This is a genomic window from Aquimarina sp. AU474 (assembly GCF_900312815.1).
Lineage (GTDB): Bacteria > Bacteroidota > Bacteroidia > Flavobacteriales > Flavobacteriaceae > Aquimarina.
This window is the reverse complement of record NZ_OMPE01000006.1, coordinates 346030-403700: the sequence shown is the minus strand read 5'-3', so window position 1 is coordinate 403700 and position 57671 is coordinate 346030. Positions and strand designations below refer to the sequence as shown.

Annotated in this window: 47 protein-coding genes and 1 pseudogene (2 of these 48 only partly in view); 25 read left to right on the top strand and 23 right to left on the bottom strand. The window is 32.9% G+C overall.

All coding sequences use genetic code 11. The features are described from left to right. From DK508_RS06510 to DK508_RS06500, 3 genes are all read right to left on the bottom strand, one after another. Window positions 1–394, bottom strand: the 5' portion of a protein-coding gene (locus tag DK508_RS06510; RefSeq protein ID WP_109299932.1) for an AraC family transcriptional regulator. Its footprint begins 587 nt before the window's first position; the window shows 394 of its 981 coding nt (coding positions 1–394); the start codon lies at window positions 392–394; its stop codon lies off the left edge, out of view. A gap of 151 nt (window positions 395–545) precedes the next feature. After that, entirely contained in the window at window positions 546–1907 is a 1362-nt protein-coding gene (locus DK508_RS06505; RefSeq protein WP_109299972.1) for a pyridoxal-phosphate dependent enzyme, read from the bottom strand. A gap of 108 nt (window positions 1908–2015) precedes the next feature. After that, window positions 2016–3257, bottom strand: coding sequence for an FtsX-like permease family protein (locus tag DK508_RS06500; protein WP_109299931.1), 1242 nt, complete (start codon window positions 3255–3257; stop codon window positions 2016–2018). Between the two features lie 8 nt (window positions 3258–3265). Here DK508_RS06500 and DK508_RS06495 point away from each other — a divergent pair, with 8 nt between their 5' ends. The 3 genes from DK508_RS06495 (at window position 3266) to DK508_RS06485 (ending at window position 7392) form a co-directional block, all read left to right on the top strand. Next, window positions 3266–4543, top strand: coding sequence for an exo-beta-N-acetylmuramidase NamZ domain-containing protein (locus tag DK508_RS06495; RefSeq protein ID WP_109299930.1), 1278 nt, complete (start codon window positions 3266–3268; stop codon window positions 4541–4543). A 67-nt stretch (window positions 4544–4610) separates the two neighbouring features. After that, complete coding sequence (locus tag DK508_RS06490; protein WP_109299929.1) at window positions 4611–6734, top strand: tetratricopeptide repeat protein; 2124 nt, start codon at window positions 4611–4613, stop codon at window positions 6732–6734. Between the two features lie 13 nt (window positions 6735–6747). Beyond that, entirely contained in the window at window positions 6748–7392 is a 645-nt protein-coding gene (locus tag DK508_RS06485; protein WP_109299928.1) for a response regulator transcription factor, read from the top strand. A 30-nt stretch (window positions 7393–7422) separates the two neighbouring features. On the opposite strand, the gene DK508_RS06480 is transcribed toward DK508_RS06485, so the two are convergent. Together DK508_RS06480 and DK508_RS06475 are read right to left on the bottom strand one after the other, a co-directional pair. Further along, window positions 7423–8358, bottom strand: a complete 936-nt coding sequence (locus DK508_RS06480; RefSeq protein ID WP_109299927.1) for a PorP/SprF family type IX secretion system membrane protein — start codon at window positions 8356–8358, stop codon at window positions 7423–7425. 3 nt (window positions 8359–8361) lie between these two features. Continuing rightward, a complete protein-coding gene (locus tag DK508_RS06475; RefSeq protein ID WP_109299926.1) occupies window positions 8362–12168 on the bottom strand; it encodes a gliding motility-associated C-terminal domain-containing protein in 3807 nt (1268 codons plus the stop codon). Between the two features lie 257 nt (window positions 12169–12425). Between DK508_RS06475 and DK508_RS06470 the strand changes: the two genes are divergently transcribed. The 3 genes from DK508_RS06470 to DK508_RS06460 all read left to right on the top strand — a co-directional run bounded on the left by DK508_RS06470 (window position 12426) and on the right by DK508_RS06460 (window position 13977). Beyond that, window positions 12426–12848, top strand: coding sequence for a hypothetical protein (locus DK508_RS06470; RefSeq protein WP_109299925.1), 423 nt, complete (start codon window positions 12426–12428; stop codon window positions 12846–12848). A 63-nt stretch (window positions 12849–12911) separates the two neighbouring features. Further along, window positions 12912–13253, top strand: coding sequence for a zinc-ribbon domain-containing protein (locus DK508_RS06465; RefSeq protein ID WP_109299924.1), 342 nt, complete (start codon window positions 12912–12914; stop codon window positions 13251–13253). A gap of 40 nt (window positions 13254–13293) precedes the next feature. Beyond that, a complete protein-coding gene (locus tag DK508_RS06460; RefSeq protein ID WP_109299923.1) occupies window positions 13294–13977 on the top strand; it encodes a Lipl32 family lipoprotein in 684 nt (227 codons plus the stop codon). A 42-nt stretch (window positions 13978–14019) separates the two neighbouring features. Here the strand turns inward: DK508_RS06460 and DK508_RS21440 are convergent. After that, a pseudogene (locus DK508_RS21440) lies at window positions 14020–14333 on the bottom strand (YkgJ family cysteine cluster protein); the annotation flags it as partial. 161 nt (window positions 14334–14494) lie between these two features. Here DK508_RS21440 and DK508_RS06450 point away from each other — a divergent pair. After that, window positions 14495–15178, top strand: coding sequence for a Lipl32 family lipoprotein (locus DK508_RS06450; protein WP_109299922.1), 684 nt, complete (start codon window positions 14495–14497; stop codon window positions 15176–15178). Between the two features lie 75 nt (window positions 15179–15253). On the opposite strand, the gene DK508_RS06445 is transcribed toward DK508_RS06450, so the two are convergent. Continuing rightward, window positions 15254–15742 carry a YkgJ family cysteine cluster protein gene (locus tag DK508_RS06445; protein WP_109299921.1) on the bottom strand — a complete coding sequence of 163 codons (489 nt, stop codon included), beginning with the start codon at window positions 15740–15742 and terminating at the stop codon, window positions 15254–15256. Between the two features lie 30 nt (window positions 15743–15772). Here DK508_RS06445 and DK508_RS06440 point away from each other — a divergent pair, with 30 nt between their 5' ends. Together DK508_RS06440 and DK508_RS06435 are read left to right on the top strand one after the other, a co-directional pair. Beyond that, the gene (locus DK508_RS06440; RefSeq protein ID WP_109299920.1) at window positions 15773–16495 is read left to right on the top strand and encodes a bifunctional 2-polyprenyl-6-hydroxyphenol methylase/3-demethylubiquinol 3-O-methyltransferase UbiG; all 723 of its coding nucleotides are present in this window, start codon (window positions 15773–15775) and stop codon (window positions 16493–16495) included. 88 nt (window positions 16496–16583) lie between these two features. Beyond that, window positions 16584–17354: a hypothetical protein gene (locus DK508_RS06435; RefSeq protein WP_109299919.1), complete on the top strand. Its 771-nt coding sequence runs from the start codon at window positions 16584–16586 to the stop codon at window positions 17352–17354. A 69-nt stretch (window positions 17355–17423) separates the two neighbouring features. Here DK508_RS06435 and DK508_RS06430 read toward each other — a convergent pair whose 3' ends face one another. After that, window positions 17424–17807 (bottom strand): hypothetical protein, encoded by a 384-nt coding sequence (locus DK508_RS06430; protein ID WP_109299918.1) that lies wholly within the window; start codon window positions 17805–17807, stop codon window positions 17424–17426. Window positions 17808–17917: 110 nt separating this feature from the next. Between DK508_RS06430 and DK508_RS06425 the strand changes: the two genes are divergently transcribed. Next, a complete protein-coding gene (locus DK508_RS06425) occupies window positions 17918–18586 on the top strand; it encodes an RNA polymerase sigma factor (RefSeq protein WP_109299917.1) in 669 nt (222 codons plus the stop codon). On the opposite strand, the gene DK508_RS06420 is transcribed toward DK508_RS06425, so the two are convergent. Further along, complete coding sequence (locus tag DK508_RS06420) at window positions 18583–20217, bottom strand: amidohydrolase (RefSeq protein ID WP_109299916.1); 1635 nt, start codon at window positions 20215–20217, stop codon at window positions 18583–18585. The genes DK508_RS06425 and DK508_RS06420 overlap by 4 nt on opposite strands. Window positions 20218–20517: 300 nt before the next feature. Here DK508_RS06420 and DK508_RS06415 point away from each other — a divergent pair, with 300 nt between their 5' ends. The 5 genes from DK508_RS06415 to DK508_RS06395 all read left to right on the top strand — a co-directional run bounded on the left by DK508_RS06415 (window position 20518) and on the right by DK508_RS06395 (window position 25215). After that, on the top strand, window positions 20518–21093 hold the full coding sequence (locus DK508_RS06415; protein WP_109299915.1) for a WD40 repeat domain-containing protein: 576 nt from the start codon (window positions 20518–20520) through the stop codon (window positions 21091–21093). Window positions 21094–21411: 318 nt separating this feature from the next. Beyond that, on the top strand, window positions 21412–21813 hold the full coding sequence (locus DK508_RS06410) for a lipocalin family protein (RefSeq protein ID WP_160114581.1): 402 nt from the start codon (window positions 21412–21414) through the stop codon (window positions 21811–21813). A 134-nt stretch (window positions 21814–21947) separates the two neighbouring features. Next, window positions 21948–22964, top strand: a complete 1017-nt coding sequence (locus tag DK508_RS06405) for a YaaC family protein (RefSeq protein ID WP_109299913.1) — start codon at window positions 21948–21950, stop codon at window positions 22962–22964. A gap of 366 nt (window positions 22965–23330) precedes the next feature. Further along, a complete protein-coding gene (locus tag DK508_RS06400) occupies window positions 23331–24044 on the top strand; it encodes a hypothetical protein (protein WP_109299912.1) in 714 nt (237 codons plus the stop codon). Window positions 24045–24108: 64 nt separating this feature from the next. Next, the gene (locus DK508_RS06395; RefSeq protein ID WP_109299911.1) at window positions 24109–25215 is read left to right on the top strand and encodes an AraC family transcriptional regulator; all 1107 of its coding nucleotides are present in this window, start codon (window positions 24109–24111) and stop codon (window positions 25213–25215) included. An 80-nt stretch (window positions 25216–25295) separates the two neighbouring features. On the opposite strand, the gene DK508_RS06390 is transcribed toward DK508_RS06395, so the two are convergent. The 6 genes from DK508_RS06390 to DK508_RS06365 all read right to left on the bottom strand — a co-directional run bounded on the left by DK508_RS06390 (window position 25296) and on the right by DK508_RS06365 (window position 34440). Next, on the bottom strand, window positions 25296–27086 hold the full coding sequence (locus tag DK508_RS06390; RefSeq protein ID WP_109299910.1) for a DUF885 family protein: 1791 nt from the start codon (window positions 27084–27086) through the stop codon (window positions 25296–25298). Between the two features lie 134 nt (window positions 27087–27220). Next, window positions 27221–27637 carry a hypothetical protein gene (locus DK508_RS06385; protein ID WP_109299909.1) on the bottom strand — a complete coding sequence of 139 codons (417 nt, stop codon included), beginning with the start codon at window positions 27635–27637 and terminating at the stop codon, window positions 27221–27223. A 9-nt stretch (window positions 27638–27646) separates the two neighbouring features. Continuing rightward, the gene (locus DK508_RS06380) at window positions 27647–28612 is read right to left on the bottom strand and encodes a hypothetical protein (RefSeq protein WP_160114580.1); all 966 of its coding nucleotides are present in this window, start codon (window positions 28610–28612) and stop codon (window positions 27647–27649) included. A gap of 144 nt (window positions 28613–28756) precedes the next feature. After that, the gene (locus tag DK508_RS21520; protein WP_160114579.1) at window positions 28757–29569 is read right to left on the bottom strand and encodes a M23 family metallopeptidase; all 813 of its coding nucleotides are present in this window, start codon (window positions 29567–29569) and stop codon (window positions 28757–28759) included. An 82-nt stretch (window positions 29570–29651) separates the two neighbouring features. Then, window positions 29652–31394 carry a TonB-dependent receptor gene (locus DK508_RS06370; protein ID WP_109299906.1) on the bottom strand — a complete coding sequence of 581 codons (1743 nt, stop codon included), beginning with the start codon at window positions 31392–31394 and terminating at the stop codon, window positions 29652–29654. 28 nt (window positions 31395–31422) lie between these two features. Next, window positions 31423–34440, bottom strand: coding sequence for a tetratricopeptide repeat protein (locus DK508_RS06365; protein WP_109299905.1), 3018 nt, complete (start codon window positions 34438–34440; stop codon window positions 31423–31425). 334 nt (window positions 34441–34774) lie between these two features. Here DK508_RS06365 and DK508_RS06360 point away from each other — a divergent pair, with 334 nt between their 5' ends. Continuing rightward, window positions 34775–35458 carry a cell division ATP-binding protein FtsE gene (locus tag DK508_RS06360; protein WP_109299904.1) on the top strand — a complete coding sequence of 228 codons (684 nt, stop codon included), beginning with the start codon at window positions 34775–34777 and terminating at the stop codon, window positions 35456–35458. Window positions 35459–36190: 732 nt separating this feature from the next. On the opposite strand, the gene typA is transcribed toward DK508_RS06360, so the two are convergent. Both typA and DK508_RS06350 read right to left on the bottom strand, forming a co-directional pair. Continuing rightward, window positions 36191–37990 carry a translational GTPase TypA gene (gene typA / locus DK508_RS06355; protein WP_109299903.1) on the bottom strand — a complete coding sequence of 600 codons (1800 nt, stop codon included), beginning with the start codon at window positions 37988–37990 and terminating at the stop codon, window positions 36191–36193. Window positions 37991–38139: 149 nt separating this feature from the next. Next, window positions 38140–38676: a DUF3575 domain-containing protein gene (locus DK508_RS06350; protein WP_109299902.1), complete on the bottom strand. Its 537-nt coding sequence runs from the start codon at window positions 38674–38676 to the stop codon at window positions 38140–38142. A 180-nt stretch (window positions 38677–38856) separates the two neighbouring features. Here DK508_RS06350 and kdsA point away from each other — a divergent pair, with 180 nt between their 5' ends. Continuing rightward, window positions 38857–39675 (top strand): 3-deoxy-8-phosphooctulonate synthase, encoded by an 819-nt coding sequence (gene kdsA, locus DK508_RS06345; RefSeq protein ID WP_109299901.1) that lies wholly within the window; start codon window positions 38857–38859, stop codon window positions 39673–39675. Here the strand turns inward: kdsA and DK508_RS06340 are convergent. Next, entirely contained in the window at window positions 39662–40024 is a 363-nt protein-coding gene (locus DK508_RS06340) for a DUF1801 domain-containing protein (protein ID WP_109299900.1), read from the bottom strand. The two genes, kdsA and DK508_RS06340, sit on opposite strands and share 14 nt — an antisense overlap. 58 nt (window positions 40025–40082) lie before the next feature. Between DK508_RS06340 and DK508_RS06335 the strand changes: the two genes are divergently transcribed. The 7 genes from DK508_RS06335 to DK508_RS06305 all read left to right on the top strand — a co-directional run bounded on the left by DK508_RS06335 (window position 40083) and on the right by DK508_RS06305 (window position 45630). Then, complete coding sequence (locus DK508_RS06335) at window positions 40083–41570, top strand: carboxypeptidase-like regulatory domain-containing protein (RefSeq protein ID WP_109299899.1); 1488 nt, start codon at window positions 40083–40085, stop codon at window positions 41568–41570. Between the two features lie 130 nt (window positions 41571–41700). Then, a complete protein-coding gene (locus DK508_RS06330) occupies window positions 41701–42306 on the top strand; it encodes a hypothetical protein (protein ID WP_109299898.1) in 606 nt (201 codons plus the stop codon). 43 nt (window positions 42307–42349) lie between these two features. Continuing rightward, window positions 42350–42643: a transcriptional regulator gene (locus DK508_RS06325; protein ID WP_109299897.1), complete on the top strand. Its 294-nt coding sequence runs from the start codon at window positions 42350–42352 to the stop codon at window positions 42641–42643. A gap of 57 nt (window positions 42644–42700) precedes the next feature. Further along, complete coding sequence (locus DK508_RS06320; protein ID WP_109299896.1) at window positions 42701–43015, top strand: hypothetical protein; 315 nt, start codon at window positions 42701–42703, stop codon at window positions 43013–43015. Beyond that, window positions 43015–43659, top strand: coding sequence for a DUF1361 domain-containing protein (locus DK508_RS06315; protein ID WP_109299895.1), 645 nt, complete (start codon window positions 43015–43017; stop codon window positions 43657–43659). Before DK508_RS06320 ends, DK508_RS06315 begins: the two co-directional genes overlap by 1 nt. Before the next feature lie 32 nt (window positions 43660–43691). Then, window positions 43692–45047: a cell envelope integrity protein CreD gene (creD, locus tag DK508_RS06310; protein WP_109299894.1), complete on the top strand. Its 1356-nt coding sequence runs from the start codon at window positions 43692–43694 to the stop codon at window positions 45045–45047. An 85-nt stretch (window positions 45048–45132) separates the two neighbouring features. Beyond that, the gene (locus DK508_RS06305; RefSeq protein ID WP_109299893.1) at window positions 45133–45630 is read left to right on the top strand and encodes a DUF192 domain-containing protein; all 498 of its coding nucleotides are present in this window, start codon (window positions 45133–45135) and stop codon (window positions 45628–45630) included. Between the two features lie 73 nt (window positions 45631–45703). On the opposite strand, the gene DK508_RS06300 is transcribed toward DK508_RS06305, so the two are convergent. The 4 genes from DK508_RS06300 to mdh all read right to left on the bottom strand — a co-directional run bounded on the left by DK508_RS06300 (window position 45704) and on the right by mdh (window position 54654). Continuing rightward, on the bottom strand, window positions 45704–49393 hold the full coding sequence (locus DK508_RS06300) for a starch-binding protein (RefSeq protein ID WP_109299892.1): 3690 nt from the start codon (window positions 49391–49393) through the stop codon (window positions 45704–45706). Window positions 49394–49850: 457 nt separating this feature from the next. Next, window positions 49851–52868, bottom strand: coding sequence for a protein translocase subunit SecDF (gene secDF, locus DK508_RS06295; RefSeq protein WP_109299891.1), 3018 nt, complete (start codon window positions 52866–52868; stop codon window positions 49851–49853). Between the two features lie 169 nt (window positions 52869–53037). Then, the gene (locus DK508_RS06290) at window positions 53038–53655 is read right to left on the bottom strand and encodes a hypothetical protein (RefSeq protein ID WP_109299890.1); all 618 of its coding nucleotides are present in this window, start codon (window positions 53653–53655) and stop codon (window positions 53038–53040) included. A gap of 72 nt (window positions 53656–53727) precedes the next feature. After that, complete coding sequence (gene mdh / locus DK508_RS06285) at window positions 53728–54654, bottom strand: malate dehydrogenase (protein ID WP_109299889.1); 927 nt, start codon at window positions 54652–54654, stop codon at window positions 53728–53730. Window positions 54655–54821: 167 nt separating this feature from the next. Here mdh and DK508_RS06280 point away from each other — a divergent pair, with 167 nt between their 5' ends. Beyond that, window positions 54822–57527 carry a pitrilysin family protein gene (locus DK508_RS06280; RefSeq protein WP_109299888.1) on the top strand — a complete coding sequence of 902 codons (2706 nt, stop codon included), beginning with the start codon at window positions 54822–54824 and terminating at the stop codon, window positions 57525–57527. 75 nt (window positions 57528–57602) lie between these two features. On the opposite strand, the gene DK508_RS06275 is transcribed toward DK508_RS06280, so the two are convergent. Further along, window positions 57603–57671, bottom strand: the 3' portion of a protein-coding gene (locus DK508_RS06275; RefSeq protein ID WP_109299887.1) for a DUF6588 family protein. It continues 933 nt past the right edge of the window; only the last 69 of its 1002 coding nucleotides appear in the window; its start codon lies off the right edge, out of view — the gene reads right to left on this strand; it ends in the stop codon at window positions 57603–57605.

The following is a 57671-nucleotide window of genomic DNA, read 5'->3' as shown; positions in this document are numbered from 1 at the left end:
CAATCATAGTAGATCTCACCTCTGCTCCTTTGGTAATAAAAACTTGCTCTCCTTGTTGAGCATCCATACATCTCATATTACCTGGAGTATAACTATCTGAGTATCTACTAATAATTTGGTCTTTCTCTATTTGATGATCTAGTGCATACTTCCTGAAATGAAGAATAATATCTTTCTCGTTTATTGGCCTTCTTATATATTCAATATCTGCGTTAGCTTTATAATTGTTCACCAATAAAAAAACTTCGGGAGATATTTTATAGTAAGACAAATATCCATCTGCTATTTCTGACGGAAAATAAATTCGGTCAGATACGCTATCCGGGTCGAGTTGTCCCCTAAAGTAATTCCTTAGTTTATCTATATCAGAAAAATCAAATATATATTTGTGCATATCCCCTTATTTTACACTTATCTTTATTCTTATAGATTAACCTTACGCATTAAAGTTGCGTGAGATCTCTTGCCAAATAAAAATATAAACAACCCCTTTACCAGCAAATAACGCTAATAGAGGGGTTAAATTATATATTAAATATAATGATTTATTTTATATGACTAATAACGTCATATTTTGTGATAATGTGATGTTTCCCGTTGTCCAATTCAACCAGAACTGCGGGATTGCCATTCTTTATAAGTTTAGAGATATCATCAAGTGATGTTTTAGAATTCACGATAGGAAAAGGATCTTTCATTACCTCTTTTATGGGAGTACTATCCATATTTTTATCTTCCATAAAAGCCTTAAACAAAGCGCTTTCATCTACAGAACCTACAAAACCTTCTGTATCCATTACTGGGATCTGCGAAATCTGAAATTTCCGCATTCGTTCAATTGCATGCGAAACCAACTCTTCGGTTTTAACTGTCACCAAAGGTTTATCTGCGTGATCTTTTATTAAATCAACAGCAGTAGATACTTCTTCTTCAAGAAATCCGCGCTCTCGCATCCAGTCATCATTAAACATTTTACCTACATATCTACTACCATGATCATGATACAAAACAACTACCACATCATCTTTTGTAAATTGTTCTTTTAATTGCAATAATCCTTTTATAGCAGCTCCAGCACTATTACCCAAAAACATACCTTCTTCTTTAGCCAGTTTTTGAGTGTATACAGCAGCATCTTTATCTGTAACCTTGGTAAATCCATCAATTACAGAAAAGTCTACATTTTTAGGAAGAATATCTTCGCCTATTCCTTCGGTGATGTACGAATAGATTTCATTTTCATCAAAAATACCCGTTTCATGATATTTTTTAAAAACTGATCCATAGGTATCCACTCCCCATATTTTGATATTCGGATTTTTTTCTTTTAAGTATTTCCCTACACCCGAAATGGTTCCTCCAGTACCTACACCAACTATAAAGTGCGTGATCTTCCCTTCGGTTTGTTTCCAAATTTCAGGGCCTGTACTCTCGTAATGTGCTACGGCATTAGAGGGATTATCATATTGATTAACATACCAAGAATTTGGCGTTTCTTCTGCTAATCGTTTAGAAACCGAATAATATGATCTTGGATCATCAGGCTCAACATTAGTAGGACAAACCATTACCTTAGCTCCCACTGCGCGTAGAATATCCATTTTTTCTTTAGACTGTTTATCTGCCATTACGCAGATTAACTTATATCCTTTTATAATAGCAACAAGTGCTAATCCCATCCCAGTATTACCAGATGTACCTTCAATAATAGTACCTCCTGGTTGTAATCGTCCATCGGCCTCTGCATCTTCAATCATCTTTAAAGCCATACGATCTTTAACCGAATTCCCTGGATTAAATGTCTCATACTTAGCCAATACCAAAGCATCAACATCTTTTACTAATGCATTCATCTTTACCAAGGGTGTGTTCCCAATGGTTTCTAATATATTTTTTGCGTATTCCACACCAATAATGTTTAAGGTTCCCAATCAAGGGTATTTTGTGCGGCAAAGATACGATCTAGAACATCGATTACAATGCACTCGTATAAACTTTTTACGTAATGCTAAAACTTACTCAAACCTAATAGATTTTGTAGGTGAAATTTTAGACACTATATATGATGGAATTAACAACATGATCATACAAAGAATCATGGTTCCTACATTAAGTAATACAACATACCCTATATCGATATATACAGGGGCTGTACTTACATAATACGTTTCGGGATTTAGGCCAACAACTCCATATTTTTGTTGAATAAACAACAATCCTATTCCTATAAGATTACCCCAAAACAAACCTACCAAAATTAGATATCCCGCATTGTATAAGAATATCTTTCTGATACTCCAATCTGTAGTTCCTAATGCTTTTAGTATACCGATCATAGGAGTTTTTTCTAAAATCAGTACCAACAAAGCCGTAATCATATTGATCCCTGCTACCAAAATAATAATACCTATAATCCCAATAATATTAAGATCAAAGAGTTTAAGCCACTCAAAAATTGTGGCATATTTTAATGTTATAGTTTGGCTATCCAGGGTTGATGGTACATTCTCATAAATTTGCTGCCCTTTCTCGTTTATTTTATCAAAATCTTCAATAAAGACTTCAAAATTTCCAACCTCATCGGCTTTCCATTTATTCATTCGTTGCACATGCCGTATATCTGCAAAAAGATAAGTCTCGTCAAACTCTTGAAATCCTGAATTATATATACCTACTATTTTAAAAGCTCGAATATAAGGTTGCGAATTAGACGAAGAATTCTTTTTAAGAAAATACGTAATCGCCTTATCTCCTATTTTTAGTCCAAGACGATTAGCAAAATGAGAAGACAACAAAATTTCTTCATTTAATTTATCTTCAAAATTAGGAATACGACCTTCTATTATGTACTCTTTGAAATAATCCCAATTATAATCTTTTCCTATTCCTTTTACGACGACTCCATCAAAATCGGTTTCGGTACGTATTAATCCTATTTTTGTAGCAACTCCTTGTAAATGCAGAATACCATCTACATCTTCAAACTCTGGATAAAAGTCCTGATTGGTCGTTATAGGAATCAACGACTCTACACTACTATTGTTATCAAAACTAGAAATTAGGACATGACCATTAAAAGCCGCAACTTTTTCACGTATTTTGCGTTGTAGACCTATACCAGTAGCAACAGTGATAAGCATCATGATCATACCAATGGCAATTGCCGAAATAGCAATTTTTGTGATAGGAGTCAAAATGCTACTTTTATGTTCCTTACCTTTGATAAGGCGTTTAGCGATAAAATACTCGAAATTCAAGCTTTACTATGATTTTTATTAGAAATGCATTCAAAAATACATTTTTATTCCTTTCTCTGATTTTTATTTCATGTATAAGTGGAATAAAAACAACTTCTGGGGCTTCTTTAGATATAAAAAAACCAATATCAGAGCAATATATTGTTCAAGATACTACAAAAACTAAAGTTGATGTAATTACTGGAGCCAATCAGACATTGGTCTATATTCCTATGTTGGAAAATAAAAATGTTGCCATTGTAGGCAATCAAACTACAGTGATTTTTAAAGACAATGTTACCAAACAAAATTATGTGCATTTGGTAGATTCGTTACTTTCAAAAAATATTAAAATTCAAAAAGTTTTTGCCCCTGAGCATGGTTTTAGAGGTAAAGCTGATGCAGGAGAATTAGTTGCCAACGGTAAAGATATTAAAACGGGGTTACCAATTTTTTCTCTTTATGGTAAGGACAAAAAACCGTCAAAAGAAGAATTGGCTGGTATAGACATTGTAGTTTTTGACATACAAGATGTTGGAGTTCGGTTTTACACATACATCTCGACATTGCATTACGTAATGCAAGCTTGCGCCGAAAACAATATCCCAATGCTTATTCTCGACAGACCCAACCCAAATGCACATTATATCGATGGTCCTACTATGGAACCTGAGCACACAAGTTTTTTGGGAATACACCCCATACCTCTAGTTCATGGTATGACTATTGGCGAATATGCCAAAATGGTAAATGGTGAAGGTTGGCTTGGTGATGATTTAAAATGTGAAATCACCATTGTCCCAATTAAAAATTATACCCACAATACCTTTTATAGTTTACCCATACGCCCCTCTCCAAACTTACCCAATGACATAGCTATTAATTTATATCCTAGTCTTGGTTTTTTTGAAGGGACAACAATAAATGCCGGACGAGGAACAGAAACACAATTTCAGATCTATGGTTCTCCTGATCTCTCTATAGATAAGTACGACTTTGCGTATATTCCTAAACCAAATTTTGGAGCAAAATATCCCAAACACCGTGGTGAAGTTTGTTATGGGAACAATCTTGAAAAAACAAAACGATTAAGTGCTATAAACCTATGGTGGCTAGTTAATGCTTATAAAAACTCAAACAATAAAGAAAAGTTTTTTAATACCAAATCTTTTACTTCGCATGCCGGAACAAAAAAACTACAACAACAAATTGAAGAAGGTGTAAGTGTTACCGAAATCAAGAAATCTTGGAGTAATGATTTAAAGGCATATAAAGAAAAAAGAAAAAAATATCTAATCTATAAATAGAAAAAATCTGTTACAAAACCCCAGTTTTCAGGGAATTCTAAATGAATAAGAATTGATATTTTTGTTTATGATTAAATTAACCCTCAACTGCATTCGTTTAAGCTTTATTTTATGGAGCACCCTAGTCGTATGTCAGATTGATTCAGAAAACCTAAGTGCCTTACCAAAAGGAATCACAATAGAAGCTAAAGAAAAGAAGTTAGTAGATGATGCCTATTTCTTATTCAATAACAATCAGGTCGAAAAATCCTACGTTATTGCACATCAATTAAAAAAAACTTTAAAAACAGAACGTGCAAAATTCAATTGCAATTTACTATTAGCTTATTATTTTAAAAATAAAGCGCTAATTGATTCTTCTATATATTATGTAAATCAGTCTCTCAAATTCGAAAGACTCGACAATGATTCCATAAAAACCAAAGGTCGTTCATCGGCATATAACATTCTAGCTGTAAATTACAAAAACAAAGGCCTATTACAGCAGAGTAAAAAATGGCACCTTAAAGGTATTGAAGAATCTCAAAAGTATAACGAAAAGGATTTATATTACACCCATACACACGGCTTGGCATTAACCTATGGCGAAATGCAAAATTATAGTAAAGCATTAGAGTTGTTTGAAGAATGTTCCAAGTATGAAGGTGATCCAGAAATAGTTTTTGGAAGTTATATTAATATGGGGATGATCTATTCAAGTCTCAAAGATTATGAATCATCAGACAAATACTTTAAAAAAGGTCAAGAGTTAAGTCAAAAACAAAATAAACAATCAGCTTTAGCTATTATTTTACTTAACCTTGCAGCTAATGCTCAAGAACAAAACAAATTAAATAAGGCAATTGATTTATACGAAGAGGTCATTGTTATATCTGAAAAAATTGATTTACACAACATCAAATTAATTGCAAAAATGAATATAGGTAGTGTATTTATTGATGCCAAAAATTATAAAGATGCGCAATTAATATATGGCACTGCGCTTCATGATGCCATAGAACTGGGGTTACTAAGTCAGCAATTAAATATCTATAAAAACTTAAAACAAATTGCAATAGAACAAGGCAATTACAAAAATGCTTTCACCCATATTACAGACTATTTTAAAATTAAGGATTCTATCTACAAGCTTCAAAAAGATGAAGAAATTAATGAATTAGAAATACGGTATTCTACCTTAAGAAAAGAGAAAGAAATAACGATTCTTCAAATCGAAAATTCAAATCGAAAATTAGAATTAACGAATCAAAAGGAAGCGATCGAGAATTTAAGATTACAACAAGAGATTGAAAATAAAGAAAGTGAAAATCAAATTTTAGCTTTTCAAAATGCTTCAGAAAAAAGAGTAAGTGAAATCAATTTATTGAAAAAAGATCAAGAGATTCAAGAGTCCAAACTCATTCGACAAAAGAGTTTAAAAAATACAATTTTGTATTCTTTTTTGATTCTTTTGGTGCCTATTATTGGATTATTGATTATTTATTATCAAAAACTTCAAGCACAAAGCGAGCTCAATAAAAAACAAGAAGAAGTAAGTGAACAAAAAATTTCTTCATTAATAAAAAGTCAAGAATTAAAACTTATTAAAGCTTCGATAGAGGGACAGGATAAAGAACGGAAACGTATTGCTCAAGAATTACATGACAGCATCGGAGGAAATCTTGCCGCGATAAAACTTCAACTTAATAATACTTTTGCAAACGGGAAAGCAGAAGCCTTACAAACGATAAATACACAATTAGATGATACCTATGAACAAGTTCGTGATTTATCCCATAATTTAATTCCGAAAAAATTCAGGAAAAATAATTTTTGTGAAGTATTAGAAAGCTATTTTAATAATATTGGAGAAGCTAGTAATCTTAAGACTTCATTTATTGTTTATCCCAGAGTTGCCATTGATGAACTTGATGAATTTTTACAGATCGAAACCTTTAAAATTATCCAAGAGTTGATTACCAACACTATTAAACATGCTAAAGCCTCATCTGTAGAACTACAAATAAATTTAGTTGAAAACGTACTCAACTTATTGTTTGAAGATAATGGGGTTGGCTTTAATACTAAAAACAATAGTACCGGAATAGGGTTTGAAAATATCAAAAGTAGATTGCGTAAATTATCAGGTACGTTCCATATAGATTCAAGAATTAATAGAGGAACCATTATCAATATAGAAATTCCAACTTAAACTTTTTTAACCAATGAAATTTAACCTAATTATTGTCGATGATCACAAAATGTTTTTGGATGGTCTATTGAGTATTTTACACTCTGAAAAAGATTACAACATTCTGTTTACCGCTAAAGATGGTAAGCATATTGTAAAATACTTAGACATAAACCCTGATGAAAAAATTGATTTAATTATTACTGATATCTCTATGCCAGAAATAGATGGCATTACACTAAACAAAGTGATAAAAAAACAAAATAGAAATATCAAAACACTTGTATTAAGTATGCATAAAGATGCTGATATGATTGATAAACTTATCGAGTATGAAGTAGATGGTTATGTGCCAAAAAATGCTGAAAAAGAAGAATTATTAAAAGCTATAAAAACAATATTGAAAGGAGAAAAATATTTTTCTAAAGAAATAAAAGATATCTATTTAGAGAATAAACTTTCTAAAAAGAAAGAACAAGAAATAAAACTTACCCAACGAGAAATTGATGTTATAAGCTTGATAGCTCAAGAGTTTACCACCCAAGAAATTGCCGATAAATTATTTTTAAGCAAACATACAATCGAAAGTTATAGAAAAAACCTAATTGCAAAATTGAATGTGCGTAATCTTGCAGGTCTAACAAAATACGCACTTAAAATGAAGTATATAGAACACTAAAAATCTTAAAAGTTCAAGATATACTATACTTTATTTTGATGCGACACCTCTATTTTTAAAACCAGTACCTAGGCGGTAGCTTAAGATAATACCATGAGTTGTTTGAACCGGGCCATCTCTTAACATTTGGTTATAATTATAAATTAGACGTAAATGATTTGATAGGTAAAGGCCCGCTAAAAGATTAACAGAAGAATTTGTTCTGTATCCTGCTCCTACTTCAATTTTGTTTTTATAACTTACTATGGTATTAAAATCTAGTTGTGTGGGAGCACCAGAAACATATTTAGTCAATATGCTTGGGTTTATCAACACTTCTTCGAATCGTGATGCAAAAAAACGATAACCTGCATAAAGATAATACGGAGTTTCTAGATTAATATTATCTTCAGAGGATAATGAATCTCCCAATATATTTGGTGCAGAAAATCCAAAATACATCTTATTTCTATTATACAAAATCCCTATACCTAAAGTAGGCACGGTTGTATTAATATTACTGGCAAAATTTGGATCATTCTGTATCCCAAGTTCTAATAAGTTTTCATCATAAATCATGGCTCCTGCTGTAATACCAAAAGATAAAACATGAGGATTATAAGACCACCATCTTGCTCTATTATAATTATGATCAAAAAATATCTTATAGGAATACGCTGCAAACACATTTGTAGTGGTTGTAACTCCAACTTGATCACTAAAAATACCCGCCCCAAGTCCCATTTTTTCTGAACGCATTGGTGAATTAAATAATAACCCTATATTTCTTGGACTACCATCTATTGAATTAAGGTATCCCCTATTGCTAAGCGTAAATTCTGAATCTGGATAAAACCCAGCATGTGCAGGATTAATAATAACAGTATTGTAGTTATAATTTGCAAAAACTGGTGTTTGTTGTGCAAATACAGAGCACCAACATATAAACGATAAAACTATCGTAATGATTAAACATTTATTTTTCATGATTTAGCGTTTTAAAACAAGGAAACCGTTCAATTTTTTTAAGCGATGAGTGCCATTAATTTTTATATTGAAAAAATAGGTTCCTTCGGGTAGTTGATCTCCACCTATGCTTCTTTTTCTATTGGCTATTCCTCTAAAAGTTCTTGAATTATTATCGTATCCTTCGATTTCAAAAACCAAATCCCCCCACCTATTAAATATAGAAACCCTATTATTAGGATAGTTTTCAATATTATCTATCTCCCAAAATTCATTAATCCCATCTCCATCTGGGGAGAAACCATATTTTGTTTCATCTTCTTCCAAAGGTGTTACAAATACTGTTATGGAATCTTCAACAGTACATCCATCATTACTGGTAAATAAAATTGTATAGGTAGTAGTTTCACTTGGGTTTGCTATAGGGTTCATAACACTTGTATCATTTAATCCTATTGAGGGAGACCAAATAACACTCCCTTCATTATTAGTCATAGCATTTAATTGAATTTGTTCTCCTTCTATAATTTCTTGATCCTCTCCGGCATCTATCTCGCATAAGATTGGAGGTACATCGGTTATCTCTACATCAAAACTACATCTAGTTGTGTTTCCTGCGTTATCGGTTATTTCGAAAATATTAGTTGTTATTCCTAAAGGAAATTCTGATCCCGATTGTAAACCTGCAACTTGTACGATAGAATCTACACTACAATTATCAGTACCAACTGGAATAGAATACATTACTACCTCTGTAGATGTACCAAGGTCAACACTCTGGATAATATTTGCCGGGCAAATTATTTCTGGGTTTGTAGTATCATTAATCGTTATCGTTTGCGTAACATTAATACTATTCCCTGCCGTATCGGTAACACTATACGTTCGGGTAATTACCTCTGGATTACTATTACCATCACTAACATCACTTACAAATGCAACTACAGGCACACCACAATTATCCACCTCATCGTCAACTACTACAGGATCTGGAACTGGTATCCCAGATGCACATTGTACATTTATAGGTGATGGATTACTGGCTGTTGGATTAGTAGTATCATTAATGGTTATCATTTGTGTAACATTAATACTATTTCCTGCCGCATCGGTAACATTATATGTTCTTGTAATTACCTCTGGATTATTATTACCATCACTTACATCACTAACAAATGCAACTATAACTGACGCGCTACAATTATCTGCCTCGTCATCCACTACAACAGGATCTGGAATTGGTATGCCAGAAGCACATTGAACATTTATAGGTGATGGATTACTTGCCGTTGGATTTGTGGTATCATTAATCGTTATCGTTTGTGTAACATTAATACTATTTCCAGCCCCATCAGTAACACTATATGTTCTTGTAATTAACTCTGGATTACTATTACCATCACTAACATCACCTACAAAAGCTACTATGACTGACGTGCTACAATTATCTGCCTCGTCATCCACTACAACAGGATCTGGAGCTGGTATGCCAGAAGCACATTGAACATTTATAGGTGATGGATTACTTGCCGTTGGATTTGTGGTATCATTAATCGTTATCGTTTGTGTAACATTAATACTATTTCCAGCCCCATCAGTAACACTATATGTTCTTGTAATTAACTCTGGATTACTATTACCATCTCTAACATCACCTACAAAAGCTACTATGACTGACGTGCTACAATTATCTGCCTCGTCATCCACTACAACAGGATCTGGAACTGGTATGCCAGAAGCACATTGAACATTTATAGGTGATGGATTACTTGCCGTTGGATTTGTGGTATCATTAATCGTTATCGTTTGTGTAACATTAATACTATTTCCTGCCCCATCAGTAACACTATACGTTCGTGTAATCACCTCTGGGTTGCTATTACCATCACTAACATCACCTACAAAAGCTACTATTGGAGGAGTACCACTATTATCCGCTTCGTCAGTTACAACCAAAGGGTCTGGTAATGGAATATCTGCCGAGCATTGTATATTAATTGGTAATGGATTACTGGCTGTTGGATCTTCGGTATCTGCTCCTATAGATAAAGTAGTAACATCATTAATATGATATATTTCTCCTTGATTACCTATATTATCTTCTAAAAACATATAGATATCATAGGTCGTTCCACTACTGAGCGAAGAAATCACTTCTTGGACATCTGTATTGGCAACGTTCATTAAAAAATCTCCATTAATAGTGGCTCCAGTTCCATTTAAAATACCTTCATGATCTGGAGATCCTGAAAAATTACCAGGATAAACAGCATAATAAATGGTTCCCGTTTCTGGACCATTAACCACCAAAGTAAAGCCAGAAGTAGTCTCGTTAATTGCTCGTGGATACCCTGTGTTTAATGGTAATGCATAATGGTCTCCCCCAAAGATCACATATGCCTCTCCTGTTCTTTCGGTACTTCCTTCGGGTATTTCGCCAGGACTTCCAACAATAAAATCTGCTATTCCATCACCATTAATATCGCCATTTCCACTTACTGGTCTACCAATATTCGAAGTTCTAAATCCAGGAATAGTAAACCCATTAATTCCATCAAGTGTACTTTCATTAATAGGATCAGGAAATCCAGTAGTGCTACCAAATACTACGTAAGCATTACGATCTGAACCTGATCCGCCATAACATGTAATAAAATCATTTATACCATCAGAATTTATATCCCCAATAGAAGCCGAAGTAAGTCCTCCTGGCATAATAAAACCGTAAGTCCTATCTACAACACTGCTTAAAGGAATATTAGCAGGAAAAGGATCTGTAGATTCTTTTCCAAAAATTGCTGCTGTTTCAGAAAAAAAATCATCAATCCCGTCTCCATTTATATCACCTAAACTACCAGTAAAGGCTAAAAACCCACCGCCTGTATGATTAATAGTAAACACTTCTGTAACAGGTGACGTTTCCAAGTTTATTTGAGCAGTAAATGTATTTCTTCCATAAAGTAAATGAGTACGTTCTAATTGAGTTCCAAAGCCAGATGACCAATCTCCTACGATAATATCATTAAAACCATCATCATTTATATCCCCCGCTCCTCCAACTAAAAAACCTGGTATCGAAGAATCAGAATACCTCCTAATTTGGAATCCTCCTGCGCCATCCAACCACGATGCATTAATTGTAGCCGGAAAAGCCGAAGAACGACCAAAAACTACCCAAACACTGTTAGAAAAATCAGCTCTACTGATTGCAAAATCACTAACCCCATCACCATTTACATCTCCTAATACAGCAACCTCATTAGCTGTCCTAGCTCCTTGAATCAAAAAACCATGTACCCCATCTGCATAATTAATATTAAAGGTTGCAGGAAAAGGAGACATTTTTCCATAAATTACCATAGTATCTCCCGAACTTACTATGGTCAGATCATCAATATCGTCACCATTTATATCACCAATTCCTTCTACAGAATTACCCATCCGGGTACTACCTGTAACTCCCTCTACAGCAAATCCATTGTTCCCATCCAAAGTGGTAATATCAAATGAAGCTGTAAAACCTGTATTTGTCCCAAAAATAATATATGCTGCTCCTGCAAGATTTAATCCATTAACATCGGCATTGTTAACACCTAATGCTATATCCTCAAAACCATCGTTATTTATATCACCAATAAATTTGGCTTCTGCCCCAAATTGCGATGCCGGGTCAATTCCTGGTATTCGAAATCCATTTGCACCATTTAAAGTACTAATGTCAAAGTTGGCAGGATATAACTGTTGAGCATAACCACTGTAGTTAAAAAAATAGTGCGTTAAAAGTAGTATTAGATATATTACCCCTGCTTTATTTCCTTTTGTATTTCCCATACTTAAAAAAATTATCAGCTTCAAAATTATATCTCTTGTTATTTTCTTCCATCACCAGAAACAGGGTTTTATAGCAAATCATACCCCCCTATTTTCAGGGGAGCGCTTTTCACTAAAAAAGGTGTTTTTCGCAAACAACTAGTCTCCCATCTTTGTAACAATATTCTGAGAAAGTAAAAAGGATCATTAAAAAAATCTCATTTACATTTTAATGAATATGTAAAAACTAATCATTAACCCTTTTAAACGTATATATCATGACTTGGGGAATTACATTAATTTTATTAAGTATTATCGCAGTACCGTCTTTATTACTTTCAAAAAAACCAAATGCAAAAGAATTATTAGAAAAAATAGAGCCTTATCAAGGTTGGATTGGGTTAATTTTCTGTGTCTGGGGAGTTTGGGGCATTATTTCGGCAGTATTAAACATTGGTTGGCTGACCACATTTCCAATTTGGTGGGTAACATTACTAGCAGGAAACATTATTGAAGCTGTTTTAGGTTTTATGTTAGGCTTTGGATTAATCAATAAATTCTTTTTATCTAAGAATGAAGCGGCAAAAGAGAAAGCCAATAGTCTTAGAGAAAAATTAGCTCCAAAACAGGGGAAATTAGGCATATTAGGAATCATAGTAGGCTGCTGGATGATAGTTGCTTCTTTTTTATTCTTTGGATAACAAAGAATAAACACATTAGTAACATCGCATTTCTATATTCACCAACCATAAATCCAACATAATATGATCATTTTTGGAACCGGGTCTTCTACTATTCAACCACAAAAACTTAATACAGGAGATTGTCCATACTGCAAAACCGAAAATAGTATGTGGGTACAAGGGTATAAAAAGTATGTACATATCTTTTGGATACCATTTTTTCCAATAGGCAAAAAAGTATATACCGTTTGCGAGCATTGCAAAGGAGTTTTTGAGAAAAAAGAAATTCAAAACCAGAAATTACTTCAAAGTTTTGAAGATTTTAAAATCAATAATGTAAAAACGCCTTGGCATCATTTTATTGGACTTATTATTTTAACCTTACTAATAGTATTCATCATTATAGTACCTATTATTAAATAAAAACTAATCAAATAATTAATTAACATTCTAAATTTTAAAAATGAAAACAAAACTTTTTGTTCTACTAGTTGCTTTAGCATTCGGAAGTAACCTTGACACTCACGCTCAAAAATTAAAAAAATTCGGAAGTTCTATCGAAAAAAAAATAGGACCTAAAACTATTAAAGTTCCTTATACTGATGTAGTATCTTATATGGGATATGCAGCGCCAGGAAATGAAGACGAAGTAAAAGATGGGAAGAAATTTTATTACATCTACGTTTGGATTCCTGCTGTAGCTCCTGAACTTGGAGTTAGAATGATGTCTCCTGTAGGAAAAACTAAAGTAAAAGGAGCTACTATGTCTAAAGCCTATGAAGATAACGCAAGTACTAAAGATTTTTTTGACACTTATGTTACTTTGGAGCGATCAGACATCATTAGTAAAGACAAGATTAGCGAAGATGCTGCTAAAAACGCAAATTGGGTAACATTAGAAAGAAATGATGATAGTAGCGAAATGCCTAAACAACCAAGTGGAAGTAGTTATAACTCTCTATTAAGATATAAAAGTGAAGCAAGTGATCCGTTAAAAGCATTAACAGTTGGATTATATCGTATAGGGTTTACTACTTACAAAACTGGTGAAGTAAAAGGTACATTCTTAGCACAAGTTGCGGCTCCTATTAAATTACCAGGAGTAGTAATGGCGAAGACAATTACCGATTTAAAGAAAGGGTTGTAATCTAGACTGGGATACGATTTAACCTTAAACAACCTCTATATCTTACTCGATAATATAGGGGTTGTTTGCTTTAATACTATACAAAGAAACATTTTCCTTCATTTTTTCAACAATAGTATAGGCAGCGGGGCAAATAGCCACGTTTTTTAATGCGAAATTTGATATTTGTTGATTTTTTTCGATCTGTATGAGAAAACTCACGACAAACTTTAAGTCTCACCTCATAAATCAAACAATAATTATGAGTTCCTAAAAATGTAACAGGCACCCCCTTGTAAAACTAAGTCACCTTCTTCATCTCTACTTAAATATTCTTCCTCAAATTGACTTGGTTTTATTCTAAAAAACTTTGAGATTGGATTATCATATTTTTTGACATTATTAATAATATATAATCAAGAAATGGCATTATTTCCTATATAAAAACTCATTTTTGTCTATATTTTGTATTGTCAATTACTTATACCATATAAGTGTGTCTAACTAATTATTAATAAACATAGCTAAATCAATTATTATGAAAACAAAAATCTTAATTTTATTAAGTGTATTTACCTTAGTTTTTTCTACAGCAGCTCAGGCTCAAAAATTAAAAAAATTTGGAGGTCTTACTGAAAAGAAAATAGGTCCTAAAACTATTAAAGTACCCTATACCGATGTAGTATCGTACTTAGGATATGCAGCTCCTGGTAACGAAGACGAGGTAAAAGAGGGGAAAAAATTCTATTATATCTATGTTTGGGTTCCCGCTGTGGCTCCAGAACTTGGTGTTAGAATGATGTCTCCTGTAGGTAAAACTAAAGTAAAAGGAGCAACTGCAGCAACTGCATATACTGAAAATGCAGGTTCTAGCGACTTTTTCGACACTTACATTACTTTAGAACGTTCTGATATTATAAGTAAAGATAAAATTAGCGAAGATGCTGTTAAAGCTGCTAATTGGACTACATTAGCTAAAAATGACGACAGTAGTGAAATGCCAAAACAACCCAGTGGAAGCAGCTATAACTCTCTTTTAAGATATAAAAGTGAAGTTAGCGATCCTTTAAAAGCATTAACTGTTGGTCTATACAGAATAGGATTTACTACATACAAAACTGGTGAAGTAAAAGGTACATTCTTAGCGCAAGTTGCTGCTCCTATTAAATTACCAGGAGTAGTAATGGCTAAAACGATCGAAGACTTAAAGAAAGGATTATAATAATCCTAATTGACGAATAAAAGACACACTTTCAAATTATTCCTATACCTTATATGAGGTATAGGAATTTTTGTATTACAACATAGCTTTCATCCTCTCAACTATATTATACGCTGCCGGACAAATAGCCACATTTTTTAATGTAAGATTTGATATTTGTTGAAATTTTTTTCGATCCGTATGCGGAAACTCTCGACATGCTTTAGGTCTCACCTCATAAATTGAACAATAATTATCTGCTCCTAAAAATGTACAAGGCACCCCTTGTAAGACTAAATCACCTTCCTCATCTCTACTTAAATATTCCTCTTCAAATTGACTTGGTTTTATTCTAAAAAACTTTGAGATGCGCTCAACATCCTTGTCTGTAAACAAAGGGCCTGTTGTTTTACAACAGTTTGCGCACTCTAAACAATCCGTTTGTTCAAACTCCTCATCATGCAACTCTTGCATAATATGATCAAGTTTCTTTGGTGGTTTTTTTTTGAGCTTCGCAAAGAACTTTTTGTTTTCGTTATGTTTATCTTTGGCCAGTTGTGGCAGTTGATCTATAAATTCTTGCATACCCACAAAATTACGATTTACAAGTTACCTATGAGTAGTATACATAAAGATATCTTTGGAGAGGCCATAAAAGATTATTATCATCAAAACTATACTGAAGATATAGTAGTGCATGCCCCAGATTTTGATAATGATAGTATTCCTATACCTTACTTATTTAGATCTTATGATGAAATGCCCAAAATAGAACAAAAAGCTTTAGACTTATCCTATGGAAAAGTATTAGATGTAGGTTGTGGTGCCGGGAGTCATAGTCTTTTTCTTCAAAATGAAAAAAAACTTGATGTTACCGCTATAGATATTTCTCAAGGCGCTATAGAAATAGCAAAAAAAAGAGGTCTACAACATACGGTTATTCAAGATATCTATGAGCATCAAGAAAAATACAACACCGTATTGTTTCTTATGAATGGTAGTGGAATTATAGGAAAACTAGACCAGATTGATCGTTTTTTCATGCATATGAAAACATTACTCGTGCCGGGTGGACAAATACTTATGGACTCTGCAGATATCTCCTATCTATTCATCGATGATGAAGGTGGGTTTTGGGTAGATGCTACTGCTGGGTACTATGGAGAGATGCAATATAAAATGAGTTATAAAAAGTTGACATCAGATTGGTTCGACTGGTTATATCTAGATTATAACACATTGCAAAATGCCGCCAATGCTTATGGTTTTTTATGCGAATTGTTAGTAGAAGGGGAAAACAACGACTATTTAGCAAGAATTACTTTGACAAATTCATAGTAATGGTATAATCTTTGCGGCTATGTCTGCTTTACTCACTTTACTTGTAAAAGTGTTTAAAACATTACTCTAACTAAAAATAAATCTCGTGCAAATCACCAAATTTTTAGCATATCTCTTATTCTCTTCTTTTATTTTAATTAGTTGTTCAGATGATGATGACAACAATCCATTAAGTAATGCACTACAAGCCGATAATCAACGTCCCCTAGGGAGCTCGGCCAACGCTCTTTTAAGTAGTAATACTTTTACAAGTTTAACTATAGAAATGGTTTCTGTGCAGGGATTTGAACCTACTACCACAGCAGTAAATGCTTTTAAACAATTTCTTGAAGAAAGATTATTCAAACCTGATGGAATCACAATCAATCAACGTTCTGTACCTTCTTCTAATACAGCTCCTTTTTCGATAGAAGAAATTTCAGAAATTGAAAACAACACGCGTTCTTTGTTTAATGTAGGAGATGAAATTACGGTATATGTATATTTTGCAGATGGAAGTAGAGAAGATGATACTAACGTACAAGTTACTCTGGGAACCGCTTATCGTAATACTTCAATGGTAATTTATGAAGGCACTTTACGGCAATTAAGCACACGGCCTAACTCTCCTTTATTGAGCACTATAGAAACTGCGACTTTAAATCATGAATTTTCTCATTTATTAGGATTGGTTAATATCGGTACACCCTTACAATCTGACCATGAAGATCAAGATGCTAACGGTCATTGTAATGTACAAAGTTGCCTTATGGAAGCGGCTATAGAATTTGGAAGCGGCATGATGGGCTTAGGTGATATGGTGCCTGAGTTAGATGCTCAATGTATTGCAGATTTGCAAGCAAATGGAGGTAGATAATAAAAAGCACCATCAAATTGTTAGTCCGATGATGCTTTTATTCACACTTTACGCGCAAAATCCCCTATTTTAATTTGACACTAATGAGGTATTAATATCTGCCAATTTCACTAGCACAAAAGCACCAATTGCCATAACAATATCCCTTACAGCAACATCTATATAATGTCCACTAAAAATTAATACTAAAGCTATTGCGCTTAACCATCCCATTACAACATATCCTCCTACTTTGGGACGAGAAAGCACCAACAATCCTGCTATAATTTCAATAACCCCCACTACCATCATAAATGTTTCTGTTTCTATAGGTACCATATTAGCAAAATTAGTAGATACATACATACTCCAATCTGTGAGGATATTTGTAAACTTATCTAATCCAGCCACTATAGGCACCACTCCATAAGTGTATTTTAACAGGTTAAAAATGGTTTTAATTTGTAGATTCATCACCTTTTGTATTTTTAGTTATTTGGTTTTTAGATAAAAAACAATTCAATTGGTTACAAAACTTTGTAACTTTTTAGAAGTTTTATAATCTAAAGGGTAAAAGATAAGCTATGGAACCCATTAAAATCAATGACTACAGGACTCATAAAATATCAGACTCTGATGTTATATCTCGTATTCATTCTGGAGAAAAAGAGTTATATGAAATTTTATTAAGAAGAAATAACCAAAAACTATTTAGGGTAATTAGGAGCTATATCAATGACCTGGAAGAAATTGAGGATATTATGCAAAACACATATTTGAAAGCATATGAAAAATTACATCAATTTAAATCTAATGCTCAATTTTCTACTTGGTTAATACGAATTGGAATTAACGAAACACTTGCTCGTTTAAAAACAAAACGAAAACACGTAGATCTTTATCCCACAGAAAATTATACCACTAACCTAATACTGGAAATTCCGGATGCAGAACAACTAAACCCCGAAAAGAAAATGATCAGACAGGAAGCCAGACAAACGCTAGAAAAAGCCATTGACCAATTAGATGTAAAATATAGAACCGTCTATATCCTAAGAGAAATTGAAGGTATGAATGTCTCCGAGGTCTCTACATGTTTGGGGCTAACTACATCTAATGTGAAAGTACGTCTTCATCGTGCAAAAGAAATGATAAGAGAGGAGCTTTACGAGATTGCGGTTAAAACGGATATTTTCGAATTTGGATTTAGCAAATGTGATCGCCTAGTAGAGCGTATAATGAAATTAATTTAATTCTTACTCCCATATACTTTTTCACCATCGATATAGGTTGCCTGCACCTTTATATTCGGAATTTTGTCCTCATCAATTTCCATAACATTCTCTTCAAGGATAACAAAATCTGCAACTTTACCAACTGATACGCTTCCTTTTTCAGTTTCTTCAAAATTACTGTAGGCCGCCCACAATGTCATACCTTTTAATGTTTCTTCACGAGTTAAAGCATTTTCTATTTGAAAACCTCCTTCTGGATATTGTTTTAAATCTTTTCTAGCTACAGCGGCGTAAAATGTATAAAAAGGACTTACATGCTCTACAGGATAGTCAGTTCCCAAAGCAATTTTACCTGTTTTTTCTAGTAGTTTTTTATACGCATATGCTCCTTTAATACGTTCTTCTCCTAATCGCTCGTCTGCCCAATACATATCACTTGTTGCATGGGTTGGTTGCACACTCATTACTAAATTATCATTAAGAATCTCGAACTCCTCTGGAGCCACAACTTGAGCATGTTCAACACGCCATCTACGATTCGATTTATTTTGAAGAACTTCAGTATATGTATTCATGACCACGGCATTGGCAGAATCTCCGATTGCATGCGTATTCATTTGAAAGGCAGAACCAGCTAGTCGTTTGGCTAAAGTTTTAAAATCTTCTACCCCAATTACCATGGCACCATAATGTTCGTCTTTGTCACTATAAGATTCTTTTAATACAGCTCCTCTCGACCCTAGAGCGCCATCAGCATATACTTTAAATGATGATACATTTAATTTATTTGTTTTGTACACTCCTTTTTTTAAGTAATAATCTACGTATTCTGGCACATTACTTATCATAGCATACATTCTAATATTAAGTTCTTTTGCTGTTTGTAAGCTATCGACTAAACTAATTACTTTAGGGCTTAATCCAGCATCATCAACAGTGGTTAAACCATATCCAAAATTAATACTCTCGGCATCTTTTAAAGCTTGCACTTGTTCTTGAACTGTAGGTTGAGGAATAATTTTATTCACCATTCCCATAGGTGTATCTACTAATACCCCCGTAAGTTTTCCATCCTTAACAATAACTTCTCCCCCAGGAACTTTAGTATCAATTGTAATACCCGCCATATCTAATGCTTTTTGATTTGCAAGCATTGCATGACCATCTACACGTTTTACAGCAACCGGTGTATCAGGAAATAAACTATCTAACTTTTCTTTAGTAGGAAACTCTTTAATTTCCCAATCATTTTGATCCCAACCTCTACCTGTAATAAAAGATACATTTTTCTTTTTCTGAAATTCTAACATACGATTCAGTACTTCATCGTAGCTTTGAGTACCCACTAGATCAACCTTTTGTTGTTGCATGCCCAACCCGTAAAAATGACAATGAGCATCAATAAGTCCAGGTATAATTGTTTTTCCGTTGGCATCAATAGTTTGAGTAGTACTATACATTTTTAAAATATTCTCATTTGTACCAACTGCTACAAATTTACCCTCTTTAACAGCAAAAGCCTGGGCTTTTGGTTGTGTATCATCTACAGTATACACATTTGCATTGGTAACTATTAGATCTACAGGTGTGGGTTGTTGACATGAAATAAAAAATGAAATACTGATGAGTAAAAAAGTAATCTTTTGCATGATGTAGTTGAGTTAATTTGTGTTTACAAGGTCTAAAAATAGGGATATCTATTTCGCAAAGAGGTTAAGGTTTTCTTAATATGAAAAAGAAAGGAGGTTAAAACCAAATGTATTAACATTTATAAAATAGGTAGTATACGCAAATTTACATATTACCATAAATGACCTATAGATACAGTCTAGCACTCTCCTTCGACTTATTTCTATAAACAAAGCAAAATCAAACGTTTATCTGGCACAAATTATGTGGGTTATTTTAGGAATTTCACTTCATATATTAATCTCTTAAATCATAAAACGATGCGTAATTTTTTATTAGTACTATCAATAGTTTGTAATTTAGGTTGTGCCACTGTTTCTTCTGTTAGTCAAAATGAACCTAAAAGTTTTCCTGTTAAATTTAAGAATGAAACCCCTAATTATGTCGAATTTTCAGAAAACGGAAATTATCTAGCCACAGGAATTTATGGTGCGGTAAGAGTCTGGGATGTTAAATCTAATGATTTTAAAGATTTCAAAACTAAATTAATGAATAAGACCCCTCTATTTGTTAGTTTCTCCCCTGATAGCGAATATATTGCTACAGGAATATGGGGAGCAGTAAGAATTTGGAACATCAACACTAATGAATATAGGGATTACAAAGCAAAATTTAAAAATGAAACTCCCATTAGCGTCACCTATTCTCCTGATGGAAAACATATAGCAGCAGGAGTATTTGGAGCCGTCAGAATTTGGAATATCAAGACTGAAGAGTTCATAGATTATAACACAACTGTAAGAAATGAAATACCAAAATTTGTGAGATTCTCTCCCGACGGAACATTTATTACCACAGGAACATTTGGACAAGTTAGTACCTGGGAAATTGAATAATACATCAACCAAACTACTTATTAATACGTACTTACTCCCAGAAAATTCCCCTATTAAAAAGGGATATAATCCCCTGAGTACTTTTCCATAATTTACATTAGGTTTGTCATCATAAAGATAATAGTCAAAGATTACAAGGTAATAAATACGACATATCATCTGCTGACAACCCAGATGAAACTAAGCAGTAATCGTCATACTCGCAATTAAAAACCGCCCAAGGGCGGTTTTTTTATCTAAACATCTATTTTTTATATGCCATAGGCGCAACCGGATTAAGAAACATGCATCTATACCATATACATCAATCCTAAAATCATGATACGTTATACTATAGTTTTGTTACTTACATTTTGTTTGTTTTCTTGTTCGAATGATGACGATAATAGTGATCCCATAAATCTTATAGGCCAATGGAGGTTGTACGAGCAATTAGCAGATCCTGGTGATGGTAGTGGTGTTTTTAGAGCTATAGACAGTGATAAAACTTTGAAGTTTTTTACTAATGGAGTCATTACATCACAAAACGGTTCTTTATGCGAACCCTATTCTAACGAACAAATCACAACAGGAACCTATTCTATTACAGAAAATAAAATAACAACTAATTGTCAAAACCCAAGTATTGCTACAATTTCTTTCGAAATTGTTGGTGATGATTTGATTCTTAATTTTATTTCTATCGAAGGGTTTTCTCAAAAATTCAGGAAAATTTTATAGTACTATTTACATACTCTCGAAAATATATTCTTGAAAAATAGCTATACTATCTAACATAGATAGTATAGCTATTTTTAATATGTATTATCAAAAAAACTATTAGCTTTACAAAAACCGTACAGCCAACTTTACAAATGACAGAACTTAAAGAAAAATATGGATTCCCCCTTTTTACAAAAGAGACGAATCTAGTGTATTTAGGTCACGAGAGAAAACTTATTATATCCGATCTATGGGCGTTTTGGGATTATGTGATTAAAAAGAAAAATACTGATAAAAAGTTTTTACTCTCCTTATTAGAGCAAGCCAAAAACTTTTACAATGCAGCAGAAAACGCTCCTCTAAGCACTAAACCATTGCTATTTTATTATTCATTCTTAAATCTTGCAAAAATTGTATTGAATTTAGAATACAATTATGGTGAAAAAATTCATTATTTACATGGTATTAGTGAACGAAACAACAATTCTTTTAGAAGGAGTGGTGTTACTTTACAACCAATAGAAACCAGTAAAATAAAAGTAGCCTCGGAGTTGTACAAATTGTTCAATGGGGTAACCATAGATGCTAATACCACTATCAATCTTAAAAATTTACTTTCTCACTGCGTAGGAATACATAGAGCATATAGTGAAATATATAGGCAAAATGAAGCATTTTGTAAGTTATCTGATGTTGAATACTTTAAAAACGGGATGCAAATAGGAATGAAAGCCAAAATACAATGTGATGGTCGAGATATAACTACTCTTAAAAACCTGGGATATTCTATCGAAAAAATTGAGAACATACCATATCTAATAGAATCATTACAAACCAATAGGTATAATCCGGCGCGTGAAGATTATCATTCGCTATCACAACAAATTTTAACCAAAGGGATTTGGTATTATGTTGGTGATAATGGATATAACATGTATTTATCGAAACAAAAACAGCATCGATACCCTACAGAAATGATTATTTACTGGACCATCTTTTATTTAGGTTCGATTACGAGATATCGTCCTAATTTATTTAAAGAAATATTTAATGATATGGAACAATGGTTAATGAGTGAATTTTTAACCACACAGCCTAAACAGTTTTTGTATTTAACTACAGCAAAAATGTTAGGCCAAAAAGTAATGAAAGCCTATACTAGTTTTTAAGAAATCTAGTATATAATCGATTCACATTTGATTCATGAAATTTGATAATTATTCTATACGATTATTAACCGTAAAGAATTAGGATCCATATTTTAAGTTTATAAAAAAACAGATCAAGATTTGATTTTTTTTCACAGGAACCATTTCAAAAACAAAAAACTCTTGAGGATACAAAAGCTTTTCTTATAGAAATTACAGATTTAATTTATTACGGAAAACTCCGCTAACTTTTTTAACTATACGTATAGCATATTCGAACGCATACGGTATTTATCCTTTCAAAGCCTTATTTCTCTTCTATATTCAAAAAGGAGCTAATACATTTGACTCTGTTTAAAAATCATTAATTAAAAATTACCGAGACTTATGAAACTTTTAAAAAATCTAGTTTTATTATTTTGTTTAAGTACAATCTTTTTTCAATCGCAAGTACATGCACAAGCACAATCCTCTATTAAATCATATTCTTTTAAAAAAGGACAAGTATTTGATATTCTCTTATTGACAAATAAACCTAACACAAAAGAAAATTTACAGGATTATTTTAAAAAAGTGTTTCCTGTCGCTACCGAAATGGGTTACAATAACCATCCCGGATTTGGTATTAAAGGAGCGGTAACACAAGGAAATTATCAACCCCAAGCCATGGTTTTCGGGCATTGGAATGACTTTAATGGTAGAAAAAAATTTCTGCAAAAAATCGAACAAACAATGCCCGATTTTCATTCTAAGAGAAGAGATATTTGGTCTACTTTTAATTTAACCTACTATGAGCTAAAACAAGATCTTTCTTTTGACCTCGATATTAATAAATATAATGTTGTTACCGCGTATTGGAAAAACGATAATTTATCATTTCAAAAATTTAAGAAAGAATGGAATACAAAAGCTCAAAACGCAGGAGGGGTTATAAAACTAAAATTAAAGGATGGAAATTCTCCTATGGGATACTATTACAACCCGGATTACTTTGTGATTACAGAATGGAAAGATAAGGGAGCATTTGACACGTTTTATCAAGAAAACATGAAAATGAATCATAATTCGGTAAAACATGTAAATCAATTCGCAATTAAGTAATTATTTTAGATATTTATATAGCAGGTTGTTCTTAATAAAACAGCAACCTACATAATTTACACCTATGCAATCTATAATCAATCAACTTGTATATTTTGGTTTTTTTCAAAGTGTATTTTTATTATTTATATATCTTTTTTCTTCTAAGAATAGAAAAAAAATTAATGGATATGTTGCTTTTTTAATATTGATATTAATGATTGGTTTATTAGGCCGGGTATTATATATATCAGATATTTTTGGTAAGAATTTTCGGCTAATTTCCTTTTCTGAGTTTGCCACATTGTTATTTGGGTCTACTATTTATTTGTTTACTAAATCAGCATTATTAGACAAGCGTTTTTCTTATAAGGATTTATTACACTATATCCCTGGTTTCTTTTATGTGATTTTTGTGATATTTCTATTTATGTTGCCCTCTGACAAAATCATTGGAGAGCGTATCAAAAGCGGCGAACTGTTTAGAACTATTACCATTTTTATAGGGATTGGGTTACTTTTTAATATCACTTATTGGGCGTTAAGTTGTCATCAATTTTTAGTGTTCAGAAAAAAATTACGTGATGAGTTAAGCTATACGATAAAAACTCAATTCTTCTTAAACTTTTTAATCGCAATAGGTATTTGTTTATTAAGTTGGGTAATCATATACTTCATTAGTATTTTCGGAATCAAAACTATAGAAAGAACCGCCAGAGAATTCATTTGGCTAAGTCTTGCATTAATTATTTTATTTATAGCATATTATGGAATGGTTTCTCCTGATATATTTAAAACGGTACCGTTAACAAAAAACAAAAAATATGCCCAATCAAAATTATCCAAAACAGATCTTGATATATTAAAGACAAAATTAGAACAGCTTATGGTAGAGAAAAAACCTTTCTTAAACCGAAAATTATTAAAAGCTGAGCTAGCCGAAATGCTTGGCGTTAGCAATCCAGAAATTGCACGTTTACTTAACGAAAACATTGGTATGAATTTTTTTGAATATGTTAATTATTATCGGATAAAAGAATTTGTAGCATTAGCAAAAACAGACAAAGCAAAACATCTTACCTTTTTTGGGATTGCTCAAGAAGCTGGATTCAATTCGAAAACTACTTTTAATAAAGCCTTTAAAAAATTGATGGGTACTTCTCCAAAAGAATATTTTGCCAATGAAACTTGATTAAAGGGTCATCAATTTTTAATAAAAAAGCGCTCAAATTATGATTTGAGCGCTTTTTAAAAATTTAATCTAAGTGTTTACTACTTATTTTGAGCAATCCACGTATTAATTTTATCTTCCAAAAGTGCTAAAGGCACACATCCAGTTTCTAATACCTGATTATGAAACTGACGTATATCAAACTTATCGCCCAATGCTTCTTCGGCCTTAGCTCTAAGTTCTCGTATCTTTAACTGACCAATTTTGTATGATAGTGCCTGTCCCGGATTTGCCATATATCTTTCAATTTCTGAAGTAATTCCTGCTTCAGATTCTGCTTCATTATCTAAAGAATATTTAATAGCTTGTTCTCTGGTCCAGCCTTTAGAGTGCAGTCCTGTATCTACTACCAAACGCACTGCTCGGTGCATCTCTGCTCCTAACATTCCAAAATACTGGTATGGATCAGTATACAATCCTAATTCTTTACCCAAAGATTCGCTATATAGTGCCCATCCTTCTCCATAACCACTATACCATAAGGTTTTTCTAAACTTTGGCAGTTCTTCGCTTTCTTGTGTTAATGAAATCTGATAATGATGCCCAGGAATGGCTTCGTGTAAAAACAATGACTCATCACTATAGGTGTTATATTGAGTTACATCTGGAATTGGTGTATAGAATATACCAGGTCTTGTTCCATCAAGTGATCCTGGATTATATTCTGCACTGGCAGATTTTTCTCTAAATGCTTCGGTACGACGCACCTCGAAAGGAGTTTTTGGTTTTACATCAAATAGTTTTTCTATTTGCGGTTTCATACGATCATGGATCGCGTTAAAATTATCTATAACCTGCTTAGGCTCTGTAAAAGGTATTAATTTTTTGTTGTTACGCACATGATCAAAAAACGACTTTAAATCCCCTTTAAATCCAACTCGTTCTTTTATTTTTTCCATTTCGGAAGAAATACGTGCTACTTCAGATAATCCTAATTTATGGATTTCGTCTGCAGTCATATTTGTAGTAGTATATAATTTGATCTGATATTTATAAAAATTTTCTCCATTAGGGATATCAGCGATACCAGAACTTGCTCTACCAGCATCTAGATATGCCGTACTCATAAACTGATGTAATGATTTATAAGTAGGTATGATCTTTTCTGATACCATTTTAGTATATGCTTCAGTAAGTTGTTTTTTCTCCTCATCAGAAAAGTTTTCAGGAAAGTTTTTTACTGGTGTATAAAACAAATGCTTATCTAGGTTTTCTACTGTTAAAGCTTCCAACTGCGGTAATACTTTTACAATCAAGGATTTTGGCAAAACATAACCAGATGCCATTCCTTCTTTCATTTTTGCCTCTGCAGATGTCATCCATTCTAGATAACCTTCTAATCTTTTTAACCAATTATTATAATCCTCAACAGTTTTGAACGGTTGGGCACTAGCCCCGCTAGCCAATTGTCCCGCCACTAGGTTAATAGACCACATTTGATCTATAGGAAAATAGTCTGATTTAAAATTAAACGCTTCCAAATTCATATCGCATTCCCAGTTAAGAATTGCTTTAGTCATTTTTTCACTCTCTGATAAAGAAGCATCATCAAATTGAGAAAGTTCTTCTTTATACCTATTATAATAATCTTTGGCTTTATTTACTGTTTCGTCTGCCAGCGGATTAGGAAATTGATCATTAAATCTATTATCTCCTGCAAAAGTTGCTTGAACAGGATTAAGTTGCAAACCTTCTTCATAGTAATTATCAAGCATTTCATTAAATTTTGCACTAATATCAACCTCAACTGCAGGTTCTTTAGTGCTTACTTCTTTTTTACATGCAGTAAAAGAGAGTACTAGGCAAGATGCTATGAGCATTTTTTTTATCATGATGTATGGCGTTTTTGTTTAAATATACCCTGTTATTTACAAAACTCATTTGAGTACAGGACAACTCTAAATATTATTTGAGCTATTGTCTTTATTTTTGTAACAAATCTAACAGATTAGAATCTTAAAACAAATTATTCATAATTGAAGTTCTTGTCTTCTAGATGAGAGAGCGAAGCCTTACTTAATTTTTCTTTCCTGCTTAATCTAGTTACAATTATTCGGATAGTGATTTTTGAGTACATCTTACCTATAAATTTACCTCCTATTGCCCCAACGAACACAAATAACAACACGTTAAAAACAATGTGATTAAAGGGAAAATTAGCTTTAAAAACTTCCCTGATTACAAAAAAAGTAATCACACTAATCATAGCTCCTATTTTCCCTTCAAAACATCCACATGTCCCTAAATTTCTTATTATTTTATTCGCATAGAATATATTTTCTCTTCCTGTTAAAAAAGGGAGTTTTAATCTAAAATCCATATTGGATTTATTAATAAATTTTCGAAGAGAATGAACCTCCATTATTACAATTTTATCTTTCATGACTATGCATTAAACAAATACACAATGTTTAGAGCTTCTAAACCATGCTCTTTGAAAAGCACTCATGGTATTATTTGCTCTTGCATTATTAGGAAACATAAGATTTTGAATGTTGTCACTATGTGTTAATGCGCATGCGTGACCAATTTCATGAGCAACAGTATCTGGTGTTGCACTGGTTAAGTTAGCAGCTTCTATAGTAACATAATTATGAGTAGATGAAAAACTACAACCTACAGTCGTTGGTGGTTGAACATCTCTAACCACAAATACCATTATTTCTGAAGCATATCCAACTACTCTATTAAATCCATTTTCGAAACCACAATCTGCACTTACAAATTCGAAATGCGCCCCTTGAACACCTAATAAATCTGCAAAAAAACCAGAGGAACCACAATCAATAGTTTGTGCTTCTGTGGGTGTGGATAGCTGTGGAGTACATGTACCAGTATATATTAATCGCACATTGCACTCTCTTAAAAATATTTGGCTGGCCAAGGTTATACTAGGCATTATGGCAGCTTCATTCGTTAGAGGAACTCCATTAGCATTTAGTATTACTCCTTTAACATATATCTTCTTCGGAATCATAACTCCAGCTAGAGATAATAGTAAATCTGGTATAGAAATTATTCTTAATACAATATCTGTTATCCAATTTAAAATAGCCCTTATTATTCCGCCTATTACCGGAATACTAAGAATTAAATTAACAATGGCAGCAACAACATCTAATACTATAGAAATTATAGTACACACTATTTCGGTTACAAGTTTAGTTACTGTTACAGTAACCCAAACTACAACCCTAACAAAAAAGGTCACCAAAAAGCAAAACCACTTATTACAGCATAAACACCACCAATTACATGGTTGTTCCCGACATCGTCTCTCGGTTCTTTCTATCCATTCTTCTAATGGCCTTTGCACATTTTCAGTTACCCAACGACTAATTTCTCTACATACTCTCATGCCTTAACTTTTTAGGTTTATATTATTAAGATTTGATAAAAGATCACATAGATCTTTTACCTTGCTCTTGTTAATATCAAAACCACAAAAAGGTTAACATGTTTATTTTGAATACAATACCTTAATGTAAATTTAATCTGTAATTTAATAATCTCTAGTGTACTGTACTTTTTCGGTAAGTGTAATAGGTTTTTTTCCTTTTTCGGTAAGAAATTTCGTCTTGAGCGTTACTCTTTCTTTTAACTTTTGAAAGAAAACAACGAAATGTAAATGAGGTCCTGTTGCCCAACCAACATCACCACTAGACCCAATAAGTTGACCTTTTTTGATAGTATCTCCTTCTTCTACTTTGGATCCATTTTTCTTGATGTGTGTGTACTCGGCAAAAGTACCATCACTATGGTATACTAATATAAAATTATTGAATTTGGCACATTCTGAAGTTGTACAACTTTTCTCAAAACTCTCTTCAACTTGAATAACTACTGCATCCCGTGCAGCATATATTCCTGTACCAACAGGCATCTTAAAATCTAAAGCGTATTCATTTTGATGAGAAATTGCACCATTATACCCTTGTGAAAGCCAAAAGGTGGCCCCTTTTTTAAACGGTAAGTGATATTCATAATCAGTGTCATATTTTTCTAAATTATGATTACCATGATTATAAGTAGATTCATAACCTAGTTTTATTCTCTTTTTACGATCTATTACCGTTAAATTTGAAATCATAAACTTTTTAGTACGAGCAGGAACAACAAAAACTTTATTATTTCCATTACTTGATTCAAGGTTTTCTAACCTAAAATTCATAAGAACAGATACTGGGCTATGTTCATCATTATCAGCGTGAATTACAAAACCGTTTTCTGTTTCTTCATGATACAGTTCAAAGTTTTTTTGAGAGAACATTTCAACAGAAACAAGTCCTAAAAGAAAAAGTATAACGATTTTCATAGATGTAATTTTCATTAAAATACAACAAAAATTATACCTGATACAATTTTTAACGATCTGGAAACACAAGAAGTGGTCGTTATTAATAATCAAACTTATAGGTCACCCCTCCTAAAATTTGAATATCCTGTACGGGGAAATTAACCCAACGCTCATAATTTTCTCCTGCCAGGTTATTTCCTTTAACAAAGAAAGATAGCTGATCGTTTAATCGATAACCTACGTTCACATTTGCATCGAAATAACTATCTAGTGTTATGGTAGGTACAGGAGAAGAAGGCAATGCTACTATTGCATTATTAATATCTTTACGTTCACCAACATAAAATAATTGTGCCCCCAAAAACCACTGTTTGTTAATTTGATAATCCAAAAGTACAGATGCTTTAAGCTCAGGCAAATTCCAAGCTTCTTGCTCATCTTCACTTTCATAATTAAAATACTCTGCTGTTGCTCCTAATTTAAATTTCTTATTAATCTCAAAATTAAGTTCTCCATATCCCGATATTGTAATTACATCATCATAACGATACGAAAATGAATTACCATTATCATATCCCTGTAATGGGATCACTGCTCGTGTATTATTAACGAATAGTGGTTTCTCATCTTCAGATAAATAACTACCTCTAAAATTATAACTCACTACATCTGATATCTTACCTTTTAGTCCAAAATAAGCATCATATAAAGCATTTGTAGGCTCTATAATCAAAGTAGGAGATACAAACGGGTTTTGTAAAACAGCATCTCTATACGTGTTTTGATGCAGTTCACCTTCGAGACCTCCGTAAGCAATTACATGATCATCTGCTAATCTATACGAAGCAGTAACTTTTGGGTATACAAAAAAATCATTATCAGTATTTTCTGTATCAATACTATAATATATAGCTGCTCCCAAATTTACCGTTAGGTTATCTCTAAGTATTACTAAACTTGGGTTAACTCCCAAATTAAGGATACCGTAGTTATTAGGAGTTTGCAATGCCTGATCAATATCTCGTTCAAAATTACCATTTAGATAATCTACGATAAAGTTGGTGGTGATTAAAGAATTTCCTACTTCAAACTCAAAAGTAGGTTTAGTAACTACATGATGTTCAATCGAACTTAAAGCATCCCCGAAGAATCTATATTTTAATGTGGCCCTTTTAAAATATAAATCATCAAATTGAAGTTTTCCTCCTAGTTTTGCTCCATAGTAATTTTGTTGTGGATCAATAGCGCTGATCTCTTCTGGGGTAAATCCAGGAGTTTCTGGTAGTCCATACCAATTATACAGTTGATGCTCTGCTCCTATCTCTATCCCATACGTATAATCTCTATTACGCGAGGTATAATTAAAATCTAATGAAGTATTATAAAACTTATCATCCAGTTGTACATCCTCTATTCCACCCTGAGAAGAATTATGGTGTAAATATACCCCGATATTATCGGATCGATTTATCTGAAAATTGCTATAAAACTCTGCTAATACTGATGTAAAATTTCCAAAACCTAAAGTCGCATAGTTATCATATATTTTTATAGGTTTTGGCCTATCTATATTGGCAGCACGTCCTTTGGCCGGAGTATAAGTCGATGCTACGGGAACAGAGAAAATACTATATCTAATTTGTTTTTTTTGTTGTGTTATAGAATCATTAAGTACAGGCGTGGATTTTACTTTAAATGCATCACTAATCGTAGGTGTATATGCTTTTACAATAACCACACGTTCTGTTTCAAGGGTTTCATTCTCTTTCTCTTGAGCTGTGATTCCCCAACTCACAATACTTAAGCAGACAAAAGGGATTATTTTCTTAAAATATCTAATCATAAGATACAAATCGTTTTAAAACTTGTTATTATTGTTCGGTTTGGATGGATGAATTAGTTTTTGCCTCTTCGGCTTTGATTTTTTTGAGTTCGGTTGTTGCCTCATATACTACATCTGGATAATCAGGAAAGTTTTTAATCACACTTTCTAAAATATATGTGGCTTGGTACGCATCTTTAAGTCCATAAAAGTTCTTAGCCATTAATACCAGCCCTTTAGAACCATACAATCGATATCCAGAGTAATCCTTTGCCAATTTTTGAATAATCGTATTAGATTCTTTATAATCGTTTTTTAGATTTTTAAAATAGGCATTATAATAAAGAGCTTCAGCAGCTAATTCTCCCGTAGCAATTTTCTGAACTTCGGCATAAGCATTTGCTGCTCGTGTGATATCATTAGTTTGTAAAGCAGCTCTGGCAGTAAATATTTTGGCATCGCTTTTTACATCATTCTGGATTTTGGGATTAGCCAAAACTTTATCTGCGTAATCAATTGTTTTTTGGTAATTAAGTAATTGATAATGTGATTTCATTAAATTAGATTGTGCAAAAACAATATTTTGAGGATAATCGGCATCACTTTCTAATCTTTCTAATACAGGAATAGCTTTTTCATAATTACGGTTCTCTAGATATACTTGAGATAATCTTGCCAATGCTTGCTCTGTAAATTCTGTTCTATCATTTTGAAGAACATATTCATAATGTGGTATAGTGCTATCCTTTTCTCCTTTTTTGAAATACAATTGTGCCAAATGAAAATGGCTTTTTAAAGCATGTAACCCATTCGGAAACTCATTTAAGTACTTCTCAAAACCACTAATAGCAGCATTATCATTATTTTCTAAAAACTGCTTTTCTGCAGCTTCAAAAGAAGTGTTATCCAAATCTGCATCACTAACATCTACAAAACTTAATCCTTTTACCCAAGATGCGTATTCATCTGTTCTTCCTAAATCAACATAAATCAATCTAGCTGTATTGACTGCTTGAACAGCCTCATCGGTCCCAGGGTAATCAGCGACCACTCTTTTAAACTTAGATAATGCTCTATTGCCTTGATCCGCATTATAAAACACCAATCCTTGTTTAAGTAACGCTTTTGGCACATAAGAACTTCTAGGAACATCTCTGATAAGGCGATCATACGCACCAATTCCTAGTTCTGTTTTATTTTCAGAGATATATACATCTCCAAGAGCGAACATTGCATCATCACGGTAAGTAGATCTTGGATATTTTTTAAGAAACATTTCAAGATCACTAATCTTTTGACCATGTTTATTTACAAAACCATAACTAATTGCCTTTTGGTAATGTGCATAATCGGCATCGGGGCCATTTTTTTGGATCGCTTTATTATATGCTTCCATAGCCGGCCAATATTTACTTGATATAAAATAACTATCACCCAAGCGCAAATACGTATCCGTTTGCCTTGTTTCGTCGATGTTACTCTTTTTTGAAAACTCTTCAAAATACTTCGCAGCTTGAGGATATTGTTTCAATTTAAAATACGTATATCCCAAATTATAATCAACATAACCATATTCGCTTATTGATGATCCCCCAGTACTGCCTAAAAATTCTTTAAAACCTATTAAAGCTTCATCAAAGTCATTAAGCAAATAATAGCTTTCTGCTCTCCAAAACATGGTTTTGGCTACAAAACTAGGATCTACTTGTTGTTGTAAAGATTTATCAAAATAAACAATAGCCTCATTATAATCATTTTCATTGTACAACTCTATCCCTCGATAAAAAGCTACTTTTTGATACACCTCTTTATCTGCATAATTTCTACTACCTTCTAGCAGATCCATGGCCTCTTTATAGTTCTTGGAAGTGATATAAGAACTAATCAATAACTCTTTAATTTCATCCTTATATTCTGTATTAGGATATTCATCTAAAAACCCCAATAACACCTTCGGTGCACTTTCATAAGAGTTCCCTATTTCGTAACTCAATTTGGCATAATTATACATGGCATCTTCTTTGATTTTCATTTCAAAATCCATTTCTGATGCATTCTTAAAGGCATTTAATGCTTGTTGTTTTTGATCTGTTTTAAGGTAAGACTCGGCTAGGTGATAATAGGCATTTTGAGCAGTGGCATTACGACCATCAACAATTTTATTAAATTCTGAAATTGCACTTTGGTACTCACCGTTTTTATAATACGCATATCCTAGATAATAATAATCTGTATTATTCCATTTTCCTTTTCGCCCTCTATACCCTTTTAAGTAAGGGATGGCTTTTTCATAATCGGCTAGATTAAAATAACTCTCTCCAATTATTTTATTTAATTCTGATTTTTCTGAAGGTTTTGATTTTGGCAATTGCACTAACCCTTCTTTAATTGCCTCTTCAAAATTTCCAGATTTAAAATTCATATCACTCTGGAAATACGACAAATTTTTATTGTATTGATCTAAATCTTTTACCTCATCAAAGAGCTTATCTGCCTCTTTATAATTATCACCTTCATAGGCTATAAAACCAAGGTAGTATTTTGCTTTAGCACCATATTCTGGAGAATCCTGTACTTTATTCAAATATTTCTTGGCTTCATTAAAGCGTTGGATTTTAAAATAAGCATAACCATTATTAAAGTTAAACTTTTCTTTTTGACTACGACTCAAATTTCCTTCATCAACTTTTTCATACCATTTACGGGCATAAGCATATTTTCCGTTATCAAAATAATATGTAGCTGCATCTAGGTATGCCGAGTTACGCTTTATACTCGTAGGGTATTTCACAACAAACTCCTCCAAAAGTTGATCTGCATCCTTTTGATTAAGCCATACAGCACAATTAGCGACATAGTAAGAGCAATTAGCATCAATGTTTTCATCATCTACCATATCTCGTACTTTATCAAAAAGATTTTGCGCGGCCAAAAACTGTTTATTATTGTACAATTCTAGAGCTTGATTATACAGTACTAGCTCATTAGTATATATTGCGGATTGCTGTGCAGACATTGTTCCATGCAGGCCAATGACAAAAAGCATCCAAGTGATGTATTTGTTCATTTAAATAAGTATTATAATCAAAAGGTAAATATCGTTTCCCGCGAATAAATTTAGTGTTAAAGATAGCCTAATCTTCATACTAATAACGAAAGTTTTTGGAGATAATTACACAAATACTAGAATTGTGAATTCTTTATGAATTATTGAAATCATTTTTGTATTCATAAATTTTATAAAAAACCACTTAGAAGTTAAGAAGTTACTGAAGCATTAAAATATTTATTTTAAAAATAGGTTATCAACGTATATTCGTTAAAAACTATTAGGATACTCAATTTTTTTAAACGAAAACTTTTTACTTTTACCATATCATAATAATTCAGAAATCCAAACTATGTCTAATACGGTATTGAGCCTTAAAGATGCATCGATCTATCAACGTGAAAGTTTAATTCTCTCAGATGTTAACGTAGAGGTCAATAAGGGTGACTTTGTATACCTTATAGGAAAAACCGGTACAGGAAAAAGTAGCTTTATGAAAACTCTGTATGGTGATCTTCCTTTATTAGAAGGTGAAGGCAGCATAGTTGATTTTGATTTACCAACACTACAAGAAAATCAAATACCTTTTTTACGAAGAAAATTAGGTATCGTATTTCAGGATTTTAAATTACTTAATGATAGAACCGTTAGGGGTAATCTTATGTTTGTTCTAAAAGCGACAGGATGGACTGATGAAAAGGCGATGGAAAGTAAAATTGATGACGTTCTAGATAAAGTAGGGATGAAAACTAAAGATTTTAAATATCCATATCAATTATCGGGAGGTGAGCAACAACGAATTGCTATTGCAAGGGCACTACTAAATGATCCTGAATTAATTTTGGCCGATGAGCCTACAGGAAACCTTGACCCACAAACATCAGTCGAGGTAATGGAAGTTTTGCAGGATATTAATAAAAATGGAAACACCATTCTTATGGCGACACACGATTATGCTTTATTACTTAAATATCCTTCGAAAACTCTAAAATGTGACGGTAATAAGGTCTTTGAAGTAGTACAACGAAAAGGGTAATTCTTTTCATGATATACCTCTTGATTTTAATCAATTCTAAAAAAATTAGCCAGGGTTTTGTCTTTTTCTAAGTTTACAAATCCGCAAAATAAATAGATTTTTTGTGTATTTTATCGATAAATACCTGTATTTTACCGAATATTTGTTGATTTTTACAAGTTTTCATACGTTATTTATTCTTACATTTGTACTATCGAATTAAAGAAATCATTTACGGCAATTCGCCCCAAAATAACGAAAAGCCCCAATGAATTACCCTAAAATATTGATTACCCCAAAATCATGAATTAGTGCCCTGAATTCATACCCCAAAAGTTACCCCAAAATATCGATAAAAATCCCAAGACCTACTCTTGGGATTTTTTATTAGTAACGGCCGTCATGATCATTTTTTATAATCTTAAAATTATTATAAAACTTATGCCAAAATTAAATTTTGGCCCGGTTACTGTATTGTAAGTGTAACAAGGATATATTTTATCCTTCCAAAAAGGTTTAACGGGGAATAAATTAAAAAAGATGGGTTATGAAATTATTTTATGGAATTATGATTGTAGATCTTAAAGCATTTGGAAGTTTTTTAAAACAATTACCGGGAGCTAGTAGATACGCAATGCGAAAGTAGTATCTAACATACTACATTAAAAATCAAGAAATATTTTCTTGGTTTATATAAAGATAAAACCCCGAGCGATGCTCGGGGTTTTATCTTTATATAGAAATTCAGTTTTCTTAAACTATCTTATTTCTTTTACGCTCTACCTCGGTCAAGAATACCTTTCTTAATCTAAGGTGATTAGGAGTTACCTCTACGTACTCATCTTTTTGAATATATTCTAAAGCTTCTTCTAAAGAAAATTTAATTGCCGGAACAATTTTAGCTTTATCATCTGCTCCCGAAGAACGCACGTTAGATAATTTTTTAGTTTTTGTAATATTTACAGTCATATCATCACCACGAGAATTCTCTCCGATCACTTGTCCTTCATAAATATCTTCTCCTGGATCTACAAAAAACTTACCTCTATCTTGTAGCTTATCAATAGAATAAGGAATTGCTGTTCCTTTTTCCATAGATACTAAAGAACCATTAATACGTCCCGGAATATCTCCTTTTAAAGGTTGGTACTCTTTAAATCGGTGCGCCATAATAGCTTCTCCCGCTGTAGCAGTTAGTAATTGGTTACGTAATCCAATAATTCCTCTCGAAGGGATCATAAATTCACATACCATACGATCACCTTTAGCTTCCATGCTTAACATTTCACCCTTACGCAACGTTACCATCTCAACTGCTTTTCCTGAAACAGTTTCAGGAAGATCTATCGTTAATTCTTCAATTGGTTCACATTTAACCCCATCAATCTCTTTAATAATTACCTGAGGTTGACCGATCTGAAGTTCATATCCTTCTCTTCTCATTGTTTCAATAAGAACAGATAAATGCAATACTCCTCTACCAAAAACCATAAACTTATCGGCACTATCTGTATCATTAACACGTAATGCTAGGTTTTTCTCAAGTTCTTTTGCTAATCTCTCTTTAATATGTCGAGATGTTACAAATTTTCCATCTTTACCAAAGAAAGGTGAATCATTAATAGTAAACAACATACTCATCGTAGGCTCATCTATAGCAATAGTCTTTAATCCTTCAGGGTTTTCTATATCGGCAACAGTATCTCCAATCTCAAATCCTTCAAGTCCTACTAATGCACAAATATCTCCGGCCTCAACCTTATCTACTTTCATTCTTCCCAGACCTTCAAAAGTATGAAGCTCTTTTATTCTTGATTTCTTCACAGATCCATCACGTTTCACCAATGATACTTGCATACCTTCTGTTAAGGTACCTCTTTGTAAACGTCCTATAGCAATACGTCCTGTAAATGATGAGAAATCTAATGATGTAATTAACATCTGCGGAGTACCTTCTTCAATTTTTGGAGATGGTATATGCTCAATAACCATATCCAAAAGAGGTTCGATATTATCTGTTTCTTTTTGCCAATCTTCGCTCATCCAATTATTCTTGGCAGAACCATATACTGTAGGAAAATCTAACTGCCATTCTTCTGCTCCAAGTTCGAACATAAGATCAAAAACCTTTTCATGAACTTCATCAGGCGTACAATTTTCTTTATCAACCTTATTTACAACCACACAAGGCTTCAATCCAAGATCGATTGCCTTTTGTAATACAAAACGAGTTTGTGGCATAGGTCCCTCAAAAGCATCAACCAAAAGCAAAACACCATCGGCCATATTTAATACTCGCTCCACTTCTCCACCAAAATCGGCGTGACCAGGAGTATCGATAATATTAATTTTGGTTCCTTTATATACTACAGAAACGTTCTTTGACGTAATTGTAATTCCTCTTTCACGTTCTAGATCATTATTATCCAAAATTAGATCACCCGTATTTTCATTTTCACGAAATAATTGACAATGATACATAATCTTGTCTACCAGGGTAGTTTTACCATGGTCAACGTGAGCAATTATTGCAATATTCTTTATAGCTGTCATAAACGCCTCATTTTTAAGGCTGCAAAGGTACGAGTTATTTCGACAGGTTGTACATGAAAACTTAATTAATAAAAAAGCTTTATAATCCAGTTTACAAAACCTTCATATAAAGCCATTTATTCTAGGTATTAAATTTTAGACCAAATAGGCTACCTACCAAATGCCCATCCTAATCTAAAACCAACTATAGGTGCAACAAATGAATCATTCTCATTAAATGTATAACCTACTCCTAGTTCTAGGCCCAAGTTAAACCCCGAATCATACGTTCGTTGAAAACCCCACACTGGGCCTACATGTCCTATATAATCTGTTGCTAGTTCCAAATCCCCTATTATTGGATCACCAGTAGCCAAAAATGTGGTCAAGGCAATATAATCCCCTGAGTTTCCTGAAGTGTTTTTTCCTTGACGAGCTCGTTTTTCAAAATTAAAATAGTATCGATATGCTCCTTCAAAAGTTAAAAACACACCAAAATCTTCAGTATTATTAGATTTAACATAAGCCAATCCTGTTCCTAACCTGAAGTCTAACGTAGCATTTTTACTTACTCCAACCTCATACTCTAGTCCTGGAGTAAGTAATAAATTTGCTTTAAACATATGGTCCTCTACCCCATTTGTTGTGTTTTGAGCGGATATTAATGTTGCACTCAAAACAAAAATTACTGTAATAATATTCTTCATCTTACTATATTTTGTGTTTTCTTTTAATGATGACGAATCAATTTATCTGCACACGTAACTACTAAATAAAAATATTTTTTTTTAGATTTAAATAGTCATATTGATTTCACGTATTATAAATCAGGATAATAATGCTTCTAACACTAAAAAGCATTATTTTTGCTTTTTTAAAAAACACATATGGATCTTTCTAATATCAAAAACTTAAAACATCTTGATGCTGATAATTTCTTTCTTCTAGCTGGACCATGTGCCATAGAAGGAGAAGAAATGGCTTTAAAAATAGCCGAAAAAGTAGTAGAGATCACATCGAAACTAAAAATACCTTATGTTTTTAAAGGGTCTTTTAAAAAGGCAAATCGCAGTCGTATAGATAGTTTCACAGGAATTGGAAATGAAAAAGCCTTAAAAATATTACGTAAAGTTGGAGAAACTTTTGAAATACCAACAGTAACCGATATTCATGAAAATGAAGATGCAGCTATGGCCGCAGCCTATGTTGATATTCTACAAATCCCTGCTTTTTTAGTACGTCAAACTGATCTTGTAGTGGCTGCTGCCAAAACAGGTAAAACGGTCAATTTAAAGAAAGGACAATTTATGAGTCCTGAAGCCATGCAACATGCAGTTAAAAAAGTAAAAGATAGTGGTAATAACAACACCATGATTACGGATAGAGGAACCATGTTTGGATATCAAGATATGATCGTGGATTTTAGAGGTATTCCTACCATGAAACAATATGGTACTACGGTACTGGATGTAACGCACTCATTGCAACAACCTAATCAGTCTAGTGGTGTTACTGGAGGCCGACCAGATATGATAGAAACTATAGCGCGAGCTGGAGTTGTTACTGGTGTAGATGGTTTATTTATGGAAACACATTTTGACCCTGCTAATGCCAAAAGTGACGGTGCCAACATGTTACATCTTGACCATTTAGAAAACTTATTGAGTAATCTAGTCGCTATTCGACAAACGGTTAACCAGTTATAAACTTTTCGTTTCTATACCTATAGGCTTGTTCTAGAATTTCGATAAGCATTTGATCATTGATGTCTTCTAAAATTCGATAACGAAGGGATTTTACATACTTTCTTTTATCAGATTCTAGTTGCTCTAGATATTTGGTGAAATATTGCGCATTCCAGAAACCTACATCCACATACCCTCTAGTGACGTTGAGATAGCAAACAGGACTTTTACCTACATAATAAAAAGGTACTTTCCATTTAAATAGTAAATCTACATCAGGAAGCGTAGTTTCTATAAGCACTTGTAAATGCAACATGATAGTCTTGTAAGGTTCAGGTTGCTTAAGGATGTATTCCTCTGCTGGGTTCATAAAAATTACCTATTTTTAAGAGATCAATGAAATTCTCATTACAAGATATTTATTCCTAATGAAATCGCAAAACTGTAAAGTTTTTATCACATTACTTATTTATTTCGCTCTGTTTGGAATTACAAAACTCATTGCTCAAGAAAAACCATCTAACGGTATTATCTACATTGAGGCTACTGTATTAGATAAAGAAACCAAAGCCCCTCTTCCATTTACTAATATTATAATAGAAAACACATCTATTGGTACAATGACCAACGAAGAAGGTAAATTTGAATTAACTATTAGCAAAGACTACATTTCTTCAAATGTAATTTTTTCATTTGTTGGATACCAAAACACTTCCATCTCAGTTAAGAATTTTAAAAACCCTGAAAAGCTAATTTTTTTACAGGCCTCTTCGACCTCTCTTGATGAAATAATTGTTAAGGTCAAAAATAAATATAAAGAACTTATTGATAAGGCAATTACTTTAATTCCTGATAATTATTCTCAAGAAAATGTATATCTAGAAACCTATTATAGAGAACTCACCAAAATTGATAATAGTTATACCAAATTTATTGATGCAGCAAGCACTGTTTACTATTCAGCATATGACAGTTCTTATGACCCTGAAGTCTCTAAATACGATTATATGCAATTTAAAAGGTTAGAATATGGTATCAAAAAAGTTCCTCTTCCCGAACCAAAAGATTTTGTTGCAGATACCAGAGATCAGGCTAAAATTGTTGCTTTGCGTAAAAGTAATAACCTACAGAAATATAAAATATTGAATCAATCCAAAAAGCTACAAGCTATTGATTCTACAGATTTAAAGTGGTTAGAAAACAATGAAATTGGAGGAGGTCCATTGAGACTAACTGGGGCAGATAAGATAAAACGTAGAGCAGACTTCTTTAATCCTAAAATAAATAGTAGTTATCTTTTTACATTATTTGGTAGGAGCACATATAATAACAAACCTGTATATATTATTTCATTCGCCCCAAAAGATTCATTACAGACTAAAGCAGTATATAAAGGTGAAATTGTAATCGATGAACAAAGCAAAGCCATTATCTCATATCAATATCAACTCACCAAAAAAGCAAAGAAAAAACTTAACCAAAGGTTTGCGGCACAATTGAAAACACCTGAAAGTATTGAAAAAAAGAGCAAAAAAACTTTCATTTCTAGAACAACAAGTCTTATGGATTACAAAATATATGTTACTTTCTCTAAGTATAAAGGAAAATGGTATTTAAAAAGAATAAAGAGCAATAACACCTACAAAAATACAGGTGATCTTTTTGAGGCATACTCCATCAATACCGAATCTGAAATTATTATAAATGCCGTTGAGTTAAATAACGTTAGTAAATTCCCTACTCCTAACATATTCGAAAGTACTTTTTCCAACCCTTTATCGAATCACAAATTGAATTATAATCAGAATTTTTGGAAAGAGTACAGCGCACTGGTTCCAACTGGTGTTGTTGGAAAAGCTTTAGAAGATCTTGAGTCTAAAAGTACATTACAAGAACAGTTTGAAGAAAAGCAATAAAAACACTTCGTATCTCTTACACAAGAGAATATAAATTATATAAAAAAGTTATTATTTCGGGGATTGATTTAAAAATAAATTTGTTCAATTCGAAATTTTAATTTTACTTTGTAATTCAAAGTACTTTACAATGAGCACAGAAGAATACTTAAAAGACATAACCGAGATCAAGGACATGATGAGCAAATCGTCACGTTTTTTCTCCCTTAGTGGTTTATCGGGTATTATGGCCGGTATTTATGCCCTTATCGGTGCAGCGGTAGCCTATTATTTGGTAAGTATTAGTGGTAGAGCATATCTTATTCTTGATGGCCAAATATTTAGGTATATCTTACTCGATTTGATAGTAGTTGCGTTACTAAGCGTGATTACTGCAATTATCTTGAGTATGCGAAAAGCAAAAAAAAATGACGAAACTTTATGGACCGGTGCTTCTAGAAGATTACTTATCGCCTTCTTAATACCACTAGTTACTGGTGGCATTTACATTATGATAAAGATTTTTACTCATCATTATGGGCTTACGGGCTCATTAATGCTTATTTTTTATGGGTTAGCCTTGGTTAATGCATCCAAATACACAATAGGTAACGTTAAATATCTAGGGTATATCGAAATAGCACTAGGTTTGATTTGTGCCGTATTTCCGGGATATGGATTCTGGTTTTGGGTTTTAGGTTTTGGAGTAATGCATATTATATATGGCAGCCTTATTTATTTTAAACACGATAGATAAGCATAATTAATTAACCCACTTTTACATTAGTAGTGCGGCACTCATGAAAAATATAATAGGAAATATAAATAAAGCTTTTGATCATCGTATTCGATTAGGTATCATGTCTGTATTGATGGTTAATGAATTTGCAGATTTCAAGATGTTAAAAGAACTTTTAGGTGCAACAGATGGTAATTTAGCAAGTCACACTAAAGCTTTGGAAAAAGAAGAATATATTATTGTAGAAAAATCATTTATTGGTAGAAAACCAAATACTAGATACAGTACAACAAAAAAAGGACGAGAAGCATTTAAAAAACATGTAGAAGCTATAGAAAAACTATTAAAACAATAACACTATTTTTTTATCATTTTTACTTTGAAATTCAAAGTACTTTTAAATATTTAATTCATGAAAATTTTTCAACCCATTAATCAAAAAGCATTGTTTATAGCTACAGTTAGTTTCCTTTTAGGAACCATATTATTGCTTTCGTTTTTAATCTTACAATCCAACACATTTCTGGATATAGGTCTATTTTATGTTATAATCGCATTTGTATTTAATACGATCACTCTTATTGGACTTATCATAAATTCGATTATTAACTATCAGTATTACAAAGAAAATCTTATCACTATCTCACTTTTTTTACTCAATATCCCGATTACTATTGGATATATAGTGCTTATCCAGATTAATCCTTTAAAAAATATTATTGTCTAATGGATACGATTTACAAACAATTACCATTTATAAAAGGTATTACAGCTTCTATAGGTTTTGGACTTATATTATTACTTATTCGAATTATCAAAACAGACTCTACTTATTATCTGTTTTTGGTTTGGAATTTATTTTTGGCTTGTATTCCTTATGCCGTTGTTACTTTTCTAAGCTTAGGTAAAACAAATCGCTTTATTTTTTGGATAGGTTTTATTATTTGGTTGGTTTTCTTACCAAATTCACCTTATATCTTAACCGATTTACAACATATTAGACTAAGTACATTACAATCTGTTTGGTTTGATGTACTTCTAATTTTATCCTTTGCCATTAACGGTATGATCCTAGGTTTTGCCTCTTTATGGATGATGCAAAAATTACTTCATAAGCGATTTTCTAATAAAACAACTCAAATTCTTACGTATATGATTCTACTATTATGTGGGTTCGGGATATATATGGGTAGAGTGTTACGATGGAATAGTTGGGATATTCTGCAAAACCCGATGGGGATTTTATCAGATATCCTAAAGAGAATTTTATTTCCTCTGCAACACATAAACACATGGGCTTTCACCATTGGGTTTGGTGGTTTTTTAATCATCACCTATAGATTAATACAACATTATCAAGAAAAGAAATAATTAAACAATACAAATACAACAAATTTTATATTATGGAAACTCCAAAACAAAAAAAGTCCTTTGGGCAATGGCTAAAAACCTCAATAACTGTTCGAATGTTAATGGTAGGAATACTCATTTTAGTATTATTAATCCCATTATCCTATATTAAAAATCTCATACAAGAACGTTCTTTTAGACAAGTAGAAGTTGTAAAGGAGATCAACCAAAAATGGGGAAATGAAGTATTACTATACGGCCCCATATTAAAGGTCCCTTATCAAAGGCACAATGTAAAAAAGAGTTGGGATGATAAAACCAAATCCTACATAGAAGAAGATCTAATTACCGTACAATATGCATATTTTTTCCCAAACACTTTGGACATAAAAACTAATATAGAATCCGAAACCCTGGGAAGAAGTATTTATGAATCTGTAGTTTATACAGCAGATTTGAAAATCAAAGGTTCTTTTACAATTCCTAATTTTGAAACCATAGATATTCTTGAAGAAGATATTTTATGGAACAAAGTTACGGTAATAATCAATTCGACAAACCTAAAAGGGATTAGAAGCAATCTAGAATTAAACATAGGTAAGGAGCAGTATCCTTTGCGATCAAAATATACTCAAAACTCGTATACGAATACACTTGAAACCAAATTCATCAAAGAAGCTTCTTTACCCAAAGAAAACTCAATCAACTTTGATTTAGACCTTATCATCAATGGTAGTGAGCAGCTACGCTTTATACCTGTAGGTAGAGAGACCACAGTTGCTATGACATCAAACTGGGCATCTCCAAGTTTTAATGGTAACTATTTACCAAATACAAAAACCAAAGAAATATCTAAAAACGGTTTTAAAGCCAACTGGAAAGTGTTACAAATCAACAGAGAGTTTGAACAAGAATTCTTTGGTGAGTTACCCCAAATTGATTCCTCTGCTTTTGGAGTAAAGCTACTGATTCCTGTAGATGAGTATCAAAAAAGTGAACGCGCAACAAAATATGGATACTTGGTTATTGCACTTACTTTTTTGGTGTTTTTTTTAATACAAACCATAAGTAAAATAAATATTCATCCTTTTCAGTATTTAATGATAGGACTGGCACTCACCATGTTTTATACCCTCTTGATTTCTATATCAGAACATTCAAGTTTCTTAAAGGCGTATATTATAGCAGGAGTCTCTGTCGTCATATTAATCTCAATGTACTCTAAGGCCATATTAAAAAGTTTAAAGTTTATGAGTTTTATTGCAATTTCCCTGGCAGCGCTATATACCTTTATTTTTGTGATCATTCAATTAGAAAACTACGCACTTCTGGTAGGTAGTATTGGGTTATTTTTGATCTTAGGAACGATCATGATGGTATCTCGAAAAATAGATTGGAAAAACGATTAAGAAGTTAATTATTTTAAAACCCTCATTTCAAATTTTTGAAGTGCGGGTTTTTTATATACTTTTAGTTCGTTATAAACCTAAACCAATGAAAAGAATCATTTATAGCGGAATAATTATCTGTAGTACTCTACAGTTATTTTCTTGCAAAACAGACACAAAAAATAATCAAAACCTGGTTAAAGAAGTTACTTTTACTAAAGAAGGAGAACTTTCTTTATTTAACACTAATGACTCTATTACCTCTCTAATTACCAAATTAGATATAGAAATTGCCGATGATGATTATCAAATTCAAACGGGGCTCATGTATCGCAAATCTATGCAGTCAGACCGAGGAATGCTTTTTATTTTCCCTAATGAATCACCGCATTCTTTTTACATGAAGAATACAGAGTTTCCTCTAGACATTATTTTTATAAATGAAAAATACAAAGTCGTAAGTATCCAAAAAAATGCTCAACCTCTTGACGAAAGCTCATTACCATCTGAAGGACCTGCAAAATATGTGCTGGAAGTAAATGCGAAATTATCCGACTCATGGAATCTTAAAAAAGGAGATTCTATCTCTTTTACCAAAAAGTAACTGATATAATATTTAAATCCCTTAAAACCTAAATTTTAAGGGATTTGTTATTTTCAAAAATATATCAGATTGATTATTTTAATACCTTGACTACTTTATTAATTTTTTTATTATAAAATTTCACAAAATACATTCCTTTTGCTACATCTAAAGGTATAGATATTTTACCATCTTTTATCGTAACTTTATTAGAATAATATAAAGCTCCTTTAATATCTCTTACCGAAATATGAAGTGAATCGACCTCACCCACAAGATTAAAGTGTATTGTATTCTTAAAAGGATTAGGATAGGGAGCTGAGATTTGTAAAACATCATCTGTATTTGTGGATTTATTCAATGGATTATCAACCCAGCCATTATCATACCAACCTTCTCCACAGATTTGTAAGTCCTCTGTTTGTTGCGCTCCATTAGTACTAAAAATAACATTTGCACAAGTTACACCAGGTAATGTATATTCATACCAGCCATCTCCATTAGCATCAGTCATCTCAACCCCTGGCCATGTTGTTGTTACTACCGCAGGAGAAGTTTCCCAAAAATACAACGTAACCGTACTCCAATTTGTAGTACTGTTATTATAACGTATTACCAAGTTATCATTGGATACATCGCCAGGACATGCTGTGGGACAGGTATCATACCACAAATTAGTAGATTGATCATACCATCCTTTTGTACTTCTTGACAAATCATCTGATTGTGCTCCGTTATTGTTATTATTAAATACAACTCCCACATTTCCTCCTTCTTCTATTAAGAAAGAATACCATTGAGATGATGCCTCTCTACTCATTGATTTCCCTGGCCAACTCCATCCCGGTAAAGGTTGGTTCGTATCTGTATTAAATAAGTATACATAGACATCACTCCAATTAGCTACATTTCTATAGTAAATCTTATACGATTGCACTTCATTGATTTCATATTCTTCAGATACTACATTAGACTGACCAGAACTATTATAGGCTATTGCCCTAAGCGAAGTATCAGATGTAAAAGTTAATTCATTATCGTACACATCACTAGAATTTGAGGGTACTGTACCATTAGTAGTATAATAAATAATTCCTTGATTTGTTGTGGTCAAATTTACAGAAACGCTGCCTTCATAAGATCCACCAGCTGGGGATACAGATAACTCTGGTAATCCCAATACTCCTGGACAATCTGAAGGGCATTCGTTATACCAAGTATTTTCTGAATACACAAACCAACCTTCAAAATTACGAAATTGATTATCCGATTGTTGTCCAGAGCCATTGGCAAAGACCAACCCTACTTCAACCCCTTCATCAATTGTATATACATACCAAGGAGAATCTTGTTCCTTGGCCATCAATCGACCTGGCCAACTCCAACCAGATAATGGAACATCATTATTTTTATCATACGCATATACATAAACATTATTCCAGTTCGAGGTATTTTTAAAATACACCTGATAAGAAGGCAAACTCCCAAAAGTATAGTTTCTTGTCGTTAATTCAGATATGTTTCCATCCTGATCATATGCAATAACTTTTAACGTAATAGGATCACTATTACTATTCCCTATATCAAAAGGCAAGGTGTATACATCACTTCCTGTATTGGGGTCAGAACCATCTAAAGTATAATATACCGTAACCTCATCATTATCTGCTGTTGTGGTTGCCTCAATAACTACTTCAATTGTATCATCAAAATTGCCAGAGTCAGGAGTTACAGAAACTGTTACTTCATCACTACTATTAAATTCTCCAACAAAAACGTGCTGTATTGGAGTTTTAAATATATTTCCTTTGGTATCAACTACCTCGACATAATAATCTACCAATACATTTGATAACCCTTTAATCTCTGCATAACACAAATCAGCAATAGCAGTAGGCTCTATAAACAAATCTATTTCTGGATCTTGTGTTACATTTCCTTTAGGAAACTGTTTTTGAGTCATCGACACACTACTCCATGCACTCACTCCTTCACCACCTGCATAGGTATCATTTATAGCATCAGAAACTGGGTTATTACCATCATTATCTGTTCGATATTTTAACTCTACTGAAGCCAACCCACTAACATCATAAGCGAATGTCCATACATGAAAATCTGAAGAATTTTGCACCTCTTGATACGCATAAATCGGTCCAAAACCTTTGCCTCCAGGATTGTATGGAAAACGTTGTGGAATAAATACTGAAGGAGGTGTGTTATCATCACTAGGTGTAGTGCCAATTTCATTGATTGCATGTTCTATAGCAATATTACCGGCCAAGGTTTGTTTGACCTCCATGTCTATCGCTTTACCATAGTACATGTATCCACTTGTTAATGAAGGAAGGAAAAAATGCCAGGCTTTTTCAGCATTCGAAGCTCCGAATGAAGGATCTATAACTTTTGCTATATCTACTCCCCCGCTCTTATCTTCTGCCGTGAGCACATAATTTTCGGCAGCAGTAATTACCGCCCAATTCCTTGCATCTTCTGTCCAACCATCTGGATTAAATCTATAGTTGGTTGTATCATATAAAGGCCATAACCAATTTATAAATTGAGGATGCCCCCAATCATTTGCCGCATTAACCCAAGAACCATCTTCTACCCTAACGATATCGTTTTCTGGTACTGGATATGAGTTCAAAAATTGCTGAATTGTTGTTGGATCGTATCCTTTTGAAGCTGCTTCATTTGCAAAACCAGGAACAGATTCTTGATAATAACTATCACCACCACCCCAAGCATTGTCACCATCATGAGCCAAAAGCACAATAGAAGGTTGACTAGTATTGCTAAAAGGAGTAATATTAGCATCAATTTCTCCTGTACCCATAGAACTAAATCCATTTTGATAGCTCAATAAATCTGCCATTGGTACAACATCCATTTTAAAAGCTTGTCCCGTCTCTGGGTCAATATATTGTGCTTTGTGAGCCTGATAACAATAAGGAGCTGCAAATGTACCTCCTCGACCATCAATCTGACCTTTCCACCAATTTTGTCCATTAGTGGCTACTTTGTCGGCTGCATTTGGTGGATCTATATTGACACCAGATGTACCATAATCTAGTGGATAGTCATTTAATGTTCTTGATAAATGACTATTGGCTACAACGGACCACTGAAAACCTTCTTCGACCAAAACTTTTATTATTCTTTCTGAAAAAGAACACTCTGCCGGCCAGAATCCCTTAGAGTATGAGCCTCCAAAAGTTTGTGTCGAAATATATTTATGTGTTTTAAGCTCCATTCGTAAAGCACGTTCACTAATTAATGGAGCCAAAGCGTGATGAAAAGTAAATCCTGTAAGATCCATTCGTGGTTGTCCTCCTGAAGTTTTCCAATTTTTGGCTTCGATAAAGTCATTTTGCCATCCTTGGTTATAACCCCAAACCCCAGCATTTGCAAGACTATTAACATTTTCGATCAAACATCCCGAATAATTTACTTGAGCACCTCCATTTGGTAAACCCAATAATCGCTGTACCGAGTTTTTAGGTCCATATTGATAAGCCTTGACTCTATCATACTTCCCAAAAATTTCTTCTAGATTGTTTAATGGGTGACTTATCCCATCATCATAAATATTCCAAGAATCTCCCGAGGTTTTTAAATTATGAGATTCTAAAACCGTTTGATAACGATTAGGGTTTTCTTTACTCCTTTCTGGCCAATAATTTGGTTGTTGCATGTGCCATAAATAGGACGTGTGAACTTGCTGAGCCATTATTCCCGAATACAGAAATAATAGCAATAAAAATAAGTTAGTGTTTTTCATGAATCTTGTGTTAAAATATATACATGTTACATACTGCAACTGCAGTATTTATATATTCCTAAAACAAAATCACTTACCCAAAGAGTTTCCCTGTATCTCTTATAATCATACTACGAATTGTATACCTTAATGCAAACAAAAAAAATGGTTGTGACGTATTTCTTTCTTAGTGAAGAAAAAGGTTAAATCACTTCAATTTTTTATAGTATTCTCAAATGTAGGGAATTACAAATGCTATATGAATAAGGAAAAACAGCTCAAACGATTTCGTGTTAACAAAAAACTCTATTTTCTCTATTAAATTAACTCAAACTCTTAAAAAGTTATGCATAACACAAACATTTAACATCATGTATATTAATTTCTATACAAAATAATTCTTCTTCTGTAGGAATAGAAAAAGCCGTATTCTTAATTAGAATACGGCTTTTATCTATATTAATTTAGTAAACTAAATTTACTCTTCTTCTTTCTTAGTCTTTTCTTTTAGACCAACTTTACTTACCGTATCATGCATGATTGGTGTTGCAATAAATAACGAAGAATACGTACCCACTAACACACCAATAATTAGAGAGAACATAAACCCTCTTAAAGGTGCAGCAAATATAAAGATTGCTACAAGTACTAATAACGTAGTTAACGAGGTATTTAATGTACGACTCAATGTGCTATTTAACGCCCCATTTACATTTTTATCTAATGGCCATGTAGTATGTTCCTTGAAAAACTCTCTAATTCTATCAAATACTACCACGGTATCATTTAATGAATACCCAATAACCGTAAGTATCGCTGCAATAAATGCTTGATCAATTTCCATGTTAAATGGCATAAATTTCCAGGTTAATGAGAATACTCCAAGCACTACAAGTACATCATGGAATACAGCCGCAACAGCACCCAAACTAAACTGCCATTTTCTAAATCTAAATAAGATATATAAGAACACTACGATCAGTGATCCTAATACAGACCAGAAAGCTGCTTGTTTAATATCATCGGCAATGGTAGGCCCAACTTTCATAGAAGACATGATACCTACCTGTTTATCTTCATCACCATTTGCAAATTGATCATATGTTAATCCATCTGTCAAATAAGGTTTTAAGGCTTCAAACAATTTATTAGAAATTTCGGTATCGACAGCCGCTCCAGTTTCATTTACTTTATACTTCGTTGTAATTTTTAACTGGTTATTTGTAGATAATGTTTTTGCCTGAGCACTTCCAAATACGGCTACAAGGTCATTTTCTACAGTGGTAGGAACAACATCCTTCGCAAAACGAACGGTATATGTTCTACCTCCAACAAAATCAACACCATAATCCAGGTTATTGGTAAATAAAGACCCAACACCTGCCAAAATAATAACTCCAGAAATGACGTATGCTATTTTTCTCTTTTTCAAGAAATCTATATTCACATTCTTAAATAAATTTTTAGTCATTCCGGTAGAAAATGCAAGTTCTTTTCCATTTTTACCATATCCATCAATAAACAATCTCGTTACAAAAATGGCTGTAAACAATGAAGTAAGAATACCTATTAATAATGTAGTAGCAAAACCTTTAATAGGACCTGTACCAATAGTTAATAATATTAAACCTGTAAGACCAGTAGTAATGTTAGCATCCAGAATAGAAGATAATGCATTATTAAATCCATCTTTGATCGCATCAGCTTGAGATTTTCCTTTTGCCAATTCTTCTCTAATTCTCTCAAATATTAACACGTTTGCATCCACAGACATACCAATCGTAAGTACAATACCCGCGATACCAGGAAGTGTTAATACCGCTTTTAAACCGGCTAATACTCCAAAAATAAATAAGATATTCACTACTAATGCCACATCAGCAAAAGCACCAGCTTTACCGTAGTAGAATATCATCCATATCAAGATCAGTACTAATGCGATCGCAAAAGACATAGCACCACTATCGATAGCTTCCTGCCCTAATGATGGCCCAACAATTTCATCCTGGATAATATCTGCTGATGCAGGCAACTTACCAGCTCTTAATACATTCGCTAAATCCTGTCCTTCTTCGATAGAAAAATCACCAGTAATCTCACTTCTTCCACCGCCAATTGCTCCTGTAGTAACTCCTGGAGCCGAATACACGATATCATCAAGAACAATTGCTATTTGACTTCTTTGACTAAATGCACGACCAGTCATTTCTTCCCATTTCTTTGCTCCTTTACCATCCATTTGCATGGTAACAGTAACTTTACCTACTTGATTATACTCTTGTCTCGCATCAGTAATCACACCACCACTCAATTCTGGATTATTATCGCGATTACCTTTAATAGCGTATAAATCTATAATTTCAGAATCTTTCACAGGCTTACCCCATGCAAATTTTACGTAACGCAATTCTTGTGGCAATAAAGCTCTTACTTCTGGATCATTAAGGTATGCCATCATTTGATCAGCATTCTTCTTTTCTACAGAAAGAATTACTGGACCACCTTGTCCACCTTGCTGAGCCATTAAATCAAATATTGGGTTTACTTGAGTCTCGACAGCTGTAGAATCTTCAGCATCTTCTAATAAATCATCAACCACAGAATCGGCATCAGATTTTAAAGAATCTACTTGAGTAGAATCTGTTACTATTTCAGTAACCTCATCAGTTTCAGAATTTACTTCTTTTACTTTATCTAATCTTTCTTTTATCGCATTATTTGCAGAAAACAAGAAAGGAAAAATCTCTTCAGCTTTATACACATCCCAAAACTCTAGTTGAGCTGTACTTTGTAATAGTGCTTTTACTCTAGTTACATCTTTGGCTCCTGGTAATTCTACCAAGATACGTCCTGATTCTCCCAAACGTTGAATGTTTGGTTGTGTTACCCCGAATTTATCAATACGCTTACGTAATACTTCGAAAGCTGAAGTTACAGATTCGTCAATTTTTCTTCTTAAAATAGGTTTAACAACATCATTGGTCATTTCATAAGTGATATCATCACTTAGGTTCTTATTTGCAAAAATATCAGGTGAAGCTAACTTCGCATCTGGTATTTTCTCAAACTCCGTAAAAAAGTCTTCGATATAATTATTCTGACTATTCTTCTGAACCTCATCTGCAGCCAGCAATGCTTGATTAAATGCTGGATCTTTTGAATTATTAGCAAGTCCTTCTAAAATATCTTTTACTGAGATCTGAAGAATAACATTTATTCCCCCTTTAAGGTCAAGACCTTTATTAAGTTCTTTGTCTTTGGCATCATTATAAGTAATACCGGCAAAAATTTCTTCTTTACCTATAGAATCCAGATATGCTCCTTCGGCTACTTCTCGTAACTTAGAATAATCTTCAACACTCTCTGGGTATTTTTGCTGAGCATACGTTTCAGCTTCTTTTTCTTTTGTGTATGTTAAGTATGTATACGATAATTGGTAAACACATACCAATCCAAATAAAATCGCAAAAACTCTAACAAGTCCTTTATTTTGCATTATCTATTTATTTTTGGTCAAATCCTTAAAAAGTGAGTGAACTCAATTCACCCTTGACTTGACAATTATTATTTAAAATTATCTTATTAAATTTTATCGTTTTAACGATAAAGAACATTTCTAAAATGTAATTAATCTAGGAATCTTTTTGAAAGCTCTATATTCCCAATTAAGAAATTGGTCCCGCTCTCACTTCAGGAATTTTATACGAAGTATTATCTATTGCAATTGCAATATTTGCATATATTTTTTGAGTAGTTTTTATGAGATTATCTATCTCATGAACATTAAATACAGAAACTAAACTATAAGAATTTGAATTAAAATTTCTTTTTTGTTTTTGTTCTACGTTTAATACATAAACACCATTAAAGTCAACATCTGTACTTTTTTGGATTTCATAAACATCAAAATTGTAATCTTTAGGATTTTTATCAAAAGGAAATTGGCTATCATCCTTTTGGTTTTGATCATAAACAACATGATCAAGAGCTAAATGATGTTCTTTAGAAAGTATTCTTTTTATAAATGCTACATCGGCATCGCTGTAGTAAGCAATTTTAAGCTTACCATTTTTTAATTCTCTTGATATTTTGGTGTTTTTAACCCCTATAGATTGTAATTGCTTTTTTACAATCGCAATTGTTTTTTGGGCTTCTAATGAAGTTACCTCAACATCAACAAACTCTAATACAATTTCTTGATTAGGCACAACGGTTTGCTGTTGCATTACAACAAGTAATGCAAACGCAGTTAATAAAATCCCGAAGTACCATTTTTTCTTCATGCGGCAAATATAAAAAAATAAAAGCTGCGTTATGCAGCTTTTATTGTAAATATTATAAAGTTTGGAAATGTATTACAACTCCAACAATCCATTTGTTTTCTTAACACCTTCTGCGCTCTCTGCTAGTTTTGCTTTTTCTGCATCACTAAGCTCGATTTCAACGATCTTTTCAATTCCGTTTCTACCTAAAACAACAGGTGCACCTATACATAAGTCATTTAATCCATATTCGCCCTCTAATAATGTAGAGCAAGGAAAAATTTTCTTTTGATCACATGCAATAGCCTGTACAAGACCAGAAACTGCTGCTCCTGGAGCATACCATGCCGATGTTCCTAACAATTTTGTTAAGGTAGCTCCTCCAACTTTAGTATCTGCAGCAACTTGTTCTAATCTATCGTTTGATATATATTGTGAAACTGGCACACTATTTCTAGTAGCTAGTCTAGTTAATGGCACCATTCCTTTATCACTATGTCCACCAATCACCATTCCGTCAACATCAGAAATAGGCGCCCCTAAAGCTTCTGCTAATCTGTATTTAAAACGAGCGCTATCCAAAGCTCCACCCATTCCTATAATTCTATTTTTAGGTAAATCTGTAGTTTTATGTACCAAATAGGTCATCGTATCCATTGGGTTACTCACCACAATAATTATTGCATTAGGAGAGTGCTCAATTAAACTAGAAGAAACAGATTTAACAATACCTGCGTTTATTCCAATTAGCTCTTCGCGAGTCATTCCTGGTTTACGAGGTATTCCTGAAGTAATTACAGCAATATCGCTCCCAGCCGTCTTAGAATAATCTCCTGTAGTTCCTGTAATTTTAGTATCAAAACCATTTAAAGATGCAGTTTGCATAAGGTCCATTGCTTTACCTTCTGCATACCCGTCTTTAATATCTAACAACACTACTTCTGAAGCAAAATCCTTTATGGCTATATACTCAGCACAACTTGCGCCTACCGCACCAGCTCCTACTACTGTAACTTTCATTTTATATATTTTTGAATGTGATTAAAAAACTTATTTGTCCCGCGAAAATACAAATTCTAGGATTATTTTATGCTATAAAAAGAATATATAAGAATATTGTAACATGATTACAATATTAGCGTCATTTAATTTTGTAATTTTCACATTAATCACACAAATCAATAACTATGTTAAAAAAAGTAATTGCTTTGGTATTATTATTTGTAGTAAGCTTTAGTTATGCCACAGATAATGATCCAAAAAAAATCACTTCTGTTGAAGGAATCACAGAATATCAATTAGATAATGGCCTGAAAGTGTTATTGTTTCCAGACAAATCTGTGCAAACAATCACTGTAAATGTTACTTATCTAGTTGGATCCAGACACGAAGGTTATGGAGAAACGGGAATGGCTCACTTATTAGAACATCTAGTTTTTAAAGGGTCTCCAAAACATAAAGACATACCAAAAGAATTATCATCTCATGGGGCTCGCCCAAACGGAACCACCTGGTACGATCGTACTAATTATTTCGAAACATTTTCAGCTAATGCCGAAAATTTAGATTGGGCTTTGGATATGGAAGCAGATAGAATGGTAAATTCTTTTATTTCTAAGGAAGATCTTGAATCAGAATTTTCTGTAGTTAGAAATGAATTTGAAAGTGGAGAAAACCAACCGGCAGGTATTTTACTAGAACGTGTTTTGGCTACTTCGTACATCTGGCATAATTATGGAAACACTACTATTGGAGCTAAATCTGATATAGAAAAAGTGCCTATTGATAATTTAAAAGCTTTTTATACAAAATATTATCAACCAGACAATGCCATTCTTCTAGTGGCTGGAAACTTTGATCCCGAAAAAACATTAAAGTTAGTGCAGACAAAATTTGGAATCATTACCAAACCCTCTCGAAAATTACAACAAACGCATACGGATGAACCGGCACAAGATGGAGAACGTGTTGTTCATTTAAAAAGAGTTGGTGATGCTAAACATTTTGGTATGGCATATCATATGCCTTCTGGTGCTCATGCAGATCATCCACCACTGAGCATTTTGGAAGAAATCCTTACCGATGCTCCTTCAGGAAGATTGTATAAAGCATTAATTGAGAGTAAAAAAGGTACAGGAATGTGGAGTTTCATGCCTTTCTTAAAAGAACCTGGGTTTTTATATATTAATGTAGATGCTCTTAAAGAGAAAAGTCTTGACGATATTTATACTGCTTCTGGAGATGTACTAGGAAATTTAACTAAACAACCTATTACTCAAAAAGAATTGGATAACGCCAAAAACAAAATTCTTAAAAATATTGATCAGGCTATCAGGAATTCTGAGAGACTAGGCCTTTTCTTAAGTGAATATATTGCCGCCGGAGATTGGAGATTAATCTTCTTATATAGAGATGCTATAGAAAAAGTTACTCTTGAAGATGTGCAACGCGTAGCATCAACTTATTTTAAGGATTCTAACAGAACAATCGGGTATTTTACTCCAGAAAAAGAAGCTGATCGTGTTGAAATACCGGCCTCTCCGGATATCTCTGCTTTGGTCGCTAACTACAAAGGTAGGGCTGCAGTTGCCGAAGGTGAAGACTTTGACAATTCATATGACAATATCACCAAAAGAACATTTATAGGTAAACTAGATAGTGGTATAGAATATGCATTAATTCCTAAAAAAACTAGAGGAAATACAGTACAAGCTTCTTTAGTATTACGTTTTGGAGATGAAAATTCTTTAAAAAACAAAAGAGTCGCTGCATCATATACAGCTAGAATGTTAAATAAAGGAACCAAAGATAAGAACAGAGAACAGATAGAATCTGAGCTGGATAAACTTAAGTCATCTGTTCGTATTTCTGGTTCTAGCAACAGATTATTAGCAGATATCACGAGTACTAAAGAAAATTTTATAGCTACACTTAATTTGGTGTCTGAAATGTTAAAGAAACCTTCTTTTGATGAGAATGAATTTTCTAAGCTAATTGCAGAATCATTATCTGGTATCGAGCAATCTAAAAGTGACCCTATTGCTTTGGCACAGAAAAAAATGACCCAAGTAACAAATAACTACGAAAAAGACCACCCTTTCTACAACCCAACTTTTGAGGAACAGGAAGCAGAAATCAAAGCACTTACGATGGATGAATTAAAAGCTTACCACAAAGAATTTTATGGTGTAGCTTACGGGACTTTTTCAGTAATTGGAGATTTTGAAAAAACGGAAATAGAAGGTTGGTTACAAAAAGAATTAAATGATTGGAAATCAAATAACAAATATGAAAGAATCAGAATCATGTATTACGATTATCCAAAAGTTGATGAAAAAATTCTTACACCAGACAAAAAGAACGCTATTATTTTTGGAACCACTAATTTTAAATTAAAAGATAGTGATGACGATTATGCTGCAATGATTATTGGAAATACTATTCTTGGTGGAGGGTTCCTTAACTCTAGAATTGCAGATAGATTGAGACAAAAAGATGGATTAAGTTATGGAGCCGGATCATTTTTTAATGCAGGTTCTTTTGAGAGCAATGGGTCCTTAGGTTTTTACGCCATTTATGCACCTCAAAATCTTGAAAAAGTAGAACTAGGAGCTAAAGAAGAAGTTGCTAGGTTGATAAAAGATGGAATCACTGCTGAGGAATTGAAAAATGCTGTAAATGGATGGGTGCAGCAACAGAGCGTTTCTAGGTCAAAAGATGATGAATTAAGAAGAACATTGGGTTCTGATTTATACTTGGATAGAGACATGAAATTTCATGCAGATCTTGAAACAAAGGTCAAAAAACTTACGATTGAAGATGTAAATAATGTATTGAAAAAATATATTGATCCTAGTAAATTCTCGATCATAAAAGCTGGGGATTTTAAATAAACCTCCTTCTAAAACATAGCGCAAAAAAGCCTGGCATTATTACCAGGCTTTTTTTATATATAATACTTGATTCTTTTACCAACCAAAATTTAATCCTAAAGACAAATTATTATAATTCTGCAGTGTGTAATCCATATTTGCCTT

Bases quoted from the DNA above. Each gene is read 5' to 3' on its own strand.
- DK508_RS06480 (WP_109299927.1), bottom strand. From the start codon at position 8,358: ATGAAAAATAAATGTTTAATCATTACGATAGTTTTATCGTTTATATGT.
- DK508_RS06485 (WP_109299928.1), top strand. From the start codon at position 6,748: ATGAAATTTAACCTAATTATTGTCGATGATCACAAAATGTTTTTGGAT.
- DK508_RS06395 (WP_109299911.1), top strand. From the start codon at position 24,109: ATGCAATCTATAATCAATCAACTTGTATATTTTGGTTTTTTTCAAAGT.
- DK508_RS06475 (WP_109299926.1), bottom strand. From the start codon at position 12,168: ATGGGAAATACAAAAGGAAATAAAGCAGGGGTAATATATCTAATACTA.
- DK508_RS06425 (WP_109299917.1), top strand. From the start codon at position 17,918: ATGGAACCCATTAAAATCAATGACTACAGGACTCATAAAATATCAGAC.
- DK508_RS06325 (WP_109299897.1), top strand. From the start codon at position 42,350: ATGAAAAATATAATAGGAAATATAAATAAAGCTTTTGATCATCGTATT.
- mdh (WP_109299889.1), bottom strand. From the start codon at position 54,654: ATGAAAGTTACAGTAGTAGGAGCTGGTGCGGTAGGCGCAAGTTGTGCT.
- DK508_RS06415 (WP_109299915.1), top strand. From the start codon at position 20,518: ATGCGTAATTTTTTATTAGTACTATCAATAGTTTGTAATTTAGGTTGT.
- DK508_RS06465 (WP_109299924.1), top strand. From the start codon at position 12,912: ATGATCATTTTTGGAACCGGGTCTTCTACTATTCAACCACAAAAACTT.
- DK508_RS06350 (WP_109299902.1), bottom strand. From the start codon at position 38,676: ATGAAGAATATTATTACAGTAATTTTTGTTTTGAGTGCAACATTAATA.
- DK508_RS06400 (WP_109299912.1), top strand. From the start codon at position 23,331: ATGAAACTTTTAAAAAATCTAGTTTTATTATTTTGTTTAAGTACAATC.
- DK508_RS06330 (WP_109299898.1), top strand. From the start codon at position 41,701: ATGAGCACAGAAGAATACTTAAAAGACATAACCGAGATCAAGGACATG.
- kdsA (WP_109299901.1), top strand. From the start codon at position 38,857: ATGGATCTTTCTAATATCAAAAACTTAAAACATCTTGATGCTGATAAT.
- DK508_RS06430 (WP_109299918.1), bottom strand. From the start codon at position 17,807: ATGAATCTACAAATTAAAACCATTTTTAACCTGTTAAAATACACTTAT.
- DK508_RS06440 (WP_109299920.1), top strand. From the start codon at position 15,773: ATGAGTAGTATACATAAAGATATCTTTGGAGAGGCCATAAAAGATTAT.
- DK508_RS06365 (WP_109299905.1), bottom strand. From the start codon at position 34,440: ATGAACAAATACATCACTTGGATGCTTTTTGTCATTGGCCTGCATGGA.
- typA (WP_109299903.1), bottom strand. From the start codon at position 37,990: ATGACAGCTATAAAGAATATTGCAATAATTGCTCACGTTGACCATGGT.
- DK508_RS06315 (WP_109299895.1), top strand. From the start codon at position 43,015: ATGGATACGATTTACAAACAATTACCATTTATAAAAGGTATTACAGCT.
- DK508_RS06320 (WP_109299896.1), top strand. From the start codon at position 42,701: ATGAAAATTTTTCAACCCATTAATCAAAAAGCATTGTTTATAGCTACA.
- DK508_RS06420 (WP_109299916.1), bottom strand. From the start codon at position 20,217: ATGCAAAAGATTACTTTTTTACTCATCAGTATTTCATTTTTTATTTCA.
- DK508_RS06450 (WP_109299922.1), top strand. From the start codon at position 14,495: ATGAAAACAAAAATCTTAATTTTATTAAGTGTATTTACCTTAGTTTTT.
- DK508_RS06460 (WP_109299923.1), top strand. From the start codon at position 13,294: ATGAAAACAAAACTTTTTGTTCTACTAGTTGCTTTAGCATTCGGAAGT.
- DK508_RS06300 (WP_109299892.1), bottom strand. From the start codon at position 49,393: ATGAAAAACACTAACTTATTTTTATTGCTATTATTTCTGTATTCGGGA.
- DK508_RS06370 (WP_109299906.1), bottom strand. From the start codon at position 31,394: ATGATTAGATATTTTAAGAAAATAATCCCTTTTGTCTGCTTAAGTATT.
- DK508_RS06280 (WP_109299888.1), top strand. From the start codon at position 54,822: ATGTTAAAAAAAGTAATTGCTTTGGTATTATTATTTGTAGTAAGCTTT.
- secDF (WP_109299891.1), bottom strand. From the start codon at position 52,868: ATGCAAAATAAAGGACTTGTTAGAGTTTTTGCGATTTTATTTGGATTG.
- DK508_RS06445 (WP_109299921.1), bottom strand. From the start codon at position 15,742: ATGCAAGAATTTATAGATCAACTGCCACAACTGGCCAAAGATAAACAT.
- DK508_RS06495 (WP_109299930.1), top strand. From the start codon at position 3,266: ATGATTTTTATTAGAAATGCATTCAAAAATACATTTTTATTCCTTTCT.
- DK508_RS06470 (WP_109299925.1), top strand. From the start codon at position 12,426: ATGACTTGGGGAATTACATTAATTTTATTAAGTATTATCGCAGTACCG.
- DK508_RS06385 (WP_109299909.1), bottom strand. From the start codon at position 27,637: ATGAAAGATAAAATTGTAATAATGGAGGTTCATTCTCTTCGAAAATTT.
- DK508_RS06410 (WP_160114581.1), top strand. From the start codon at position 21,412: ATGATACGTTATACTATAGTTTTGTTACTTACATTTTGTTTGTTTTCT.
- DK508_RS06290 (WP_109299890.1), bottom strand. From the start codon at position 53,655: ATGAAGAAAAAATGGTACTTCGGGATTTTATTAACTGCGTTTGCATTA.
- DK508_RS06305 (WP_109299893.1), top strand. From the start codon at position 45,133: ATGAAAAGAATCATTTATAGCGGAATAATTATCTGTAGTACTCTACAG.
- DK508_RS21520 (WP_160114579.1), bottom strand. From the start codon at position 29,569: ATGAAAATCGTTATACTTTTTCTTTTAGGACTTGTTTCTGTTGAAATG.
- DK508_RS06405 (WP_109299913.1), top strand. From the start codon at position 21,948: ATGACAGAACTTAAAGAAAAATATGGATTCCCCCTTTTTACAAAAGAG.
- DK508_RS06335 (WP_109299899.1), top strand. From the start codon at position 40,083: ATGAAATCGCAAAACTGTAAAGTTTTTATCACATTACTTATTTATTTC.
- DK508_RS06390 (WP_109299910.1), bottom strand. From the start codon at position 27,086: ATGATAAAAAAAATGCTCATAGCATCTTGCCTAGTACTCTCTTTTACT.
- DK508_RS06490 (WP_109299929.1), top strand. From the start codon at position 4,611: ATGATTAAATTAACCCTCAACTGCATTCGTTTAAGCTTTATTTTATGG.
- DK508_RS06380 (WP_160114580.1), bottom strand. From the start codon at position 28,612: ATGAGAGTATGTAGAGAAATTAGTCGTTGGGTAACTGAAAATGTGCAA.
- creD (WP_109299894.1), top strand. From the start codon at position 43,692: ATGGAAACTCCAAAACAAAAAAAGTCCTTTGGGCAATGGCTAAAAACC.
- DK508_RS06360 (WP_109299904.1), top strand. From the start codon at position 34,775: ATGTCTAATACGGTATTGAGCCTTAAAGATGCATCGATCTATCAACGT.
- DK508_RS06340 (WP_109299900.1), bottom strand. From the start codon at position 40,024: ATGAACCCAGCAGAGGAATACATCCTTAAGCAACCTGAACCTTACAAG.